Annotated in this window: 45 protein-coding genes and 2 pseudogenes (1 of these 47 cut by a window edge); 22 read left to right on the forward strand and 25 right to left on the reverse strand. The window is 71.0% G+C overall.

What is annotated here, in order from left to right:
* On the reverse strand, positions 1 to 746 hold the start of the coding sequence (locus ACZ4TV_RS26415; RefSeq protein WP_468137420.1) for a thioredoxin domain-containing protein. Its footprint begins 1309 nt before the window's first position; the window shows 746 of its 2055 coding nt (coding positions 1-746); it begins with the start codon at positions 744 to 746; its stop codon lies beyond the left edge, outside the window.
* Between the two features lie 418 nt (positions 747 to 1164).
* Here ACZ4TV_RS26415 and ACZ4TV_RS26420 point away from each other — a divergent pair, with 418 nt between their 5' ends.
* Complete coding sequence (locus ACZ4TV_RS26420) at positions 1165 to 1437, forward strand: hypothetical protein (protein ID WP_468137421.1); 273 nt, start codon at positions 1165 to 1167, stop codon at positions 1435 to 1437.
* Positions 1434 to 1841 carry a type II toxin-antitoxin system VapC family toxin gene (locus tag ACZ4TV_RS26425; protein ID WP_468137423.1) on the forward strand — a complete coding sequence of 136 codons (408 nt, stop codon included), beginning with the start codon at positions 1434 to 1436 and terminating at the stop codon, positions 1839 to 1841. The genes ACZ4TV_RS26420 and ACZ4TV_RS26425 overlap by 4 nt, the downstream gene beginning before the upstream one ends.
* Before the next feature lie 33 nt (positions 1842 to 1874).
* Here ACZ4TV_RS26425 and ACZ4TV_RS26430 read toward each other — a convergent pair.
* Positions 1875 to 2081: pseudogene (locus ACZ4TV_RS26430) on the reverse strand (DUF255 domain-containing protein); the annotation flags it as partial.
* Positions 2078 to 2842, reverse strand: a complete 765-nt coding sequence (locus ACZ4TV_RS26435; protein WP_468137424.1) for a DUF4344 domain-containing metallopeptidase — start codon at positions 2840 to 2842, stop codon at positions 2078 to 2080. The gene ACZ4TV_RS26435 and the pseudogene ACZ4TV_RS26430, both read right to left, overlap by 4 nt.
* Positions 2843 to 2994: 152 nt before the next feature.
* Between ACZ4TV_RS26435 and ACZ4TV_RS26440 the strand changes: the two genes are divergently transcribed.
* Complete coding sequence (locus ACZ4TV_RS26440; protein WP_468137425.1) at positions 2995 to 6357, forward strand: tetratricopeptide repeat protein; 3363 nt, start codon at positions 2995 to 2997, stop codon at positions 6355 to 6357.
* A gap of 111 nt (positions 6358 to 6468) precedes the next feature.
* On the opposite strand, the gene ACZ4TV_RS26445 is transcribed toward ACZ4TV_RS26440, so the two are convergent.
* From ACZ4TV_RS26445 to ACZ4TV_RS26455, 3 genes are all read right to left on the reverse strand, one after another.
* The gene (locus ACZ4TV_RS26445; protein ID WP_468137426.1) at positions 6469 to 6705 is read right to left on the reverse strand and encodes a hypothetical protein; all 237 of its coding nucleotides are present in this window, start codon (positions 6703 to 6705) and stop codon (positions 6469 to 6471) included.
* 2 nt (positions 6706 to 6707) lie between these two features.
* Positions 6708 to 7589 carry a mycothiol conjugate amidase Mca gene (mca, locus tag ACZ4TV_RS26450; RefSeq protein ID WP_468137427.1) on the reverse strand — a complete coding sequence of 294 codons (882 nt, stop codon included), beginning with the start codon at positions 7587 to 7589 and terminating at the stop codon, positions 6708 to 6710.
* Positions 7590 to 7686: 97 nt separating this feature from the next.
* Complete coding sequence (locus ACZ4TV_RS26455; RefSeq protein WP_468137428.1) at positions 7687 to 7938, reverse strand: zinc ribbon domain-containing protein; 252 nt, start codon at positions 7936 to 7938, stop codon at positions 7687 to 7689.
* Positions 7939 to 8146: 208 nt separating this feature from the next.
* On the opposite strand from ACZ4TV_RS26455, the gene ACZ4TV_RS26460 reads away from it, so the two are divergent.
* Positions 8147 to 8563 carry a DUF4307 domain-containing protein gene (locus ACZ4TV_RS26460; RefSeq protein ID WP_468137429.1) on the forward strand — a complete coding sequence of 139 codons (417 nt, stop codon included), beginning with the start codon at positions 8147 to 8149 and terminating at the stop codon, positions 8561 to 8563.
* Positions 8564 to 8691: 128 nt separating this feature from the next.
* On the forward strand, positions 8692 to 9189 hold the full coding sequence (gene greA / locus ACZ4TV_RS26465; RefSeq protein WP_468137430.1) for a transcription elongation factor GreA: 498 nt from the start codon (positions 8692 to 8694) through the stop codon (positions 9187 to 9189).
* A 164-nt stretch (positions 9190 to 9353) separates the two neighbouring features.
* Here the strand turns inward: greA and ACZ4TV_RS26470 are convergent, their stop codons facing one another.
* The 3 genes from ACZ4TV_RS26470 to ilvA form a co-directional block, all read right to left on the reverse strand.
* Positions 9354 to 10184: an ABC transporter permease gene (locus ACZ4TV_RS26470; RefSeq protein WP_468137468.1), complete on the reverse strand. Its 831-nt coding sequence runs from the start codon at positions 10182 to 10184 to the stop codon at positions 9354 to 9356.
* 62 nt (positions 10185 to 10246) lie between these two features.
* Positions 10247 to 11278, reverse strand: coding sequence for an ATP-binding cassette domain-containing protein (locus ACZ4TV_RS26475; protein WP_468137431.1), 1032 nt, complete (start codon positions 11276 to 11278; stop codon positions 10247 to 10249).
* 343 nt (positions 11279 to 11621) lie between these two features.
* The gene (gene ilvA, locus ACZ4TV_RS26480) at positions 11622 to 12854 is read right to left on the reverse strand and encodes a threonine ammonia-lyase (protein ID WP_468137432.1); all 1233 of its coding nucleotides are present in this window, start codon (positions 12852 to 12854) and stop codon (positions 11622 to 11624) included.
* A 788-nt stretch (positions 12855 to 13642) separates the two neighbouring features.
* Here ilvA and ACZ4TV_RS26485 point away from each other — a divergent pair.
* From ACZ4TV_RS26485 to ACZ4TV_RS26495, 3 genes are read left to right on the forward strand one after another with little or no spacing between them, the layout of a single operon-like run.
* Positions 13643 to 14164: a MarR family winged helix-turn-helix transcriptional regulator gene (locus ACZ4TV_RS26485; RefSeq protein WP_468137433.1), complete on the forward strand. Its 522-nt coding sequence runs from the start codon at positions 13643 to 13645 to the stop codon at positions 14162 to 14164.
* 57 nt (positions 14165 to 14221) lie between these two features.
* Positions 14222 to 14647 carry a sigma factor-like helix-turn-helix DNA-binding protein gene (locus ACZ4TV_RS26490; protein ID WP_468137435.1) on the forward strand — a complete coding sequence of 142 codons (426 nt, stop codon included), beginning with the start codon at positions 14222 to 14224 and terminating at the stop codon, positions 14645 to 14647.
* Positions 14644 to 14898 carry a hypothetical protein gene (locus tag ACZ4TV_RS26495; protein ID WP_468137436.1) on the forward strand — a complete coding sequence of 85 codons (255 nt, stop codon included), beginning with the start codon at positions 14644 to 14646 and terminating at the stop codon, positions 14896 to 14898. Before ACZ4TV_RS26490 ends, ACZ4TV_RS26495 begins: the two co-directional genes overlap by 4 nt.
* Positions 14899 to 14940: 42 nt before the next feature.
* Here ACZ4TV_RS26495 and ACZ4TV_RS26500 read toward each other — a convergent pair whose 3' ends face one another.
* The 4 genes from ACZ4TV_RS26500 to ACZ4TV_RS26515 form a co-directional block, all read right to left on the reverse strand.
* A complete protein-coding gene (locus ACZ4TV_RS26500; protein WP_468137437.1) occupies positions 14941 to 16590 on the reverse strand; it encodes a DUF262 domain-containing protein in 1650 nt (549 codons plus the stop codon).
* An 8-nt stretch (positions 16591 to 16598) separates the two neighbouring features.
* Positions 16599 to 17435: a hypothetical protein gene (locus ACZ4TV_RS26505; protein ID WP_468137438.1), complete on the reverse strand. Its 837-nt coding sequence runs from the start codon at positions 17433 to 17435 to the stop codon at positions 16599 to 16601.
* Between the two features lie 113 nt (positions 17436 to 17548).
* The gene (locus ACZ4TV_RS26510; protein ID WP_468137440.1) at positions 17549 to 18814 is read right to left on the reverse strand and encodes an AAA family ATPase; all 1266 of its coding nucleotides are present in this window, start codon (positions 18812 to 18814) and stop codon (positions 17549 to 17551) included.
* Between the two features lie 124 nt (positions 18815 to 18938).
* On the reverse strand, positions 18939 to 20096 hold the full coding sequence (locus ACZ4TV_RS26515; protein ID WP_468137442.1) for a cystathionine gamma-synthase: 1158 nt from the start codon (positions 20094 to 20096) through the stop codon (positions 18939 to 18941).
* Between the two features lie 99 nt (positions 20097 to 20195).
* On the opposite strand from ACZ4TV_RS26515, the gene ACZ4TV_RS26520 reads away from it, so the two are divergent.
* The 3 genes and pseudogenes from ACZ4TV_RS26520 to ACZ4TV_RS26530 all read left to right on the forward strand — a co-directional run bounded on the left by ACZ4TV_RS26520 (position 20196) and on the right by ACZ4TV_RS26530 (position 22504).
* Positions 20196 to 21302 carry a hypothetical protein gene (locus ACZ4TV_RS26520; RefSeq protein ID WP_468137444.1) on the forward strand — a complete coding sequence of 369 codons (1107 nt, stop codon included), beginning with the start codon at positions 20196 to 20198 and terminating at the stop codon, positions 21300 to 21302.
* 115 nt (positions 21303 to 21417) lie between these two features.
* Positions 21418 to 22080, forward strand: coding sequence for a peptide-methionine (S)-S-oxide reductase MsrA (gene msrA / locus ACZ4TV_RS26525; RefSeq protein ID WP_468137445.1), 663 nt, complete (start codon positions 21418 to 21420; stop codon positions 22078 to 22080).
* 116 nt (positions 22081 to 22196) lie between these two features.
* Positions 22197 to 22504 (forward strand): annotated as a pseudogene (locus ACZ4TV_RS26530) (DUF6247 family protein).
* Between the two features lie 150 nt (positions 22505 to 22654).
* On the opposite strand, the gene ACZ4TV_RS26535 reads toward ACZ4TV_RS26530, so the two are convergent.
* The gene (locus ACZ4TV_RS26535; RefSeq protein WP_468137470.1) at positions 22655 to 23695 is read right to left on the reverse strand and encodes an NAD(P)-dependent alcohol dehydrogenase; all 1041 of its coding nucleotides are present in this window, start codon (positions 23693 to 23695) and stop codon (positions 22655 to 22657) included.
* Between the two features lie 225 nt (positions 23696 to 23920).
* On the opposite strand from ACZ4TV_RS26535, the gene ACZ4TV_RS26540 reads away from it, so the two are divergent.
* Positions 23921 to 24883, forward strand: a complete 963-nt coding sequence (locus tag ACZ4TV_RS26540; protein WP_468137446.1) for a helix-turn-helix transcriptional regulator — start codon at positions 23921 to 23923, stop codon at positions 24881 to 24883.
* Here the strand turns inward: ACZ4TV_RS26540 and ACZ4TV_RS26545 are convergent.
* The 3 genes from ACZ4TV_RS26545 to ACZ4TV_RS26555 form a co-directional block, all read right to left on the reverse strand.
* On the reverse strand, positions 24873 to 25898 hold the full coding sequence (locus ACZ4TV_RS26545) for a GNAT family N-acetyltransferase (protein WP_468137448.1): 1026 nt from the start codon (positions 25896 to 25898) through the stop codon (positions 24873 to 24875). The two genes, ACZ4TV_RS26540 and ACZ4TV_RS26545, sit on opposite strands and share 11 nt — an antisense overlap.
* 117 nt (positions 25899 to 26015) lie before the next feature.
* Positions 26016 to 27287, reverse strand: coding sequence for a L,D-transpeptidase (locus tag ACZ4TV_RS26550; protein ID WP_468137449.1), 1272 nt, complete (start codon positions 27285 to 27287; stop codon positions 26016 to 26018).
* Between the two features lie 133 nt (positions 27288 to 27420).
* Positions 27421 to 27723: a hypothetical protein gene (locus ACZ4TV_RS26555; protein WP_327415975.1), complete on the reverse strand. Its 303-nt coding sequence runs from the start codon at positions 27721 to 27723 to the stop codon at positions 27421 to 27423.
* Positions 27724 to 27869: 146 nt separating this feature from the next.
* Here ACZ4TV_RS26555 and ACZ4TV_RS26560 point away from each other — a divergent pair, with 146 nt between their 5' ends.
* Entirely contained in the window at positions 27870 to 28235 is a 366-nt protein-coding gene (locus ACZ4TV_RS26560; protein WP_468137451.1) for a hypothetical protein, read from the forward strand.
* A 75-nt stretch (positions 28236 to 28310) separates the two neighbouring features.
* Here the strand turns inward: ACZ4TV_RS26560 and hutH are convergent, their stop codons facing one another.
* From hutH to ACZ4TV_RS26585, 5 genes are all read right to left on the reverse strand, one after another.
* Complete coding sequence (gene hutH / locus ACZ4TV_RS26565; RefSeq protein WP_468137471.1) at positions 28311 to 29852, reverse strand: histidine ammonia-lyase; 1542 nt, start codon at positions 29850 to 29852, stop codon at positions 28311 to 28313.
* A 402-nt stretch (positions 29853 to 30254) separates the two neighbouring features.
* A complete protein-coding gene (locus ACZ4TV_RS26570) occupies positions 30255 to 31370 on the reverse strand; it encodes a GGDEF domain-containing protein (protein WP_468137452.1) in 1116 nt (371 codons plus the stop codon).
* A 313-nt stretch (positions 31371 to 31683) separates the two neighbouring features.
* Positions 31684 to 32478, reverse strand: coding sequence for an enoyl-CoA hydratase/isomerase family protein (locus ACZ4TV_RS26575; RefSeq protein ID WP_468137453.1), 795 nt, complete (start codon positions 32476 to 32478; stop codon positions 31684 to 31686).
* A 333-nt stretch (positions 32479 to 32811) separates the two neighbouring features.
* The gene (locus tag ACZ4TV_RS26580; RefSeq protein ID WP_468137454.1) at positions 32812 to 33999 is read right to left on the reverse strand and encodes an adenylate/guanylate cyclase domain-containing protein; all 1188 of its coding nucleotides are present in this window, start codon (positions 33997 to 33999) and stop codon (positions 32812 to 32814) included.
* Between the two features lie 198 nt (positions 34000 to 34197).
* Positions 34198 to 35064: a biotin--[acetyl-CoA-carboxylase] ligase gene (locus ACZ4TV_RS26585; protein WP_468137455.1), complete on the reverse strand. Its 867-nt coding sequence runs from the start codon at positions 35062 to 35064 to the stop codon at positions 34198 to 34200.
* A 131-nt stretch (positions 35065 to 35195) separates the two neighbouring features.
* Between ACZ4TV_RS26585 and ACZ4TV_RS26590 the strand changes: the two genes are divergently transcribed.
* The 4 genes from ACZ4TV_RS26590 to ACZ4TV_RS26605 all read left to right on the forward strand — a co-directional run bounded on the left by ACZ4TV_RS26590 (position 35196) and on the right by ACZ4TV_RS26605 (position 37928).
* Positions 35196 to 36782 carry an acyl-CoA carboxylase subunit beta gene (locus ACZ4TV_RS26590; RefSeq protein WP_468137457.1) on the forward strand — a complete coding sequence of 529 codons (1587 nt, stop codon included), beginning with the start codon at positions 35196 to 35198 and terminating at the stop codon, positions 36780 to 36782.
* 21 nt (positions 36783 to 36803) lie between these two features.
* Positions 36804 to 37010, forward strand: coding sequence for an acyl-CoA carboxylase epsilon subunit (locus ACZ4TV_RS26595; RefSeq protein ID WP_468137472.1), 207 nt, complete (start codon positions 36804 to 36806; stop codon positions 37008 to 37010).
* An 80-nt stretch (positions 37011 to 37090) separates the two neighbouring features.
* Entirely contained in the window at positions 37091 to 37225 is a 135-nt protein-coding gene (gene mmpB / locus ACZ4TV_RS26600; protein ID WP_319725117.1) for a morphogenic membrane protein MmpB, read from the forward strand.
* 73 nt (positions 37226 to 37298) lie between these two features.
* Positions 37299 to 37928 carry a Maf family protein gene (locus ACZ4TV_RS26605; RefSeq protein WP_468137458.1) on the forward strand — a complete coding sequence of 210 codons (630 nt, stop codon included), beginning with the start codon at positions 37299 to 37301 and terminating at the stop codon, positions 37926 to 37928.
* On the opposite strand, the gene ACZ4TV_RS26610 is transcribed toward ACZ4TV_RS26605, so the two are convergent.
* Complete coding sequence (locus tag ACZ4TV_RS26610; RefSeq protein ID WP_468137459.1) at positions 37909 to 38403, reverse strand: hypothetical protein; 495 nt, start codon at positions 38401 to 38403, stop codon at positions 37909 to 37911. The two genes, ACZ4TV_RS26605 and ACZ4TV_RS26610, sit on opposite strands and share 20 nt — an antisense overlap.
* Before the next feature lie 358 nt (positions 38404 to 38761).
* Between ACZ4TV_RS26610 and ACZ4TV_RS26615 the strand changes: the two genes are divergently transcribed.
* The 4 genes from ACZ4TV_RS26615 (at position 38762) to ACZ4TV_RS26630 (ending at position 46012) form a co-directional block, all read left to right on the forward strand.
* Positions 38762 to 39295: a hypothetical protein gene (locus tag ACZ4TV_RS26615; protein WP_468137460.1), complete on the forward strand. Its 534-nt coding sequence runs from the start codon at positions 38762 to 38764 to the stop codon at positions 39293 to 39295.
* A 69-nt stretch (positions 39296 to 39364) separates the two neighbouring features.
* A complete protein-coding gene (locus ACZ4TV_RS26620) occupies positions 39365 to 43381 on the forward strand; it encodes a GDSL-type esterase/lipase family protein (protein WP_468137462.1) in 4017 nt (1338 codons plus the stop codon).
* 175 nt (positions 43382 to 43556) lie between these two features.
* Positions 43557 to 43970 (forward strand): hypothetical protein, encoded by a 414-nt coding sequence (locus tag ACZ4TV_RS26625; RefSeq protein WP_468137463.1) that lies wholly within the window; start codon positions 43557 to 43559, stop codon positions 43968 to 43970.
* Positions 43971 to 44251: 281 nt separating this feature from the next.
* On the forward strand, positions 44252 to 46012 hold the full coding sequence (locus ACZ4TV_RS26630; RefSeq protein WP_468137464.1) for an acetyl/propionyl/methylcrotonyl-CoA carboxylase subunit alpha: 1761 nt from the start codon (positions 44252 to 44254) through the stop codon (positions 46010 to 46012).
* Between the two features lie 159 nt (positions 46013 to 46171).
* Here the strand turns inward: ACZ4TV_RS26630 and ACZ4TV_RS26635 are convergent, their stop codons facing one another.
* Positions 46172 to 47125 carry a DeoR/GlpR family DNA-binding transcription regulator gene (locus tag ACZ4TV_RS26635; protein ID WP_468137465.1) on the reverse strand — a complete coding sequence of 318 codons (954 nt, stop codon included), beginning with the start codon at positions 47123 to 47125 and terminating at the stop codon, positions 46172 to 46174.
* Between the two features lie 175 nt (positions 47126 to 47300).
* Positions 47301 to 48740, reverse strand: coding sequence for an NAD(P)H-quinone dehydrogenase (locus ACZ4TV_RS26640; RefSeq protein WP_468137466.1), 1440 nt, complete (start codon positions 48738 to 48740; stop codon positions 47301 to 47303).
* Positions 48741 to 48913: 173 nt separating this feature from the next.
* Between ACZ4TV_RS26640 and ACZ4TV_RS26645 the strand changes: the two genes are divergently transcribed.
* On the forward strand, positions 48914 to 49351 hold the full coding sequence (locus ACZ4TV_RS26645) for a gamma-glutamylcyclotransferase family protein (RefSeq protein WP_030012228.1): 438 nt from the start codon (positions 48914 to 48916) through the stop codon (positions 49349 to 49351).
* Positions 49352 to 49614 lie beyond the last annotated feature (263 nt).

Genomic DNA, 49614 nt, shown 5'->3' on the forward strand with positions numbered 1-49614 from the left:
CCGCCCCCGAGCTGGTCGTAGATGCCGCCCCGGGCCATGGCCTCACACGTATCGGCGGCCATCTGGAGCGCGCCCTCGGACCCGGTGCGCGCGTGGTGGCGCAGCAGGAACTCCAGCACCATGGACGGCGGGAACTTCGGCGCCCCGCCGAATCCCCCGCGCGCGGCGTCGTAGTCCCGCGTCAGCCCGAGCAGGGCCTGCGCGAGCTCCTCCGGCCCCGGGCTCCCGGCCTTCCCGTAGTCCAGCTGCCGCCCGGCCAGGTCCCGTACGATCCGCTGCGCGACCTCGGCGACCTCCTCGTGCCGCCCCACCCAGGCGGTCCGCACGCCTTCGAGGACCTGCATGAAGGAGGGCATGCCGTGCCGGGGCTCGGGCGGGAAGTAGGTCCCGAAGTAGAAGGGCTCGGCGTCGGGCGTGAGGAAGACGGTCATGGGCCACCCGCCCTGCCCGGTGGCGGCCTGCACGGCCTCCATGTAGACGGCGTCGACGTCGGGGCGCTCCTCGCGGTCCACCTTGATGTTGACGAAGTGCTCGTTGAGGTAGGCGGCGGCCAGCTCGTCCTCGAAGGACTCGTGCGCCATGACATGGCACCAGTGGCAGCTGGAGTAGCCGACGCTGAGCATCACCGGCACCCCGCGCTCACGCGCCTCCTCGAAGGCCTCCGCAGACCAGGGCCACCAGTCGACGGGGTTGTCGGCGTGCTGGAGGAGGTAGGGGGAGGTCTCGTTCGCGAGGCGGTTCGACATGATCCCATCCTGCCCCACGGGGTCGGCTCACGGCCGCAGGAACGGGGTCAGGTCGCTGGTCCACGCGTCGCGGACGCGGGCCCAGGTGGCCGCGCAGTCGGCGCGGGCGGGGGTGGCTAGTGCTGTGGCCGAAAGGTTTGCCGGGTCGCGGCGTCCGGTGCATGGGGTCTCCCCAGGCCCGCAGGGCCTAGGGGAAGGATCGCAAGGCGGAGGACCGCGGCTCGTACTGGACGTACTTGCGCGGTCCGACAACGCCGCGAGGTGCCGTGCCGGGGGCCGTGACCCGGTGAACCTTTCCGGTCACAGCACTAAGGTCGGGGAAGCTCATCTGGGCTGAGTGCAGCTCCGGCCGTCGACCAGCTCACTGGGAAGCGACGAAGCCCTCTCCGTGTAATAGAGCTTGTCCTACACTCTGAGCATGAAGCCGACCCGAGCCGGGACCACCGAGAACATCTCCGTGTCCATGCCCGCCGAGCTGGTCAGTGAGCTCCGCTCTCGAACCGGTCGTCGCGGACTGTCCAGCTACATCACCGAAGCCGTCAGGCACCAGCTCGCCATGGACGGGCTCGCCGAGATCGTCGCGGCCCACGAGGAAGTGCACGGCGCGCTCACAGAGCAGGAGATCGAAACCGCTCGTCGCGAGCTGTTCGGAGACGAGAACGCCAGGGATGCCGAGCGGGGCGCTGCGTGAAGGAGCAGTCGGCTCGCTCGCTGGTGCTCGACTCCGAGGCGCTCTCCCTGCTCCTGCGCAACGACCGCAAGATGGCGGCTCGCGTCGAGGCATCCCGGCAGGTCGGAGTTCCCGTCCTCGTCTCTGCGCTGACCATCGTCGAAGCCGTGCATGGGAAGACCGATCTGGCGCGCTTGAAGTGGGTGCTCTCCCGGCTGCGGGTGGAACCGGTCAGCCAGGAGGACTCCCTGACCGCGGTGGGGCTACTTCAGGACGCAGGCGGGCTTCACGGGCACAAGTACGCTATCGACGCCCTCGTCGCCGCGCTCGCCCTCCGCGTCCCGGCCCCCGTGATCGTCCTGACTTCCGACCACGATGACTGGTCGAAGCTCTGCGGGAGCCGCGTGATCATCAGAGAGGTGTGAGCACCGCCGACCACTGGGCCTGTGAGGCCACTGGCACCAGTGGCAGCTGGAGTAGCCGACGCTGAGCATCACCGGCACCCCGCGCTCACGCGCCTCCTCGAAGGCCTCCGCAGACCAGGGCCACCAGTCGACGGGGTTGTCGGCGTGCTGGAGGAGGTAGGGGGAGGTCTCGTTCGCGAGGAGGTCTCGTTCGCGAGGCGGTTCGACATGATCCCATCCTGCCCCACGGGGTCGGCTCACGGCCGCAGGAAAGGGGTCAGGTCGCTGGTCCACGCGTCGCGGGCGCGGGCCCAGGTGGCCGCGCAGTCCGCGCGGGCGGGGGTGGCTAGGTCCGGGTGGCGGGCGGGGGCGTGGCCGTGGACGGCGCAGCGGTGGGATTCCGCGCGGGCGGCGTCCGGGGCGTGTTCGTCCGTGGGGTCGGGGGTGGGGTCGGCCGCGGCGGCGAGGTCGTAGGCCCGGGCGGCGGTCAGCAGGGCCTGCTCGCGGTGGCCGCGCAGCAGCATCAGCTGGGCGAAGCGGTCGGCGGCGTCCTCTTCGGCGCGCTCCCCTCGGTCGGGGAGGTCCAGGGCGTCGATGAGGGCGTGGCCCGCCTCGTGGTAGAGCGTCTCGCGGACGATGTCGGAGAGGGCTTCGTCCGCCGGGCGGTGGTCCGCCTCCTCGAAGAGCTTCCGGTCCTCGGCCAGGTCGTCGTAGCAGAGCTCGATCCGGCGGGTGCCGGGGTCGTAGCCGCTGCCCTCGCCCGCGCAGGAGCGGGCGAGGACCACGACCCGGTGGGGGACGTCGAGGTACGCGTTGAGGTCGGCGGTGACCGTCTCGGCGAGCTGCCGCTGCTTGAGGAAGGCGGCGCTGTCGCGGTCGGCGGCGGCCGGCTTCTCGTAGCGGGGTACGAATCCCCGTGCGGGCGGGGCGCCTTCGCATCCGGCCAGCGCGGGCAGCAGTGCCAGCGCGCACAGGATCACGGCGGCCGGCGTGCCGGCCGTGCGCGTCCCTCGGATGGCCATGAGGCCCTCTTTTCCTACCAGTTGGACGTTTCTGCCCCGACTATATGAAGGACTGACCGCTTCCCTCTGAACTAGCTCAGATTCCCTCGCGCTCCGAGGAGTCCCGCAGGACACTTGGGGCTCGTTGCCGGAGCTCTCTGAGGGGGATGCCGATGCGGGACAGCCATCGCGGTGAGGCCGAGCGGCTGTTGGTACGGGCCGTGGACGAGGCGGCCCGGCGCGGGGCGGGCGCAGCGGACTCGGCGGTCGACAGGGCGGCGCTGCTGGCGCGGGGCAAGGAGGCCCTGGACGCGCTCGCGGCGAGTGCGGCTCCCGAGTACGAGGCGTACGTACGGGCCCTGGACGAGGCGGCGGCCGGGGACGAGTCGCTCGGTGAGGCCTTGCGGCGGGGCAACACCTCCACCGCGCTGCTGGTGACGGCGGTCGCGGCGGCCGCGGCCGTCGGGGCGGACCTGTCGCTGGGCGTCGCGGCCGGCACGGCGCTGACCGCGGGGGCCGTCGTGGGCATCGCGGGAGCGGTGGCGACGGTGGCCAAGGTGACGGCGCTGCACCTGCCGGCCGCGAACCGGCGGGCCGGGGAGCTGGGCCGGCCGGGCGGTTCGGAGCAGCTGAAACTGCAGTGGCTGTCGGCGCTGGAGGTGCGCGGGATACGTCCGTTCCTGGAGCAGCAGCGCGCGGTGGCCTCGGCGGCGCGGGCACCTCGGCCCCCCGCCCGGGCCGCCGCCCGGACACCGGTCCAGCTGCGCGGCACGGACCGCAGCGCGGAGGCCCGGCGGCGCAGTGCGCTGGAGCAGTCCTTCGGGCAGCTCCCCGACCCTTCCGGTCAGTTCGCGGGACGGCGGGCGGAGCTGACGCGGATCGCGCAGTGGGTGCAGGCGGCCCGCGCCAGTACGGAGACCCGCCCCGTGGTGGTGGTACTGCACGGCGAGCCGGGCGTGGGTCGTACGGCGCTGGCGCTGCGGGCGGCGCACGCTCTGCGGGACCAGTTCCGGGGCGCGTGCGTGGTGGACCTGCGGGGCGGTTCTCCCGGCGCCGAGCCCGGTGAGGCGCCGCTGTCGACGCGGGAGGCGCTGCTGCACCTGATGAACCGGCTGGGCGCGCCGCGCGAGCAGCTGCTGTTCCGCGAGGGCGCCTCGGCGGAGCAGCAGGTGCGACGGCTCGGCGAGCTGTACCACCAGCACCTGCAGGGATTGCCGGTGACGGTGCTGCTCGACGACGCGGTGGACGCGGCGCAGGTACGGATGCTGGTCCCGGAGCGCTCGGAGAGTCTGGTGCTGGTGACGGCGCGGGAGCCGTTGGAGCTGCCCGCGGACCTGGGGGCGTGGGTGTACCAGCTGCCGGTGGAACGGCTGACGCCGGACGAGACGGCGGAGCTGGTCCGGGCGGCCGCGCCGGGGGCTGAGGCGGGGGCGGGCGCCAAGGCGGGGGCCCACGCGGGGGCCCAGGCGGGGGCCGAGACGGGCGCCGAGACGGGCGCCGAGGCGGGGGCCGAGGCGGCCGTGGCCGCCGTGGTGGAGCTGAGCGGCGGGCTCCCCCTCGCCCTGCGGATGCTGGCGCCGCTGGTGGGCGACGGCCGGGCCCTCGACGGCGGCGCCGGGCATCCGGTGGAGGCCGCGCTGCGCGCCGCCGACGCCCGCCTCGCCGAGCCCGCCCGGCAGCTGCTGCGGCGGCTGCCCCTGGCCGGGCGGGCCTCCCTCGGCGCCGCGGCCGCGGCCGCGCTGGCCGACGTACCGGAGCAGGCGGCGCTGCGCACGCTGGAGGAGCTGTGGGAGGCCGGGCTGATCGAGCGGGTGCGCGGCCAGCGGTTCCGGATGCACGACGCGGTGCGCGCGTACGCGGCGCGGCGGCCGGCGGCGGACGGGGACCGGGCGGAGGCGGCCGCGGCGCACGAGCGGCTGATCCGCACCTATGCGCAGCTCGCGGACTCGGTGATCCGGATGGTCGACGGGAAGATGTCGACGCGGGCGAACACGCTTTTCAAAGGACCCGTCGGCGGCCATGGCTTCCCCTCGCTGGACGCGGCGCTGCGCTGGCTGGACGACGAGTCGAGCTTCATCACGGCGGCGCTGCGGCATTCGGAGGGGGTGGACCAGCAGGCGGTGCTGGACCTGCTCGGCGCGCTGTGCGATTTCTGTCTGCTGCGCGGGGACCTGTACCGGCTCGGTGAGATCGACGAGCTCACGCAGGCCGTGGAGGCGGGCCGGAAGGGGCCGCAGTGGCCACAGGGGCAGCAGGGGCGGCTGGCGCGGTCGGTGCAGTGGCGTACGGGTATCGCGGCGCGCCAGCTGGGCGAGCTGGACAAGGCCCGCACCACGCTGACCTCGGTGGTGGACCAGTACATGGAGGCCCATCAGGAGGCGGGGGCGGCGATGGCCCTGATCTCGCTGGGCATCACGCTGCACCACCAGGGCAACCTCCCGGAGGCGGCGGTCCGTATCCGTGAGGCGCTGGTGCTCCAGGAGCCGCCGGAGCTGGCGGGCGACCGGGCGTGGGGGCTGCACGCGCTGGCAGCGGTGGAGCGGGACCTGGCGCACCTGGCGGAGGCGACGCGGCTGCTGGAGACCTCCCTGGCCCTGCACCGGCAGAGCGAGAGCGTGCACGGCGAGGCGTGGGCGCACTTCCAGCTGGGCCAGGTGCACCTGCGGTCCGGTGACGTGGAGCGGGCGGAGGCGGAGCTGCGGCTAGCCCTCGACCTGTACGGGCGTACCCGCGACGACCGCGGCGAGGCCTGGGCGCTGACGCAGCTGGGCCGGGCCCGGGTGGTGGACGGGGATCCGGGGGCGGCGGTGGAGCGGCTGCGGGAGGCGCTGGCCCGGCACCGGGAGGCGGAGGACGCGCGCGGCGAGGCGTGGACGCAGTACTACCTCGGACAGGCGCTGGAGGAGGGCGGTGAGCGCGACGAGGCGGTACGGGAGCTGGAGCGGGCCCGGACGATGTTCTCGCGGATGCGGGACGTGTACGGGCTGGCGCACGCCCGCCACCACTCGGGCCGGGTGACCCGGGACCAGCGGGCGGCGCAGACGGGGAACCTGAGGAACTCCGGCTTCGCCCGTCAGCTGCTGGTGGACGCGCGGGCGGACTTCCGGCGGATCGGGCTGGCGCACGGCGAGGCGTGGACCTGCCTGGAGCTGGCGGTGATCGACGCGGGCAACGGCCGTCTGGCGCAGGCGCTGGGCCTGTGCGAGGAGGCGGTGCGGCTGTTCATCTCGTACGGGGACCGGCGCGGGGAGGACTGGGCGCGCTTCCTGCGGTGCACGATGCTGCCGTACGCCGACGTGGCGGCGCTGACCGTGCCGGCCGCCCTGGAGGAGGCGCGGGCGGAGCTGGATCGGCTGACGCGGGCGCCGCATCCGGCGCGGGACGGCCGGCTGGAGGACTGCCTGGAGACCTACGGGGTGATCCTGGGCCGGGGCGTGGATCCGGCGGAGGGCTGGCAGGCGTGGCGGCTCGGCCTGGTCCCGAACCTGCACTCCCGGGAGGTCATGGGCGTCCCGTCGGCCCCTCCCTCCGCGTGACCCGCGACGCACGCACGGAAGCCGCCGCCCCCACCGGTTTCGCCGGTCCGGGGGCGGCGGTCGCGCACAAGGTCCTGCGGGGCCCGAAGACCTACGAAAACCTACGAAGACCTACGGGGCCCGGGTGCCGTCCGCGGCGGGGGCCGGGGCCGGGGCGGCCGGGTCCGGAGCCTCCTGGAAGTTCACCTTGCCCATGTGCCGGTTCATCGACTTCATCAGGGCCCACACCCCGAGGGCGAGGGCCGCGAACACGAGGAAGCCCAGGATGCCGGGCGTCACCTTGTTCTTGTCGAAGGTGTCACCCGCCAGCGGAAGGAGCTCGGTCAGTGCTGCCTGCGTAGCGCTCATAGCTACGCATTCTCCCGGATGCCCGCGAAGAGGTCGGACTCGGGGAGGGAAGTGTCGACGAGCGACTTCGCCAGCTCGTACTCCTCGGTGGGCCAGACCTCCTTCTGGACGTCCATCGGGACGCGGAACCAGCCGCCGTCCGGGTCGATCTGCGTGGCGTGCGCGATGAGCGCCTTGTCACGGATCTCGAAGAAGTCCGCGCAGGGCACGTGGGTGGTCAGGGTCCGCTCCTTGCGCTCGAACTCCTTCCACCGCTCCAGCCACTCCCCGTAGGGGGACTCCATGCCGCGCGCGAGCAGCGCCTCGTGCAGGGCGATGGTGCGCGGCTTGTTGAAGCCCTGGTTGTAGTAGAGCTTCTGCGGCTGGTACGCCGGGCCGTACTCGCTCTCCGGGTACTTCTCCGTGTCCGCCGCGCCGTCGAAGGCCACCATCGAGATCTTGTGGGTCATGATGTGGTCGGGGTGCGGGTAGCCGCCGTTCTCGTCGTACGTGGTGATGACCTGCGGCTTGAAGGCGCGGATCTTCTTCACCAGCTCACCGGCGGCCTCGTCGACGTCCGCGAGCGCGAAGCAGCCCTGGGGCAGCGGAGGCAGCGGATCGCCCTCGGGCAGGCCGGAGTCCACGTAGCCGAGCCATTCCTGCTCGATGCCGAGGATCTGGCGGGCCTCGTCCATCTCCTTGGCGCGCACCTCGTGGATGTTCTCCTCGATGTACTTGTCGCCCTGGAGCTTGGGGTTCAGCACGGAGCCGCGCTCGCCACCGGTGCAGGTGACGACCAGCACGGGAACCCCCTCGGACACGTACTTGGCCATGGTGGCCGCGCCCTTGCTCGACTCGTCGTCGGGGTGGGCGTGGACGGCCATCAGTCGAAGCTGCTCGGTCAAAACAGGATCCTCTGCGATTCGGCGCGACGGCGACGCGACGTCGGCTTCTATATTGACTCCTCCCCTCAGCAATCGACGACGAGGGGGGATTCCCGGCTCACGCGGCCTGGCGGACCGGCGGTCCGTCGGGTCTTACGCGATCAGCGCCGGCCGGGTCGAGACCTGCCCGGACGAGCATGACGCGGGCGGAGTTCTTGTCCCTGGGAGAGACGGTTCCGCACGCGGCGCACGTGTAGGTACGTTCAGACAGCGGCAATGCGTGCTTGGCTCTCGCGCCGCATCGTCCGCAGTCCTTGGTGGTATGCGCCGGATCCACAAGGTGGAGGACCCGACCGTGCTTGCGGGCCATGTTGATCAGCTCGCGCTCGGTGGCCGAGATGGCCGCGTCGGCCGCCTTGTGGTGGTCGCGGTCAGCATCCTTTCCAGAGTGGCCGGGGCGTACTCACGTACCCGACGCTGATCCGATTCCCCTCGGGCCCGAAGGCCATGGCATGCTCCAGTTACCAGGCGACCGGACCGGCGACGGACCGGTCTGCCCCCGCAGAGAGGAAACGATCATGAGCGCGGTGCGCGAGGGACTGCCCGAGGGCCGGTACGGCCGGTCGGCGGACGAGCGTGCGGACCGGAAGCTCAAGATCGTCGGGTCGGCGCTGGGTGTGGTGCTGCTGGGCGTGGTCGGCTGGATCGGCTGGGACTACGTCGCGGGGCAAAGCGTGAGCGCCGAGGTGATCAAGTTCCAGGTGATTTCGGACACCGAGGTGAAGGTGCACCTGGAGGTCCGCAAGGATGCCTCGGTCACCGGCGTCTGCACCCTGAGCTCCCAGGACGAGGGGCACGGCGAGGTGGGCCGCGCGGACTTCACCTTCGCCCAGCCCGAGGCACGGGTGGACGAGGTCGTCTCCCTGAAGACCACCGGCCGGGCCACGATGATCGAGCTGGTCGGCTGCCAGCCGGCAGCCGCCTCCGCTCACTGAGGCTTCGCGACGCGGCTCACGGGGCAAGAGCCCCTGGGGTCCTCCCCCTTTTCTTCCCGAATTGTTAGGCTCGTGGTTTCGTCCGCCGCTGGCGGCTTTGTAGTCCCCTGTACCGACGAGGAGCACCCGTGACCCAGACGAGCGAAAGCGTCACCTGGCTGACCCAGGCGGCGTACGACCAGCTGAAGGCGGAGCTGGACTACCTCTCTGGTCCTGCCCGCACGGAGATCGCCACGAAGATCGCAGCCGCCCGCGAGGAGGGCGACCTGCGGGAGAACGGCGGTTACCACGCCGCCAAGGAGGAGCAGGGCAAGCAGGAGCTCCGGGTCCGCCAGCTCACGCAGCTCCTGGAGAACGCCAAGGTCGGGACCGCGCCCGCGTCCGACGGCGTGGTGGCCCCGGGCACGCTCGTCAAGATCGCCTTCGACGGCGACGAGGACGACACCATGGAGTTCCTGCTGGCCTCGCGCGAGTACGCGTCCTCGGACTTCGAGACGTACTCCCCCCAGTCCCCGCTGGGCAGTGGCGTGCTGGGCAAGGCGATCGGCGAGGACGCCGAGTACGAGCTGCCGAACGGCAAGAAGGCCTCGGTCAAGGTCCTGGACGTCAAGCCCTTCACCGGCTGATCACCCTGGGTCACCCGCTGTTTCTGCTTTTTCTGCTTTTGCTGCTTTCCCGCTTGTGCAGCTTCACGCATGACGATGCCCGGCCGGGGTCTTCCCGGCCGGGCATCGTGCGTACGGGTCCCGCGTACGGGTCCTGCGTACGGGTCCCGCGCGGTCGGCGGGTCCTACGCGGTCGCCGAGCGGTACTTGCGGACCGCGAGGGTCCGGAAGACCACGATGATCAGCAGCGACCACAGGATGGACGCCATGACGGGGTGCTGCATCGGCCAGGCATCCGGTACCGGGTAACCCTCCGGGAGGTTGCCGAAGAGCTCGCGGGCGGCCTGGACGGTGGCGCTGAAGGGGTTCCACTCCGCGATGTGCCGCAGGAAGGCCGGCATGTTCTCGGAGGGGACGAAGGCGTTCGAGACGAACGTCAGCGGGAAGAGCCAGATCAGCCCGCCGGAGGTGGCCGCCTCGGGGGTGCGCACCGACAGGCCGATCAGGGCGCCGATCCAGGAGAAGGCGTAGCCGAGCAGGAGCAGCAGGCTGAAGCCGGCGAGGATCTCGCCGAAGCTCGTGTGGGTGCGCCAGCCGACGATCAGGGCCACGACCGCCAGGACGACGACGGTGAGCGCGGTCTGGACGAGGTCGGCCAGGGTGCGGCCGGTCAGGACCGCGCCGCGCGCCATGGGCAGGGAACGGAAGCGGTCGATCAGGCCCTTGTGCATGTCGTCCGCGATGCCGGCGCCCGCGCCGGCGGTGGCGAAGGTGACGGTCTGGGCGAAGATGCCGGCCATCAGGAACTCGCGGTAGGCGGCGGGCGAGGTGCTGCCGCCGACGCTGATGGAGCCGCCGAAGACGTAGCTGAAGAGCACGACGAACATGACGGGCTGGATCACGCCGAAGATGATCATCTCGGGGATCCTGGACATGCGGATCAGGTTCCGTTTGGCGATCACCAGCGAGTCGTTGACGCCCTGGACGAGGCCGCCGCGCGGGCGGGGTGCCGCGATGTCCCGGCCCGGAGCGGGGGTGCCGTGGCTGCCGGGGCTGCCCGGGTTCGGGGAGGTGAGGGTCACTTCGCCGTCTCCTTCCGGGCCGCCCTGCGGCCCTTGGCCTCGCTGACGGCCCCGTCGGCCGCGCCGTCGCCGTTCTCTTCCGCCGCCCGTTCGGCCGCGTGTCCGGTGAGGGAGATGAACACGTCGTCCAGGGTCGGGCGGCGCAGGGCTATGTCGTCGATCTCGATGCCCCGGCCGTCCAGCTCGCGGATGACCTCGGCGAGCAGCTTGGCGCCGCCCGACACCGGCACGGTCAGCTTGCGGGTGTGCTCCTCGACCGTGGCCTCGCCCTTGCCGAAGCCGGCGAGCACCTCGCGTGCGGTGGTGATGTGCTCGCGCTCGTGGACGACGACCTCCACGCGCTCGCCGCCGGTGCGGGCCTTGAGCTGGTCGGAGGTGCCGCGGGCGATGACCTTGCCGTGGTCGACCACGCAGATGTCGTGCGCGAGGTGGTCGGCCTCCTCCAGGTACTGGGTGGTGAGCAGCAGGGTGGTGCCGCCGGCGACCAGTTCCTGGATGATCCCCCACAACTGCTGGCGGTTGCGGGGGTCGAGTCCGGTGGTCGGCTCGTCCATGAACATCACGGGCGGGCTGACGACGAGGGCGGCCGCGAGGTCGAGGCGCCTGCGCATGCCGCCGGAGTACGTCTTGGCCGTGCGGTCGGCTGCGTCGCCGAGGTTGAAGCGTTCGAGGAGTTCGTCGGCCCGGACCTTCGCGGCCTTGGCCTTCATCTGGTAGAGCTGGCCGACCATCTGGAGGTTCTCGCGGCCGGTCAGGTACTCGTCGACGGCCGCGAACTGGCCGGACAGGCCGATGGCGCGCCGAACCTCGTTGGGGTGTTTGAGCACATCGACGCCGGCGACGACGGCCCTGCCGCTGTCGGGACGGAGGAGGGTGGTCAGGACGCGTACGGTCGTGGTCTTGCCCGCGCCGTTCGGGCCGAGCAGACCCAGGACGGTGCCTTCGGGGACATCGAGGTCCACGCCGTCCAGAGCCCGTACATCGCCGAAGGTCTTGACCAGACCTTCGGCGTAGATAGCGCCTGGCATAGGGATTCTCCCAGTGATCGTGATCGGGCCAGTAGAACCAGGGAATTCATGAGATTCAGGAGACTCAGGGCATTCAGTGCGTTTCTCTGCAGAACCCAGGAGCGCCGGTCGGGCCTGGCACGGCCGAACGGGGGATGCCGAGGCCGACGGCTAGTGCTGTGGCCGGAAAGGTTTGCCGGGTCGCGGCGTCCGGTGCATGGGGTCTCCCCAGGCCCGAAGGGCCGAGGGGAAGCATCGCAAGGCGGAGGACCGCGGCTCGTACTGGACGTACTTGCGCGGTCCGACAACGCCGCGAGGTGCCGTGCCGGGGGCCGTGACCCGGTGAACCTTTCCGGTCACAGCACTAGCTCATCACCTTGTACCCCGCGGCGTGCAGCGAACGCGCTACCTCGGCGCAGTGCTCCGGGCCCTTGGTCTCCAAGTGCAGCTCCACCTCCACCTCCGTGAGCCCCAGTCGCGGGTCGGTCCGTACGTGACTCACGTCCAACACGTTCGCATCCACCACTGACAACACCGCCAGGAGCCCGGCCAGGGCCCCGGGACGGTCGGCCACGCGCAGCCGCAGCGAGAGGTACCGGCCCGCCGCCGCCATGCCGTGGCGCAGGATCCGCTGGAGCAGCAGCGGGTCGACGTTCCCACCGGACAGGACGGCGACCACCGGGCCGCCGCCGTACAGTTCGGGCTCGCTCAGCAGGGCCGCGACCGTGCTGCACCCGGCCGGCTCGACCACCAGCTTCGCCCGCTCCAGACACAGCAGCAGAGCGCTGGAGAGGGCGTCCTCAGAGACCGTACGCACGTCGTCGAGGAGCTCGCCAATGATTTTGAACGGGATGTCGCCGGGGCGGCCGACCTTGATCCCGTCGGCCATCGTGTTCGGGGCGTCGATCGAGACCGGGTGCCCGACCTTGAGCGAGGGCGGGTACGCGGCCGCCCCCGCCGCCTGCACGCCGACGATCCGCACGTCCGGCCGCAGCGCCTTCACCGCGACCGCGATGCCGGCCGCGAGACCGCCGCCGCCGATCCCGACGAGGATGGTCCGCACCTCCGGGCACTGTTCCAGGATCTCCAGGCCCACCGTGCCCTGGCCCGCGATGATGTCGCGGTGGTCGAAGGGGTGGATGAACACCGCGCCGGTGCGGTCCGCGTAGTCCTGGGCGGCCGCGAGGGTCTCGTCGACGACCTGCCCGTGCATGCGCACCTCGGCGCCGTACTCCTGGGTCGCGGCCACCTTCGGCAGCGGGGCCCCGACCGGCATGAACACGGTCGAGCGGACACCGAGGAGGGAGGAGGCCAGCGCCACGCCCTGCGCGTGGTTGCCCGCGCTCGCCGCCACGACGCCGGCGGCGCGCTGCTCGGGGCGCAGGCCCGCGATGCGCACGTAGGCGCCGCGCAGCTTGAAGGAGCCGGTGCGCTGGAGGTTCTCGCACTTGAAGTGGACCGGGGAGCCGGTGAGCGAGGAGAGGTGCCGGCTGCCCTCCATCGCGGTGACCCTGGAGACGCCGGACAGCATCTTCTGAGCCCCCCGGATGTCGTCGAGGATGACCTGTGGGACGGGCTGGGGCACGCGGTAGTTCATGCCGCCAGTCTCGCAGCCGGCCCGCTGCGCGGCGCGTGCCAGCAGGCTGGGCCCCCATCCGACCCCGCGGGCACCCCCAGCCTTGCCGTCACCACCAGCCTTGCCTTGACCACCAGCCCCGTCGGCACCACCCAGCCCCGCCGGCACCACCAGCCTTGCCTTGACCACCAGCCCCACCGGCCCCACCCAGCCCCGTCCGGCACCACCAGCCTTGCCTTGACCACCAGCCCCACCGGCCCCACTCACCCCCGTCCGGCACCACCAGCCTTGCCTTGACCACCAGCCCCACCGGCCCCACCCAGCCCCGTCCGGCACCACCAGCCTTGCCTTGACCACCAGCCCCGCCGGCCCCGCCCAGCCCCGCCGGCACCACCAGCCTTGCCTTGACCACCAGCCCCGCCGGCCCCACCCAGCCCCGCCGGCGTTTGAGGCGCACCCACCCAGCCCCGCCGGCGTTTGAGGCGCACCCACCCAGCCCCGCCGGCGTTTGAGGCGCGGGGTCTGGGGCGGCGCCCCAGGAAACCCGGCTCCGCCGGGCACCGGGCTCCGCCCGGACCCTCCCCCAGCTACCGCTGGGAGGTGCCCCCTGCCTCAAACGCCGGCGAGGCTGAAGGGCAGAGCCCGGCGAGGCTAGATGGGGGCGGGGCGAAATCCGGCCATCCCGGGCGGCCCCAGGGACTCGCTCCTCACCCGCCGTATCAGTTGTCAAACGGGGCGTACGAGCCGCCGCACGGCCGCGTACTCTGTCCCCCATCCTTGTCGGACCCACGCGAAGAGAGCCCACGGCCATGCCTTCCACCCCGGCCAATTCCGACCTGCCCGCGGCGGCCGACGCGCCCGCCGGAGCCGGTCTCCTCGACGCGCTCCAGCACCAGGTGGCGGTCTTCGCCCGCCGCGCCGAGCAGACCCGCCTGGGCGGGGTGGGCCAGGCCCGCAACTCGATGGACCGCGCCGCCTACCTGCTGCTGAACCGGCTCGACCTGGAGGGCCCGATGGGCGTCAAGGCGCTCGCCGGCGGCATGGGAATCGACTCCTCCACGGTGACCCGGCAGGTCGCGCCGCTGGTCGACAGCGGTCTGGTCAAGCGGACCTCGCACCCCGAGGACGGGCGCGCCGTGGTGCTCGCGCTGTCCGCGCGCGGGCTGGCGCGGCTGGAGGAGGTGCGCTCCTCGCGGCGCGAGCTGATGGCCCGGGTGACGGAGGGCTGGAGCGAGGACGAGCGCGAATCCTTCACCGGGCTGCTGACGCGCTTCAACCTGTCGCTGTCGGAGCTGATGGCGTCCGTGGCCGAAGCCGGGCCCGCGTCCTGAGCGGAGTACGTCCGTCCTCTTGACCTGGGTGGTCCCGCTGCCCGCACTATGTGGACTATGCGGGTGGTTGATCAACAGGCGGGCTCCTACGCGGAGTTCGAGGCCTTCGTGGCGGGCGCGGCCGGGCGGCTCCTGCATGTCGCGGTGCTGCTCACCGGTGAACCGGAGCCGGCGCGCCGGCTGCTGGCGGGCGCACTGGCCCGTACGTACGCGAACTGGCGGCGCCTGCGCGGGGACGACCCGTACGACTTCACCCGCCAGGAGCTGTGCGCGGCCTTCGCGCGGACCGGGTCGCGCCACCAGGGGGGCAGCGGCCTGCTGGCACGGCTGAGCCCGCCGGAGCGGCTCGTCCTCGTCCTGCGGCTCTACGAAGGGGTCGCGGAGGAGGTCACGGCGGCGCAGCTGGGGCTGCCGGTCGAGCGGGTACGGGTGCTGTGCAACCGGGCCGTGGCCGCGCTGAGGTCCCGGGAGGCGGCGGCGTGAGCGGGATCCCGGACCGGAAGGAAGCCCAGGTCAGACAACTCCTGGAGGGCCCGTACCCAGTGGTCCCGGCGGGGCTCGCGGCGGGCGCGGCGGCCCGGGGGGACCGCCTGCTGCGCCGCCGCCGGGTGCTCCGCAGGTTCGGCTGGGCGGTGCTCTTCGCCGCAGCGGTGGCCTTCACGGTCTGGGCCTCCCTGACCCGCCCCTGGGCCGCGCCACCAAGCGGCATCTCCCCACCCCTGGAGGGCTGGTAGGAGTCCGACCGACTCCTGGCCCTGCCCGTCGATCGTGCGGGCTCACTCGGTGTCGATGTCCGCGTCACCCCCGTGCAAGAGGGAGGTCTCGATGTCCATGGCCTCCATGAATGCCCGCTCGCTCGCCTCCAAGAACTTCGCCCTCTCGGAGATGAACCCCTCGACGTTCTGGGAACGCAGGTGCCGCATCGCCTCGGCAGGGATTCCATGACTCTGGAGGAACGCATCCACGCCCTTTTCGTCCAGGGTGAACAGCGTGCTCCGGATCGATGCGCCTTCTCCTGTCGAGAGGATGAGGCGATTGGCCGGGTGCGAAACCATCGATGACTTGTGGGCGACATGCTGATAGGCCCCCGAATCGGCGACACGGAGCAGGTCGACCGGGTTCGCGTATTCGCCCGATGCCGTTCCTCTGCGGGGGAACGTTCTCAGCTCCCAGAGGATGAAGGCACGCACCCGCGCACTTCTCATGTCGAAACGGTTGGGGAACGGCCTGGCTACTTCCGCCACCCACGGCGCATCGCGGTCACCCTGGGCGAACAGCTTCATCTCCTGAAGCGCATTCTTCACCTGCGTACTGTTGGCTCCGGCGAAGAATCCCGACCACGACGTCCCCCAGAACCACCTCGTCAGTTCGCGGAGCTGTCCGGGAGAAGGGTCGCGGTTGTAGTGGAAGAAGGCAGTGAGCAGCACGATCTGCACCTGATAGGGCACGAGGCGAGCCAAGGGCACCGGAATCTCGTTCCTGAGGAAATGAACGGCGAGCCGAATGGCCCTGTCCGTATCTTCCACCGCGTCTGCCAGATGCCCCTGCACCCGACGTGCCAGGACGTCCCATCTGGCATCCAGGATGTCCTGTTCCCCGGAAACTGCCAGAATCGATCGGAAGACGGTGATGGACGTCACCTGGCCATATCCGAGGGGCGCTAGCCCCTCTCGGATGGAATCAATTCGCTCGGCCAGGCTCTCGCCGTCCGCCTGATATGCCAGAGCCGAGACCATCTGGTCCGGGGACATCGACTGACCACTGCTGTTCAGTCGCGAAAAAACCTCGACCGCATGCTGGAGATCTCCTCCCTTGAGCCTGATGACCGCCAACTGGAAGGATTTGATCCGGTGGGCAAGGGCTTCTGCCTCGTCAAGCAGCGGCTCCAGCTCATCCGGTTCCACGGCACCGGAGAGCTTCCGACCGTATGCCAGAAAATCCATCGTCCGAAGCACGGAACGCATGGGGAGATAATTCGGCGGCGGTTCGTCACCCTTCTTCCAATGCCTGAACTTATCAGCCCGGTCTTCCCGACCACTTAGCTCACGATAGATCTGCCACATCCACTCCCCCTGAGCCTCGGGATCATTACCAAGAGGACGCTTCGACAAGCTGCCGAAGAGCGTCGAGATCCGCTGATGGCCGTCGAGGAGATAGGCAACACCATCCTGGGGAGGGTCCGGAACAGCAATGTCCGCCAGCGCCTCCAGGCTCGGGATCGACGAGTTCGTCTCCCACACCAGCAGACTTCCGATGGGATATCCACGCTCAATACTGTCGAACAGTTTTAGCATTTGCTCGGGACGCCAAACAAATGGACGCTGAAACCTTGGAACGCGAAGCCGACCCGCCGCAATCTCGTTCAGAACTTGCTCCAGTAGCATGATCTGAGGATTTACGGTGATCGCTGCTTCAGATTCTGCCATCACTCCTCCTAAACTACACTCAGAATATTCTTTACGAGAATGCTCAACTCTTCGAGTACAGCAGCACCCAAAGTCTCGAAATCACGGGCAGTAAGCGCTCCCTTCTTCTCGCTCATGACCTTCAGGATGTTCCTCCCGAATCCCCCTTGAAGTCCGTCGATGGTCACGCGGTCGTGATCCTCGTACAGCTCCAACTGCTCCACGGGTACGACGGCAGGCTGGCCGGGGAGCTTCTTGAAGCCCGACTTCATGTCGTAGTGACCGCGCTGTTCCGGAGACAGCTTGCTCAGGTGAGTAAGCCTGCGCGAACTCTCCCGCCTCGGGCCGACCATCGACAGGATCCTGTTGGGCACGTAGTTCTCCGCCTCTCGCAGCTCCAGGACGTGGACCCTGACCCCCAGCTCAGAAATCCGGTCGGCCTTGACATGCGATCCGGTGCGCTGCCCGGGGATCATCCGGTCGCTGTCGAGGATGGCGCTCACACGCACAACGACCTTGTACTTGGAGGCAGCTTCAGCGGCTACCTTGGCCAGACTTCCGCCGCCGCCGTGCCTGATTTCGAGCCACCCTTCTTCGAGCGCCCTGCTCATGCGCCCCGCACCGAAGAACGCGGAAACCGTGCGGAGGAAATAGCCGTCCGATTCTTCGTCCTCGACGACAACGAGCGCAGGACGACAGAGATCGTGCGCGTACTCCTTGAGCTGCGCTGGCTCGATCTCGACCAGAGGCTCCTTCCCGGATGCCCCCAGCCACGAAGCCGCGACCATGCTCTTGGAAGCAAGTTCCAGGAAACTCTGCGCGAGTGTCGGCGCATGGTCCTGGAGGTACGCACCGACGGCGTCCACGGTCTCGGGTGTGACCTCCCACTCATGTCGCCCGTCCGAGACCGCACGTAAAATGTTCAAGATGTCCGTTAGGGACTCCGCGGAAACGAACACCTCTACCGGAAGACTTAGCCTCACCGAGTACCGCGCCTCTCCAACTGGGCCGAGGCCAATGCGCGAGTCTCTTCGTAGTCCTCGGAGAAAACACCCAGCGGCCAAAAGTCCAGACTTCCGTCCTGGGCGACGTTGATACGCCGGGCTCTGGAATGACCGCCGTCATGGTCAACGAAGTAAATCGCCACGCTCTCCGCAGGGGAGGCGCCTTCGGCGATCCGCCGCCGAAGCCTCAGAAGGAAGGTCTCGCTGTGCGTCTCGATGATGAAACGCACCCCGGAGCGCTGCGCTGCCGTCAGATACAGATCGGCCAGGGCCCCGTGTGCGGCCGGATGCAGATGTAGTTCAGGCTGCTCGACGATTTCCAGCACCGGCCGTTCCGGCAGGGTCAGGGCATCGATGGCGCGTTGGACGAAAATGGGGAGGACTTGGGCGACGCCCGTGCCGGCATCCGCAAGGTTGACTGCCAGCCCGTCATCCGCCTCCGATGTCAGGACGAGGGAATACATTCCGCCCTTCTCCACGACATCGAGCTTCCATCCGGGAAGGTTCCGCGCCAGGTCCTCATTTACCTGTCGCACCAGTTCGCCATGGTTGCGTGCGATATCGCTCGAAAGGATTCCAGCGGCGTTCTCCCCCGTGATACCCACATTTTCCGGCATCCTCGCCGGAAGGCGGTATCTGCGGTGCGGGCGTTCACGAAAAGGCCCGACATACCTGACGACGGGATAGCTCTCGCGCACTGCGTCGTACATCCGCGCCACGTGGGATTCCAGTGCAGCTGATTTTGCAGACGGTTCAGGAAAACCTCGTGGCAGGATCCCGTGAAAACTAACCTCAACCGATTCGAACCGCTCACCTTCATGAACGATGTCGTACCGTAGCGCACGGAGCGGCTCCTCGGGCACCCACGTCAGGTGCGTCCGGATGCCGTCCACTTCGATCTTCAGGTCGCTGACAACCTGCATCCGGAACTCATCGATGTTTTGAACGGTGGCTTCCAGTCCGATCACCGAACCCGAGACCGACTCGATCTCCAATTCGATGGAAATACTTCCATGCGGACGGTTCCCGTAGACGAGATCGGTGAACGATTCAAGGATGTCCTCACTCAGGACATCCAGGTCCAGCGGTGTCGGAGAGTCCGTGTGAACTCCCGTCCCGAGGACCAGGGGAGCCCGCGAAAGGGCACTCTTACCCGAGTTGTTCCGACCTAGGATGACGGTGAGCGGCCCCAGCTCGATATCCTCGCGATGAGCGAAGCACCGATAGTTAGTGAGAGCCATCCGCTTAAGTGACATACAGTCAGCCTAGCGGCGGATGCATGCACTTGGGCATGGGTCTCACATAGCGTGCGGACCGGGTGGGTGGGGCACCGAGCCGGCGCCTCACCCAGCCGGCCGCATGGCTTCAGCCCAGGGCCTGGGTCAGGTCGGCCAGGAGGTCGTCGGCGTTTTCGATGCCGACCGACAGGCGGACCAGGTCAGCCGGGACCTCAAGGGCCGAGCCGGCCACCGACGCGTGCGTCATCCGGCCCGGGTGCTCGATCAGGGACTCGACGCCGCCCAGCGACTCCCCGAGGGTGAACAGCTTCGCGCGGTTGCAGACCTCCACCGCCGCCTCCTCCCCACCGGCGACCTGGAAGGAGACCATGCCGCCGAAGTTCCGCATCTGCTTGGCGGCCACCTCGTGCCCCGGGTGCTCCGGCAGCCCCGGGTACAGGACGCGCGTCACCTTGGGGTGGCGGGTCAGCAGGTCGACGACCTTGCCCGCGTTCTCCGCGTGCCGGTCCATGCGTACGGCCAGGGTCTTGATGCCCCGCAGCACGATCCAGGAGTCGAAGGGCCCGGCCACCGCGCCCATCGCGTTCTGGTGGTAGGCCAGTTCTTCGCCCAGCGCCGCGTCCGCCGTCACCAGCGCGCCGCCGACCACGTCGGAGTGCCCGCCCATGTACTTGGTCAGCGAGTGCACGACCACGTCCGCGCCCAGCGCCAGGGGCTGCTGGAGGTACGGCGAGGCGAAGGTGTTGTCCACGACCAGCTTGGCGCCGGCCGTCCGCGCGATGTCGGCGACGACGGCGATGTCGGTGATGCCGAGCAGCGGGTTGGAGGGGGTCTCGACCCAGATGACCTTCGTCTTCGGGGTGAGGGCGGCCCGTACGGACTCCGCGTTCGAGGTGTCGGCCACCGACCACTCCACGCCCCAGCGGGAGACGACCTTCGCGAAGAGGCGGAAGGTGCCGCCGTACGCGTCGTTCGGGATGACCACGTGGTCGCCCGGAGAGAGCAGGGTGCGCAGCAGGCAGTCCTCGGCGGCGAGGCCGGACGCGAAGGCGAGCCCGCGTCGGCCGCCCTCCAGCGCCGCGAGGTTCTCCTCCAGCGCGGTACGGGTCGGGTTGGCGCTGCGGCTGTACTCGTAACCGCCGCGGAGTCCTCCGACCCCGTCCTGCTTGTACGTGGAAACCTGGTAGATCGGCGGTACGACCGCGCCGGTCAGCGGGTCCGCCGTGTTGCCCGCGTGGATCGCGCGGGTCTCGAAGCTCTGGTGCTCGTGGCTGTCGTCGCTCATGGGCAGATGCTATGCCCAGCCCCGGGTCCGCTCCCCTATCCGCTCCCCTATCCGCTCCCCTATTGGCCTGCTGCCCCCTCGGTCTGGTTCGCTGGAGGCATGGAGATTCTGTGGTTCGTGTTCGCGATGCTCATGATCGTGTTCATCGTCGGTCCGTACATCCGGCGCAGGCGCGGCGGCATCCGCCTGGTCGCGCCGGGCAGCCCTGACGCCGCCGACCCGGCGACCTACGGATTCGACCGGCAGGAGGATCTCGACATCCGGATCCCCGGGCCCGACCCGGACCTGATGGACGCCCTCGACAACGTGCAGCGCACCGGCCAGTGGCAGGCGGCCTCGCAGCTGCTCGCCGGAACCCCGCGGGAGGGCGAGCGGCGCTGGCAGCGGGTACAGGCCTTCGGCGGGGCGGCGGCGCTGGAGCTCGTGGCGCAGCCGGGAGTGGGCGCGCAGTGGCTGAAGGCGTGGCGGCTGGAGGCGGAGAAGGACGCCGGCGGCGCGCAGGTGCACGCGGAGCTGCTGGTGCAGCAGGCGTGGCGGCACTCGGGCGGGGTCGGGTCCACCGATCACCGGATCATCCTGGAGGAGGCCCGGGAGGCGTGCCGCAAGGCCGCGCTGCTGGCGCCGGGGGATCCGGTCCCGTACATCACGGAACTGGCGGTCGCCCGCGGTCTGGCCTACTCGGAGGCGGAGTTCGACGAGCTGTGGGCGAAGGTCATCGACCGGGCGCCCGAGCACATGGGCGCGCACATCGCGGCGCTGCACTACTGGTGCGCGAAGTGGCACGGCTCGCGGGAGAAGGCCGACGCCTTCTCGCACGCGGCGGCGGCCCGCGCCCCGCAGGGCTCGCTGCTGGCGGCGCTGCCGTTGTTCGCCCTGTACGAGAACCTGCCGGACGTCATCCTGAGCGGCGGCTTCTACCAGAGCGCGGCGGTGACGCGGGCGGTGGAGGGCGCGCTCTACGCGGTGCACACGGCGCGGCAGGACGACCCGATGCTGGCGCACGTACGGCACCTGCTGCTGCTGTTCCTGGTCAACATGGAGCGCTGGGCGGAGGCTATGGAGCAGGTGCGGCACGTGGACGGGTACGTGGGCGCGCTGCCGTGGTCGGCCTCGGCGGACCCGGCGGAGCAGTACGCGGTGTACCGGGCCCTGGCGGTGGCGGGCTACGAGGCGAACGGCGGCTCTCCGGCGACACTGCCGCGGTAGCCCTCTGGGCGGGTCGGCTGGTGCGGTTCGGCGGCCCGGCCCGGGCTTCGGACGGGCCCGGCCGGGAATCCCGGCCCGGCTCCGGCCGTTGAGGGGGTACCGAAGGAGGCGAACCATGTTCTCGTACCGCCGTACGCCCGAGCTGCCGACCCGCGAGGAGGCCCTGACGGGCCGCGCGGAGGCGCTCTTCACCCTTCCCGAGAAGCACACCGTGCTGGGCAACCCGCTGTCCGGCCCGTATCCCGCGTACCTCGAAGTGGCCGACTTCGGGCTGGGCTGTTTCTGGGGCGCGGAGCGGAAGTTCTGGCAGACCCCCGGGGTGTGGACCACGCTGGCCGGGTACCAGGGCGGCTTCACCGAGAATCCGACCTACGAGGAGGTCTGCTCGGGTCTGACCGGCCACACCGAGGTCGTCCGTGTGGTCTTCGATCCGTCGCAGGTCTCCTACGCGACCCTGCTCAAGCTGTTCTGGGAGTCCCACGACCCCACCCAGGGCTTCCGCCAGGGCAATGACGTCGGCACCCAGTACCGCTCGGCGCTCTACACCCACTCCCCCGCCCAGCAGGCGACGGCGGAGGCCTCCCGCACGGCCTACCAGCAGGTCCTGACCTCCTCGGGCTACGGCGAGATCACCACGGCCGTCCTCCCGGCGGCGGACCGCCCCTTCTGGCCCGCGGAAGCCCACCACCAGCAGTACCTGGACAAGAACCCGGGCGGCTACTGCGGCATCGGCGGCACGGGCGTCTCCTGCCCGATCGGCGTGGCCGCGGCGGAGTGAGCGCACCAGCGGCGGAGCCCGGCGGCGCGGCGCGGACCACCCTTTCGGATGGGGGCTCGGCCGTTCCGCTGGGTACGCTGGCGCCGGTGCCCAGCATCTCGCCCATGGGAGCAACCGTGACCACGTCCGCAGCGGGGCAGCCGCTCATCCCGCAGCCGCCCGCCACCGTGACCGCGCTGCGGCAGGCCGTCGCGCAGATCTCCCCGGCGGCCCTGCCCGCTTTCACCCGCGAGCTGGACCAGGCTGCGGACCAGTCCCGACAGGGCTCCGACCTGGCTCCCTTGCGCCGGTTCATCGCGCAATGGGCGGCGTACGTGCACATCCAGCGCCAGCCGCATCTCGCATCGGAGCTGCGGCGGCTGCTTCCGAGATCGGCCGACTCCTCGACGCCGCCCACGCGGCCCTCGCAAAGCCCCAGCAGTGAGCACCGGCTGGCACTGGGAGTACGACCTGGCCGGCATGGAGATTGACCTCGGCGATCGTTCCGCCGTTCGACGCGCTGTAGCGGAAGGGCCGCGGCGGCGGGTCAGGCGACCGACGCGTGGCCGCGACCCAGGAGGTGTGCGGCGCTGGGTCAGATCGTCGAGGTGTCGATCACGAAGCGGTAGCGGACGTCGCTCGTCAGGACCCGCTCGTACGCCTCGTTGATCTGGTCGGCGCTGATCAGCTCGATCTCCGAGCCGAGGCCGCGCTCGGCGCAGAAGTCCAGCATCTCCTGGGTTTCGGCGATCCCGCCGATCATCGAGCCGGCGAGGGTCTTGCGGCCGTCGATGACGGAGAAGAGGTTGAGGGAGACCGGTTCCTCCGGGGCGCCGACGTTCACCAGTGCGCCGTCGACCTTCAGCAGGCCCAGGTACGCGTCCAGGCCGAGCGGCGCGGAGACGGTGGACAGGATCAGGTCGAAGCTGCCGGCCAGCTCCTCGAAGGTGGCCTCGTCGCTGGTGGCGTGGAAGTGGGAGGCGCCCAGCTTCAGGCCGTGCTCCTTCTTGCGCAGGGACTGGGACAGGACGGTGACCTCCGCGCCCAGGGCCGCCGCGATCTTCACGCCCATGTGGCCGAGGCCGCCGAGGCCGACGACGGCGACCTTCTTGCCGGGGCCCGCCTGCCAGTGCTTCAGCGGGGAGTAGAGGGTGATGCCCGCGCACAGCAGCGGGGCGGCGACGTCCAGGGCGAGGCCGTCGGGGATGCGGACGGTGTAGTTCTCGTCGACGACGAGGTGGGTGGAGTAACCCCCGTACGTGGGATCGCCGTTCCTGTCGAGGGCGTTGTAGGTGCCGGTCGCGCCCTTGACGCAGAACTGCTCCTGTCCGCGCAGGCAGTACTCGCACGCGCGGCAGGAGTCGACGAAGCAGCCGACGCCCACCCGGTCCCCCACGGCGAACTTGGTGACGCCCGGCCCCACTTCGGTGACCACACCGGCGATCTCGTGGCCGGGGACCATGGGGTAGATGCCCTCGCGCCAGCCGTCGCGCACCTGGTGGATGTCGGAGTGGCAGATGCCCGCGTACTTGATGTCGATGAGGACGTCGTGCTCGCCGACCGGGCGCCGCGGGACGGTGGTGCGCTCCAGCGGGGCCCTGGGGGCGGGGGCGGCGTAGGCGGCGACCTGGGTCACGGAGGTGAGGGAGGTCAGGGAGGTGCCGGGGGTGGCGGAGGTGGCGGAGGTGGCGGACATGGGGGGGGCTCCTCAAGCGGTGACATCGGTCTGCGGTGGGAACCACGGTGCCCGTCCGTCGGGCGTCCACCCAGCCACCTGTCCTGCCTAGGACTGGCCAACCTACCCCTGGCGGGGTCAGGCTTCCGCCCGCGTCGCGGCGGGCCGCCGAGGAATACTGACGCCATGGACCAGCTTGATCAGCGTGCCGAGCTCGGCGAGTTCCTCCGCTCCCGCCGCGCACGCCTGCGCCCCGAGGACGTGGGCCTGCGCGACTACGGGCGCCGTCGGCGCGTGCCCGGGCTGCGCCGCGAGGAACTGGCGCAGCTGGCCGGGGTGTCGGCCGCGTACTACACCCGGCTGGAGCAGGGCGGCGGGCACAACGTGTCCGTGGAGGTGCTGGACGCGATCGCCCGGGCGCTGCGGCTGGACGGGACGGAGCAGGCGCACCTGATGCACCTGGCGCGGCCGACTCCGCGCAGGCGCCGCCAGAGCCACCGCCCCCAGCAGGTCCGGCCGGAGCTGCGGACGCTGCTGGACGCGATGGACGGCGTACCGGCGTACCTGGTGGGGCGTCGGCTGGACATCATCGGCTGGAACCGGCTGGCGGCCGCCGTGTTCGGGGACTTCGGGGCGCTGCCGGCGCAGGAGCGGAACCTGGCGCGACTGGTGTTCCTCGAACCGGCGACGGCGGAGCTCTACGCCGACTGGGAGTGCCGGGGCTGCGAGGTGGTGAGCAACCTTCGGCTGTACGCGGGGCGCCACCCGGACGACGAGCAGCTGGTGGCGCTGGTCGGGGAGCTGTCGGTGAAGAACGAGGAGTTCCGGCGGCTGTGGGCGGCGCACACGGTGGCGGACAAGGCGCACGGGGTGAAGCTGCTGCACCATCCGCTGGTGGGCGACCTGACGCTCTCGTTCGAGACGCTGACCCTGCCGGACGACCCGGAGCAGTCGCTGGTCACCTTCCACGCGGCGCCGGGGTCCCCGTCCGCGGACGCCCTGCGCCTGCTGGCCTCCTGGGACGCGCAGCCGCCGGCGCAGCCGACCGCGCAGCCGACCGCGCAGCAGCGAGTGCAGCAGCGAGTGCAGCCGCAAGCGCAGCCAACCGCGCGGTCGGCGGCCGACGTCCCGGACCCCGCTACAGCTTGAGCTGGAAGTACGCCGCGTCGCGCGCGCGGCGGTAACCCAGGGACTCGTTCACCGCGCGCATCGGGATGTTCCCGTCCGCCACCGTCGTGGCGATGTGCCGCAGCGCCGGATACCGCTCGGCGGCCTCCGCCGCCATGCGCAGTTTCACGGCGCGGCCCAGGCCCCGGCCGCGGTGGGCGGGGACGACCGCCGTGTCGTACTGGAGGGCCCGCGGACCGGTGGGGTCCGGGAGGACGAGCTCGGTGTACGCCGCCACCTCGCCCGTCGCGGTCACCGCCGCGACCGTGGTCAGCTCCCCGCCCCGGTCGAGGATCAGCTGCTCCACGGCGTGCAGCCGCTGCGCCGTCCAGGCCGGGAGCTGCGCCTCCATGTCCCCGCTCGGCGCGTCCTCCATCGCCCCGTGCGCCACGGCGGCGGCCGGCGCCCAGGCGTCGGGTACCAGGCCGTGCCAGGTCACGAGCTCGTACCCGGGGGTGGCCGGGACCGGCGCGGGCCCGTCGGCGGGGAGTTCCTGTTCGTACCAGGCCATCGGCAGGACGTTCTCGAAGCCGAGGGACTCCGCGAACGCCTGGCCCGGACCGCCCAGGTCCACCAGGGTCTCGACCGAGGTCCGGCCCTGCGCGAGCAGTTCCTCGCGGACCCGCTCCCACAGGGCGGTGCCTACGCCCCGCCGCCGCGCCCGCGGACGTACGGTCAGCACGTCCAGGAACGCGGTGTGCGTGTTGCCCTCCTCCGTGAAGAGGATCAGACCCGCTACGCCCGCGCATTCGCCGGCGCCCGTGCCCGCGTCCGCGCCCTCACCCATGCCCTCGTCCGTGCCCTCGTCCGTGCCCTCGTCCGCCGTCCAGAGCACGGCCCGGCCGCGCGCGGACGGTACGCGCAGCCGTCCGGCGACCTCCACCCGGGCGGGCGCGGGCAGCCGCGGCAGATCGGTGGCCCCGGCGGCGGTCAGGACGGCCAGCCAGGCGTCCACCTCGGTGTCGGACGGGGGCGGAGTGAGGGTGTTGATCTTCATGCTCTCGACCCTAGACGGGCCCCCGGCCGCCGTTGAGCGGTTTTCGGTCACCGTCGGCCGGCAGACGAACGGCGGGGAGCCCGTAAGGGTTCCCCGCCGTTCGGTTCACGCGTCGTGTCAGGCGGCCGCGCCGGCCTTCCACTCGGCCCAGCTCATGTTCCAGCCGTTGAGGCCGTTGTCCGGCTTGATGGTCTTGTCCGGGGAGTTGACCACGGTGACCACGTCGCCGATGAGCGAGTTGTCGAAGAACCACGCGCCGGGCTGGCTCGGGTCGTTCGCGCCCTTGGCGTCGTTCAGGCCGACACAGCCGTGGCTGGTGTTCACACTGCCGAAGATCGAGTCCGCTCCCCAGTAGTTGCCGTGGATGAAGGTGCCGGAGGTGGACAGCCGCATGGCGTGCGGGACGTCCTTGATGTCGTACTCGCCCTTGCCCTCTTCGTTCTTGAAGCCGACGGTGGAGCCGTCCATCCGCGTCTCCTTGAACTTCTCGGAGATCACCATCTGGCCGTTGTACGTCGGGGTCGCCGGGGAGCCCGCCGAGATCGGGATGGTCTTGATGACCGCGCCGTCCCGGGTGACCGTCATCTTCTTCGACTTCGCGTCGACCGTGGAGACCTGGCTGCGGCCGACCTTGAAGGTGACCGTCTTGCTCTGGACGCCCTGGACGCCGGGAGCGCCCTGGACGCCCTCCAGCGCCAGCTTCAGCGTGACGGTGGAGTTCGCCTGCCAGTACTGCTCCGGGCGGAAGTCCAGCCGCTGGGCGCTGAACCAGTGGCCGACGACTTCCTGGCCACTGCTGGAGGAGACCGAGATGGCCGCCTGGACGGCCTTCTTGTCCTTGATCGGCTTGTTGAAGGTGATCGAGACGGGCATGCCCACGCCGACCGTCTGGCCCTCGTCCGGGATGAACGAGCCGACGAAGCTGTTCTCCGGGGAGACGGTGGTGAAGGAGACGTTCTCGTGCGCCTCGCGGCCGTCGGCGTCCTTCGCCGTCGCCGACAGGGCGTACTTCGTGGAGCGCTTCAGCGCGGCGTCGGGCTTCCAGCTCTTGCCGTCGGCGGCGATCTTGCCGGCCACGGCCGTGCCCTCGCTGGTCTTCAGCTCGACCTGCGTGAGCGTGCCGTCGCTGACGGCGACGTTGGCCGCGTCGTTGAGGCCGACGTTGGTGGCGCCGTCCTTGGGTGTGATGGTTATTCGGGCCTTCGAGGTGTCCTTGGCCGCCGCCGCGTCGACCTCCGCCTGGGACTTGCTGGCCTCGCCGTTGCCCTTCGGCTTGCCGCCGCCCCCGTCGTTGCACGCCGAGAGCATCAGTACACCGCCGAGCACGGCGGATATGGCCACCATGGACCTTCTCCGCCGCTTGCTGTCCGTCCTCACACGCCACTCCATCGTTGCCGGAAACCCCGGGGCTGCCGTCCCGGGGTCGGGCCGGGCAGGGGGACGCGCCCCCTGCCTCGCCTTGACAACGCGTTAACGTCGCTGGCCGGTTCCACATTCCGTTCGGATGTGGGCCACCACACGGTCAGGCGTTGTCGGGTTCTTCGTCGAAGTCCCCATCTTCCTCGTCGAGGTCCCACTCCATCGACTCGGGGTCGTATTCGACCGGCTCGCTGCTCCAGGAGGCCTGGGCCAGCTCCACGCCGGGGATCTCCGCGACCAGGTCAGTGGGGTCGACGAGGTAGGCGAGGGCCTCCGACTCGTCCTCCCGGACGGCGGACTCGGCGTGGCCGCGTTCCTCGTCCGGCATGAACTCGTCGGCCTTGATGTGCGCGAGTGCGGCTCCGGTGAGTGCCTGGGCGTCCGGCACCTCCAGCACCAAATCCACCCGAAGTCGTACGTATCGTGATGTCTCAGAAGGGTTCATACGACGGAGCGTAAGCCCGCAGAACCCCTGACTTTCCCACGACCCGCCCCTTTCCGTAGCATCACCGCACACGGCCAATTCACTGCTGCCACAAGGGGGATCGCACCGTGTCCGCACGCCGACCGCTGCTCACCGCTCTCGGAGCGACCACCCTCCTCGCCGCCCTGTGGTTCGTGCCCTCGGCGGGCGCCACCTCACCAGGGGCCGCGGAGAGCCGTTCCGGTGTGCCCGCGGGCGCGAACACCGCGGAGACGGCCACCGGTGCCACCGCTACCGACGGCGCCACCGATACCGACGGCGCCGCCGGGACGGTCACGGGGACGGCCTCCGCCAAGGCCGGGCAGGGGCAGCCCCTCGCGCTCGCCGACACCGGCTCCGTCGACACCACCCCCTACCTCCTGGGCGGCACGCTCTGCCTCGGCCTCGGGGCCGGTTTCGTGGCCTTCTCGGTCCGCCGCTCGCACTCCCTGTGAAGCGGGAAGGGCCGCCCCGGGGAGAGATCCCGGGGCGGCCCTTCGCCGCGACACCACCGCCTGACGCGCCTGCCGTCAGGCCAGCGGGCCCGTCACCGGCTCCACCGCGGCGAGCAGGGCACCCGTACGGATGAACTCCTCGGCGGCGGCCAGGTCGGGGGCGAGGAAACGATCCGGCCCGGGCCCCTGCACGCCCGCCGCGCGGGCGGCCGCGATCGCGGCCCGGCTGGCCGGGGCCGGGGTGAGCCCGTGGCGCAGCTCTATGGCCCGGGTGGCCGCGTACAGCTCGATCGCGATGATCTTGGTCAGGTTGTCCACGGCGGTACGCAGCTTGCGCGCGGCCGACCAGCCCATCGAGACGTGGTCCTCCTGCATGGCGGAGGAGGGGATCGAGTCGGCCGAGGCCGGCACCGCGAGCCGCTTCATCTCACTGACCAGGGCGGCCTGCGTGTACTGGGCGATCATCAGCCCGGAGTCCACGCCGGCGTCCTCCGCGAGGAACGGGGGCAGGCCGTGCGAGCGGTTCTTGTCGAGCAGCCGGTCGGTGCGCCGCTCGGTGATGGAACCGAGGTCGGCGGCGGCGATGGCGAGGAAGTCCAGCACGTAGGCGACCGGGGCCCCGTGGAAGTTGCCGTTGGACTCCACGCGCCCGTCCGGAAGCACCACCGGGTTGTCGACGGCGGCGGCCAGCTCGCGGGAGGCCACGAGGGCGGCGTGCGCCATGGTGTCGCGGCCCGCGCCGGCGACCTGGGGGGCGCAGCGCACGGAGTAGGCGTCCTGCACGCGCGGGGCGGACTCCTCCTGGAAGTGCCCGGTCAGCCCGGAGCCCTTCAGCACGGCGGCCATGTTGGCGGCGGAGGCACCCTGTCCGGGGTGTGGGCGGATGGCGTGCAGCTCGGGCTGGAGGACCTTCTCCGTGCCGAGCAGCGCCTCCAGGGTGAGCGCGGCGGTGATGTCGGCGCAGGTGTAGAGCCTGCCGAGGTCGGCGAGGGCCATGACCAGCATGCCGAGCATGCCGTCGGTGCCGTTGAGGAGGGCGAGGCCCTCCTTCTCGCGGAGCTCGACCGGGGTGATCCCGGCTTCGGCGAGCAGTTCACCGGCGGGGCGGACGGTCCCGTCCGGGCCCTCGGCGTCGCCCTCGCCCATGAGCGCGAGCGCGCAGTGGGACAGCGGCGCGAGGTCGCCGGAGCAGCCGAGGGAGCCGTACTCGTGGACCACGGGGGTGATTCCGGCGTTGAGCACGTCGGCCATGGTCTGGGCGACGGAGGGCCGTACGCCGGTGTGCCCGGAGGCGACGGTCTTGAGCCGGAGGAACATCAGCGCGCGGACCACCTCCCGCTCGACGCGCGGGCCCATGCCGGCGGCGTGCGAGCGGACGATGTTGCGCTGGAGCTGGGCGCGCAGCTCGGGACTGATGTGCCGGGAGGCGAGGGCGCCGAACCCGGTGGACACCCCGTAGACGGGCTCGGGCTTGGCGGCGAGGGCGTCGACGATCTCGCGGGCGCGGGCGAGCGCGTCGAGCGCCTCGCCGGACAGCTCGACCCGCGCGTTGCCGCGGGCGACGGCGATGACGTCCTCGGCAGTGGTCCCGGACGTCCCCACCACGACAGTGTGCATATCCATATTCAGCACCCTACGGATTGAATCGCGTTATGTCACTAGGTGAACCTGTCACGATCACGCGGCACGAGGACCCCTTACGGCGGCAGCCGCCCCGGCCAGGGGGGCGGGGCGCCCGACCGACCCCGGCTGCGCGGGGCTGCGCGGGCGCTGCCCACACCCGCGCCTCAAACTCCCCCGTCCGGGGGAACCCCTGGCGGGGCTGGAATTCCCCCTGCGGGCAATCCAGCCGCACCTGGCGGCTGACGGCAGCCAATGCCAGCCCGCCGGCGATTGAGGCGCGGGGTGCGGGGCGGAGCCCCGGGATCTGACGGGCGGGCGTACGGCCCAACGAGCCCCCAGCCCGTCGGCGTGTGAGGCGCGGGGCCCGGGGCGGAGCCCCGGGAGGCCGCGGCGGGGTCACGGCCGCCCCCGGAAGCGGCGGCGTTCGCCGGAGGCGGCTTCGGCGGCGGCGTCCGCGAGCCGGACCACCGCGGTGTCCCGCCCGGCCACCACCGGCCCGGCCGAGCGCGCGGCCTTCGCCTTGTACTGGGCGGCGTCCGCCAGCCGGAACAGCCGCCGGGAGGACTTCACCGGCCCGATCGGGTCGCCGGTGGAGGCCACCCCGCAGGCCACGCCCTCACCGAGGTCCAGCCCGGCGGCCCGGACGCACAGCTCCTCGGTGACCCGTACCACCTCGTCCGCCGTCGGGCCGACCCCGACCAGGCAGAACTCGTCGCCGCCCAGGCGCGCCACCAGCGCGCCGGGCAGCATGGCCCCGCACAGGCTCAGCACCGACCCGAACCGCTCCAGCAGCCGGTCGCCCATGGCGTGGCCGAGGGTGTCGTTGACCTTCTTCAACCCGTTCAGGTCGCAGACGACGAGGCTGACCACCGCCCCGGTCCGCCGGTGCTCCTCCAGCGCCTCGTCGAGCCGCATGTCGACCGCCCGCCGGTTCGCGAGCCCGGTCAGCGGATCCGTGAAGGCCAGCCGCCGGGCCTCCTCCAGCCGCTCGTTCTGGGCGAGACCGGCCGCGACCACGGCGGCGAGCACGGTGGCGAACTCGGCGTCCTCCTCGTCGAAGTCGGGCAGCCCCTCGTCCCGGGCGACGTACAGCTCGCCCCAGGCCCGCCCGCTGAGCACGATGGGCGCGACCACGCAGGTCCCGCGGCCGCGGCGGCGCAGGGCCGCTCCGCGCCGCCCCGGCCGGTCGCCGACGGCGCTCTCGACCCAGGCGTGCGGGCCGCCGCCGCCCACCCAGCGCTCGTGCAGGAACTCGGTGATCTCGGGGAAGTCGTGTACGGGGTAGGACTCGTCCTCGGGGAACTCCTCCTCCCCCGCCCGCAGCTCGCCCTCGTTCACGAGCACCCGCAGGCACCCCCGCTCGCGCTCCCACGCGGAGATCGCGGCGAACGAGCCGTCCATCGCCACGCGCGCCCCCCGCGCGGCCGCCCGCACACTGTCCCGCGGCGCGCACGCCGCGGCCATCGCCTGCGCGAGGCCCACCACGGCTCGTAGCCGCCCGTCAACTCCCATCACCCCAGGTTAGGGAGTTTCGTCCGATTTAGTACTACTTGACGCGGCAGCGCTCGGCCTCGCCGGCGAGGGAGGCGGGGCTAGGGGGTGTCCGGCGGATCAGGGTCGGATAGCCCGGGTCGTCTGGCGCCGTGCATTGCAAGGCGGAGGAGGGAGTCCATACGGAGCATCGACGACCGACGACAACGCGGCAAGGCGCGGTGCCAGGCGGCCCGGGCCCGGCCATGATCCGCCGGACACCCTCTAGTAGGGCCGTCGGGCGGCGGGGCGGGGGCGGCGGGGCAGCGGCGGGAGCGGCGAGGCCGGAGCGGGACTACTCCCCCGGCCAGTTCGGCTTGCGCTTCTCGTTGAAGGCCGCCACGCCCTCGGCCCGGTCCCCGGAGAAAGCCACCGTCCGCCAGGCCGCGTCCTCGATCTCCAGCCCGGCCGCCAGGTCCATCCCGTGACCCAGCCGCAGCGCGCGCTTGGCCGCCCGCAGCCCCACGGGCGAGTTCGCCGCCATCCGCCCGGCCAGGGCCAGGGCCTCGGCCGTGTCCTGCCCCGCCGGGACCACCGAGTCCACCAGGCCCAGGGACAGCGCCTCGGCCGCCTCCACCCGGCGCGCCGTGAAGATCAGCTCGGCCGCCCGCGCCGCACCCACCCGGCGCGGCAGCAGCTGCGTACCCCCGCCGCCCGGGATGACGCCCACCGAGACCTCGGGCAGGCCGACCACCGCGGTCTCGTCGGCGACGATCACATCGCAGGCCAGGGCCAGCTCGAAACCGCCGCCCAGCGCGAAACCATGCACGGCCGCGACCGTCGGCATCGGCAGCTCCAGCACGCCCCCGTACGCCCCGCGCGTGGTCGGCCGCTGCCGCACCAGCTCGGCGTCCGACAGTGAGTTCCGCTCCTTGAGGTCGGCCCCGACGCAGAAGGCCCGCTCGGCGGCGGAGGAGAGCACGACGACCCGTACCGACGGGTCCGCGGCCAGCTCGGCACAGGCCGCCCCGATGGCCCGGGCCATGTCCGTCGACACCGCGTTCATCGCCTTCGGGCGGTCCAGCACCAGCTCGACGACCCCGTCGTCACCATGCCGACGTACCGAAACGAACTCCGACTCCACAGACACAGGACCCTCCCGGTTAACGAGCGTTACCCCGGGATCCTAGGGGGTGGCGAGCAGACCGGGCCAGAGCTCACGGCCCCTGGCCGCAGCGCCCGGCCAACCGCCCGACATCCGGAGCCCGGCCCGCCGCCCGCCGCCCGCGGCGTCCCGAGCCGGCCCGCCCTAGGTCGTGTCGTCAAAGTCCCGTCTGGCTGGCGGGGCCTGGCACGCACGCTCGCCGCGTTGTCGTCGGTCGCCGACGCTCCGCGTCGACTCCCTCCTCCGCCTTGCGATCGCACGCACCAGGCCCCGCCAGCCCCGCCCTCCGGGCGGCCGACGCTACTTTGACGACACTCCCTAGCCGGCGCCCGCTGCTCGCTTGCGCCGGGTCAGTGACCAGGGCTCCACGACACCCAGCCCGCGCACCGGCCGCTGCCACATCGGCTGAAGGGCGAACCGGTAGGCCGCACCTTCGTCGGGCGCCGCCTCCGCCTCCTTCTCCGACACCGGCGCCGCCCCGGTCCGGGCGAGCTCCTCGGCCATCGCCCCGTCCACCAGCACCGCGTCCTTCGGCGCTATCGACGTCAGCCGGCTCGCCAGGTTCACCGTGGTCCCGAAGACGTCGCCCATCCGGGTCGTCACCGTGCCGAAGGCGATCCCGACCCGCAGCTCGGGCATCTGCGCGTCGAGCTCCATCGTCTCGATCAGCCGCAGCGCGATCTCCGCCGCCGTCGCCGCGTCGTCGGCGGCGTACAGCACCTCATCGCCCAGCGTCTTGATCAGCCGGCCGCCGTGCGCGGCCACCAGGTCCGCCGCGGTCGTCTCGAAGGACTCGACCAGCTCTCCGAGCTCCTCCTCCTCCAGCCGCCGCGTGAGGCGGGTGAAGCCCACCAGGTCGGCGAAGCCCACCGCGAGCCGCCGGTCGACCATCTCGTCGTCGTCCGCGACCTGCACCACCCGCCCGGTGGCGGCCGCCAGCTGGCGCCGCCACACGTAGACGAGGAACTCCTCCAGTTCGGGCAGCAGCAGCTCCACCAGGGGGTACGTGACCTCCGTACGGGTCATCCCCGGCTCCGGCGGCTCCGTCAGCCCCTCCAGGAACGAGTCGATCTGCCACTCCGCCAGCCGCGCCGTGGTCTGCCCGGTGGACCGCGCCACCTGCACCGCCATCGGCTCGGACAGCAGCCCGGCCTCCACCAGACCGGCGAGCCGGCGCAGCGCCAGTACGTCGGCCTCCGTCAGCGCCTTGGCCTGCCCGATGTCGGCGAAGCCCATGGCCCGCCAGAACCGGGAGGCGAGCTCCATCGACACGCCGGCGCTCCGGGCGGCCTGGAAGGGCGTGTACCGGCGCTCGGCACCGAGGATCAGCTGCTCCAGCCGGATGGCGAGAGGATCCGCCGTCGGCTGGACCGTGTGATCGACCTCGTGGTGCGGGGTGTGCTGGTCGCGGCCGATCGGAGTGACCGGACCGGACCCGGAGCCTCCGGAACCGCCCGGGCCGCCGGAGCCGGCGGACGCGCTGGACGTAGAGTCGTCGACGGTCAAGGGCCGCCTCCTGTCCATTCCGTGCGCACTGCCCTGCCGAACCGGTTGATCACGACGAGCACCGGGATCGCCTAAACCATACGGCAGGTGTGCCGTAGCTCACTCCCCCTGGCCCACTTCCGGCCCCCGCCCGGTGCGGGGCGCGGGTCCGGGGCCGGGACCCGGACCCGCCGGACCCGGAACCGGACCCGTGCCGCGTCAGTGCACGGACCGCAGGTGGACGACGTCGCCCGCCCCCACCGCCTCGTGCTGCCCTTCGGCCGTACGGATCACCAGGCGGCCATCGGTGTCCACCGCTTCGGCCGTTCCGGTGAGGGTGCGGCCGCCCGGGAGCTCCGCGCGGACGTGGCGGCCGAGGGTCGCGCAGCCCGCCGCGTAGGTCTCCTGGAGGCCGCTGGCCGCGGGGTCGCCGCCCGAGGCGCGCCAGTTCCCGTACCACTCCTCCAGGGACCGCAGTACGGCCCTCAGCAGCGGGTCCCGGTCGGTCACGGCGGCCTTGGCCAGCGCCAGCGATCCGGCGCCCGGTACCGGCAGCTCGTCCTCGGTGAGGGAGACGTTGAGCCCGATCCCGATGACCACGCCGTCTTCGACCCGCTCGGAGAGGATCCCGCCGGTCTTGCGCTCCTCCCCCTCCACGCTGACCAGCAGGTCGTTGGGCCACTTGAGGGCGGTGTCCACGCCCGCCGCCCGGGACAGCCCGGTCGCGGTGGCCACGCCGGCCAGCAGGGTCAGCCAGCCCCACCGCTCCTGCGGCACGGCGTCGCCCGGCTTGAGCAGGACGGAGAAGAACAGCCCGGACCGGGCCGGCGCGACCCAGCTCCGGTCCAGCCGGCCGCGTCCGGCGCTCTGCTCCTCGGCGACGAGCACGGCTCCCTCGGGCAGCTGCGCCGCCCGGGCGGCGAGATCGGTGTTGGTGGACCCGGTGGTCGCGACCACCTCCAGGGAGGTCCACAGCCCGTCCCCGGTGACGAGGGCCCGCTGAAGCGCGGCGGCATTGAGGGGCGGCCGGTCCAGGTTCGACCAGCGACCCGCGGAAGCACCTGCTGAGGCATCTGATGGCGTCATGCAACCCACAGTAGGTGTGTCAAACGCCGCACTGCCGAGCGCCATGCCCGCCGATACGCTACGCACGAGTAGCCAGCAGTAGTCAATCAATTGACCAGGCAGTTGACACCACGCAGGGAGCCGCGACCCCGATGTCACATCCGTCAGAGCCGATCGACATGCACACCACCGCGGGCAAGATCGCGGATCTGCAGCGCCGCATCGACGAAGCCACCCACGCCGGATCCGCGCGTGCCGTGGAGAAGCAGCACGCCAAGGGCAAGCTGACGGCGCGTGAGCGGGTGGCCCTGCTGCTGGACGAGGGTTCCTTCGTCGAGCTGGACGAGTTCGCCCGGCACCGCTCCACCAGCTTCGGGCTGGAGAAGACCCGGCCCTACGGCGACGGCGTCGTCACCGGCTACGGCACGGTGGACGGCCGTCCGGTGGCCGTGTTCTCGCAGGACTTCACCGTCTTCGGCGGCGCCCTCGGCGAGGTCTACGGCCAGAAGATCATCAAGGTGATGGACTTCGCGCTGAAGACCGGCTGCCCGGTCGTCGGCATCAACGACTCCGGTGGCGCCCGTATCCAGGAGGGCGTCAGCGCGCTGGGCATGTACGGGGAGATCTTCCGCCGCAACGTCCACGCGTCGGGCGTGATCCCGCAGATCAGCCTGGTCGTCGGGCCCTGTGCGGGAGGCGCCGTCTACTCCCCCGCCATCACCGACTTCACGGTCATGGTCGACCAGACCTCGCACATGTTCATCACCGGCCCGGACGTCATCAAGACGGTCACCGGCGAGGACGTCGGCTTCGAGGAGCTGGGCGGGGCGCGCACGCACAACAGCACGTCCGGCGTCGCGCACCACATGGCGGGCGACGAGAAGGACGCCATCGAGTACGTGAAGTCGCTCCTCGCGTACCTGCCGTCGAACAACCTCTCCGAGCCGCCCGCCTTCCCGGAGGACGCGGACACCGAGGTCTCCGACATCGACCGCGAGCTCGACGTGCTGATCCCGGACAGCGCGAACCAGCCGTACGACATGCACACCGTGATCGAGCACGTACTGGACGACGCGGAGTTCCTGGAGACGCAGTCGCTCTTCGCGCCGAACATCCTGACCGGATTCGGCCGGGTCGAGGGCCACCCGGTGGGCGTCGTCGCCAACCAGCCGATGCAGTTCGCCGGCTGCCTGGACATCAACGCCTCCGAGAAGGCGGCGCGCTTCGTCCGGACCTGCGACGCCTTCAACATCCCGGTGCTGACCTTCGTGGACGTGCCGGGCTTCCTGCCGGGCACGGACCAGGAGTACAACGGAATCATCCGGCGCGGCGCGAAGCTGATCTACGCGTACGCCGAGGCCACCGTCCCCCTGATCACGGTCATCACCCGCAAGGCCTTCGGCGGCGCGTACGACGTCATGGGCTCCAAGCACCTCGGCGCGGACCTGAACCTGGCCTGGCCGACCGCGCAGATCGCCGTCATGGGCGCGCAGGGCGCGGTGAACATCCTGCACCGCAGGACCATCGCGGAGGCGGATGATGTGGAGGAGACCCGGGCCCGGCTCATCACCGAGTACGAGGACGCGCTGCTGAACCCGTACACGGCCGCCGAGCGGGGTTACATCGACGCGGTGACCATGCCGTCCGAGACCCGGGCGCACGTGGTGAAGGGGCTGCGGCAGCTGCGCACCAAGCGGGAGTCCCTGCCGCCGAAGAAGCACGGCAACATCCCCCTCTAGCCCCTCCAGGAGGTCTCTGTGGTGATCAAGGTCGTCAGGGGCAACCCGACCCCGGAGGAGCTGGCCGCCGCACTGGCGGTGGTCCAAGCGCGCGCGGCGGTGCTGGCTTCGGCACCGTCGGGCGCCCCGCCGGTCGCGGACGAGTGGTCGACGCCGGCCCGGGTGGCACGGCGGCGCCGGCTGCAGCCGGGGCCGCGGGCCTGGGGCCGTACGTACTGGCCCGGGTAGCCAAGATGGTGTGAACGGAGGGTGGCGCCTGAGTACGGGTACTCAGGCGCCACACCCGTCTCCGGGGACAGGATCGGAGCATGCTCTGGTCCGATCCGAAGAACGAGCCGCCCAAGGACATGCGCGACGCGCAGGCGATGATCCGGCGGCTGAGCGTGGTGCTCGCCCTCGCCATGCTCGTGGTGGTGTACGTCCTGGGCGTGGGCCACTTCTAGGCTGTTTCTAGGCTGTCCGGGCGGTGTCAGGGCTTTCAGGCCATTTCCCGAGGGGTCCGGCGCCGCGCCTACGATGGCCACCATGACTGCCACACCTCAGCCCCCGAACGCGCGCAAGCTCGTCCTCGCGTCCGCCTCCCCCGCCCGGCTGAACCTGCTGCGGCAGGCCGGGCTCGCCCCGCACGTGATCGTCAGCGGTTTCGACGAGGACACCCTGGACCACGACGAGCCGGCCGCTCTGGCCCTGGCGCTGGCCGAGGCGAAGGCTGCCGTCGTGGCGGCCCTGGACGAGGCCGCGGGCGCCCTGGTGATCGGCTGCGACTCGGTGCTGGAGCTGGACGGTGAGGCGCTGGGCAAGCCCGCGGACGCCGAGGAGGCCACCGCGCGCTGGAAGGCGATGCGCGGACGGGCGGGCGTACTGCGCACCGGGCACTGCGTGATCGACACGGTGGACGGCCGTCAGGTCTCGGCCACGGCGTCCACGACGGTCCGCTTCGGTGAGCCGACGGACGCGGAGATCGCGGCGTACGTGGCGAGCGGCGAGCCGCTGCACGTGGCGGGGGCGTTCACCCTGGACGGGCTGTCGGCGCCGTTCATCGACGGCATCGACGGGGATCACGGCAACGTGATCGGCCTGTCGATGCCGCTGCTGCGCTCCCTGCTGGGCGAACTGGGCGTGTCCATCACGGACCTGTGGGCTTGAGCTCCCCGAACGGCGGCGGCGGTGGAGGCGCCGGCGCGTCTCCGTCCCCGTCGCTGCCGCTGCCGCCGGCACCGTCGCCGTCCTGCCGGGCGGCGTAGAGCGTCAGGGTCAGCACGAGCAGGCACAGGATCAGCGTCGTCGCGGCGAAGGCGGCCCAGCCGACCAGGCCGACGGCGAGGGTGCCGAGCACGCCGTGGACGACGGCGGCGGTGACGAGCACGACGCGGGCGAAGCGGCCCGGGGGCCGGTCGCCGAGCGCGGCGACGGCGGCGAGCACGGCGCACAGCAGGAGGAAGGCGCCCATGCCCGCCCCCATGGCGTAGGTCGCCTTGGACATGACGTCCGGATCGCTGCCCGCGATGGACATCGACTGGTTCGCCGTGGTCTTGCCCAGCACGATGTGGACGAGCACGAGTACGGCCGCTTCCACGACAAGTACGATCGCGGCCAGTCCGGCCACGAGTCTTCGCAGCACGACGTCCCCACCCCCCACGCGTCACAAGCCTGTTCGACGCCTGGAGGCTACTAACGGGTAGAGCAGCGGGCAAGACGTCCGTCCACCCCGGTTCGGCGGAACGTCGACACTCCGTCAACTCACCTTTGCAGGACAGCCGATGGCTCACGGACGGCTCAACTCCCCGAGTTCCGGCACGAAATGTGATCCATCTCCCAACCCCGTCCCCTATGGGACGACTTGGTACTTATGCACCGGATACCGGTTGGTAGGTTCTTCTTGATCGACCGGGGGGCGATCTTGCAAATGGGGAAATTTGCACAGCTCCTCGGCGACCTCTTTTGTCTGACCAACAGAAGTCTTCGGGGAGTTCGACCACATGAACATGAAGACCGCCCTGCGCGGCGCTCTGGCCACCGCCACCTTCGCGGCGCTCGGCTTCGCCGCGCCGCAGGCCGCCGTCGCCGCCACGCCCGGCCCTGACGTCAGCGTGTCGGCCAGGGCCTCGGCGTCCACCAAGGCCCTCGTCGCCGCTCAGCCGGCCGTGGCCCGCGCGGCCGGGAACATCTGCGGCGCCGGCTACACCAAGATCCTGCTCGCCGAGCGGCTGCCCGACGCCCGCCGCTACGCGACCGTCTACGTCTACACCAACGGCAAGGAGACCGGCCCGCTGATCTACGACCAGCCGACCTGCGCCGTGCTCCACAACGAGACCGGCTCGGCCCAGTCCATGGGCGTCCGCCTGAAGGACAACTACACCTCCACCCCGGACACCCAGGACTTCGGTACGTACACCACCTACGCGGGTCCCGTGTACCAGAACAAGGGCTATTGCGGCCACGTGTACTCGTACATGAAGAAGGCGGGCAAGGTCGTCGTCGACCACACCCGCGTCGTCGGTTCCTGCAACTAGCAGCCGCCGTACGGGATGACGCGCGCATCCACCCCTCCCTCTTCCCTCTTCACCGCGAGAGAGCGACGTGTGAACCGCAACGAACTGAGGCGTGCACGGATACCCGTGACCGCCGTCCTCGCCATGGCCTTGGCCGCCGGGGTGTCCACCCAGGCGTACTCGGCCCCCGCCCCCGTGCCGGACAACGCGGCCGAGGGCTGGAGCAGCCCCGCCGGCGATCCCGGCACACCTCCCGGAGGCAAGCCCACGTCCGTCCCCGAGAAGGACCGGACCGCGACCCTCGGCAAGGACTACAAGCAGTCCAAGGACACCGCGTGGACCACGTCCGGTGACGGCACCGGATTCCACCTGCTGACCGCCGGCGAGAAGGACGGCTACCAGTGGCGCACCGCCGCGACCCTGGCCGAGGTCGGCTTCGACACCGACACGTGGATCGGTAACGCCTGCCTGACCGAATCGGGCAAGTACGCCGCCGTGGCCTACGCGCCGCGCACCTTCACCAACAAGCCCGACCTGATGACGCACGGCGCGTTCACCGCCGTGGTCGACATCGCCTCCGGCGCCGTGACCAAGCTCCCGTTCCAGGCGACGCTCGGCTACTTCTCGCCCGGCTGCGGCCAGGGCGACGACGTGGTCTTCACCGCGCTGACCGACGACACGGCCAAGGAACAGCAGACGCGCCTGGTCACGGTCGACGCGGCCGGCGGCAAGGTCCGCGAGAACCACACGCTGCCCGGCCAGATCACCTCCGCGATCCCCGTGGACGACGGCATCGCCGCGGCCCGCGGGAACCGGATCGTGAAGATCAAGGGCGACCGGGTCAGCGAGGTGGCGACCACCACGTCCACCCCGTTCCAGCTGATGGCCGACGCGGCCGGCGGTGTCACGTACATCGACCGCACCGCGCCCGGCGGCAAGAAGGACACCGCCGCCGTGAACCGGCTGGACGCCAAGGCGCTCACCGGCGAGAGGGCCAAGCCCGACGCCGAGCCGCAGACCGTCGCGACCGGTGGTCTCACCAAGTTCGACCTGGCGCGCACCCCCGGCGGATCCGTCTACATCACCGGGAAGGCGGACAGCGCCAAGAAGCTGCCGCCGGTGGTGAAGAACCCCGGCGGCATCAGCAAGGGCGCCCGCGTCTCCTCCGACGGCGGCGCCGTGGTCACGAGCACCTGGGCGGACGGCAAGGACTCCCGGATCCGTCCCGAGGAAGCGCTGACCGAGCGGACCGTACGCACCAGCCTGCGGGCCCTCGACACCGGCAAGAGCGTCACCCTCGACGCCCCGCCGGCGGCCGAGCGGATCGGCGGCGAGGCCTCCGCGCGCGCCGGCCTGGAGCCCAGCCCCGTCCTGAAGGCCGCCGCCGCGGCGCCGCAGAACGACACGGTCGACGCCGACCGGTACTGCTCGGTGCCCCGCAACGACCCGAAGAAGCAGGCCTTCCAGCCCACGCCCCGGCAGATCGAATGGGCGGTCAACCAGGCCGTCATCGGCAAGCTGAACAAGGGCGCCACCCGCTCGGCGAACTGGAAGAACACCGGCATGTCGGGGTACGCCCCGCAGACCCTGTTCCCGCTCCAGACCCTCGCCGGCGACCCCAACGGCGCCACTGACCGCGAGGACGAGTGGCACGTTCCCTCCTCGGTGATGCTCGGCATCACCGCGCAGGAGTCGAACATGTGGCAGGCCACCCGCTACGCCGTCCCGGGCGTGACGGCGAACTCGCTGGTCGGCAGTTTCTACGGCGTCAAGTACGCCTCGAACGGCAGCCAGCAGGACCCGTGGGCCATCGACTGGGAGGAGGCCGACTGCGGTTACGGCGTCGCCCAGGTGACCGACGGCATGCGCAAGCACGGCCACGAGAAGAAGGGCGAGGTGCCCAAGACCGTCGTCCAGCAGGAGGCCATCGCCCTCGACTACGCGGCCAACATCGCGGCCGGCGTGAACATCCTCATCGAGAAGTGGAACTCCACCCGCAAGGACGGGATGATCATCAATGATGGTCATCCCCGGTACATCGAGAACTGGACGTACGCCCTGTGGACGTACAACACCGGGTACCACCCGAAGTCGACCGCGGGTAGCAACAGCGGCAAGTGGGGCGTCGGCTGGACGAACAACCCGGCCAACCCCCTCTGGAAGGAGAACCGCACCCCCTTCCTGGAGAACGGCGCGGGCGGCGACGACTACCAGCACGCCTCGCACCCGCAGGACTGGCCGTACCAGGAGAAGGTGATCGGCTGGGCCGCCCGCCCGATCGCGGCCCTGTTCAAGCCGGGTGACATCCAGGCCGGCTTCAAGGGCGCGTGGTGGACCAAGCCCGCCTACCGCACCCAGGCCAAGCCGCCGATCAACCTGTTCTGCGAAGCGTCCAACAACTGCGACCCGTCGAAGATCGGCACGGGCGCGTCCAACCAGACCGGCAAGGGCCCCTGCCTGCTGCCGGGCGACCCGGACGACAAGAACCCGCTCTACCTGAAGTGCTGGTACAACAAGCCGGCCAAGTGGAAGGACTGCAAGAACGGGGAGTGCGGGGTCGCGATCCACCGGTTCAACGACACCTACCCCGAGCAGCCCGACGAGAACTCCTACGCGCCGCGGTGCACCACCGGTCTGCCGTCCGGCACGTACATCGTCGACGACCTGCCCAGCGGCACCGTCCCGGCGGGATCGGCCACGAGGTCGTGCGGAAGCGTCTCCTCGGCCGGCACGTTCAAGTTCGACTTCAAGGAGTCCGGCGGCAAGTACCCCGGCAAGATCGACCTGCACCAGATCGGCGGCGCCTACGGGAACCACTTCTGGTTCTCCCACACCCGCACCACGATCGGGAACCCCGACGGCGAGCGCATGCGCACCACGGGTACGTGGACGCTGAACAAGCCCGACCGCGGCTGGATGCGCGTCTACGTGCACATCCCCGACCACGGCGCCCACACCCGCCAGGCCACCTACTACATCGGCGGCACGGACTCCAAGAGCCCGGTCCGCGTGCAGGGCCAGCGGCTGCTGGAGAACAAGTGGGTCGACCTCGGCGTCTTCAACTTCACCGGAACGCCGACGGTGAGGCTCGACACCCACACGCAGGACGGCGACGGCAGCGAGGACATCGCGTGGGACTCGGTCGGTTTCCAGCCGCTCGGGGCCAAGCCGAAGAACATGATCGTCGCGATGGGCGACTCGTACTCCTCCGGTGAGGGTGCCTCCGCCTCCGGCGGTGGCGACTACTACCGCGACACCAACTTCTACGACAAGACGCAGAAGTACTCCAAGAACGCCTGCCACCGCTCCAAGCACGCCTGGTCCCGCCAGGCCACCCTGCCCGGCTACACGAAGTCCATCGGCGCCATGGCCGACAGCCTCGACCCGAACATGGACTACCACCTGATCGCCTGCTCGGGCGCCCGCTCGTACAACGTGATCAGCAAGGCGCAGAACGGCGAGGTGGCCCAGCTGCAGAAGGGTTACCTGGACCAGCACACCACCCTCGTCACCCTCTCCATCGGCGGCAACGACGCCCGCTTCACCGACATCATCAAGAAGTGCGTGCTGCCGGCGCTGCTGAACTGCAACGCCAACTCGATCGGGAACATCAACCCCAGCAACGGGGACGACGAGCCCGGCGAGACCGGCAGGCTGGAGGACTGGGCGCCGAAGTGGCTCAAGGAATCCGTCCGGCCGAACATCGTCGCGACCCTGAAGATGATCCACGACAGGGCCCCGAACGCGAAGGTCGTCCTGATGGGCTACCCGCCGCTGCTGGAGAAGGACGGCTCCTGCGTCGTCAACATGGAGAAGACCGAGGGGCAGTGGCTCAACAAGGTCGCCGACAACCTCACCGCCGAGATGGCGGGGGCGGCGGCGGACGCGAAGAGCCAGTACGGCGTCGACGCCTACTTCTCCGACCCGACGAACGATTTCAAGGGCAAGGCCATCTGCGGCGACCCCGAGCAGATCCACAACATCGTCATGGACAAGGTGGAGTCCGACGAGGGTCAGCCCACGTCGGCGCAGTCCTTCCACCCGAAGGTGGGCGGCGCCCGCCTGTACGCCAACTCGCTCGAGGACACCCTCAAGCAGATGAAGTGACCGACGGCGGCTGACGGCCCTGGGGGGGGGGGGGGGGGGGGGAGGGGGGGGGGGGGGGGGGTGGGGGGGGGGGGCCCCCCCCCCCCCCCCCCCAGGGCCCCGTGCCCCGTGCCGCGGGGGGCCCGAGTATCCGTACTCGTGCCCCCCGCGGCCGTTTCCCGAAAGGCTGCGATCCATGAAAGACCCCCGCACGGGGCGCACCGTCAAGGGGGCCTGCGTCACGGCGGCGGCCCTCGCGGTCTGCCACCTGCTGCTCAGCGCCGGCCTCGCGGCCACCCGCGACGCGGAGCGCGCGAACCCCGACGTGATGTTCGCCGGGACGGTCGAGTACCTCGGCACGCTCGTGGTGTGCGTCGTGGGCATGCCGCTGCTGCTGTGGGCGGGCATGCGGCTCCTGGGCGAGACGGGCAACCATCCGCTGGTGATCTTCGGCGGTATCGTGTGGTTCTTCGTCGTGGGCCTCAATGTCGACCATCTGCATTACACGCCCGGCGCGCTGCTGCCCGTCTGGGCCGTGGTGGGCCACGTCGCCGCGGGTACGGTGTTGTCCCGGTTCGCCCTGCGGGACGCCGGGGCTACCAATCAGTAAACAAGGGGACAACTCCTCTCACGCCAGCAAAGAAAATATGGGCCGTTCGTAGGGACTCGACAAAGAATCACCCGGGGCCGCTGACCGGGGGGACAGAGACCTTGGATACATGACGGGGTTACTGTGCAGTCGGGGATCCCCCTGACCTGGGGCGCCACAAGGGTTCTCCGGCGGATCGGGCCTCGCATCACACTCTGTGTGGGCAAGCTCACCACCGGGGAAGGGTCGTAAGGCCGTGTGGGCTGTCCCTAAACTCAGCTTGTTTCAAGGAGGGAGCCATCGTGCGCAAGGTGCTCATCGCCAACCGTGGCGAAATCGCTGTCCGCGTTGCTCGGGCCTGCCGGGACGCCGGGATCGCGAGCGTAGCCGTCTACGCCGATCCGGACCGGGACGCTCTGCACGTCCGCGCGGCCGACGAAGCTTTCGCGTTGGGCGGTGACACCCCGGCCGCCAGCTACCTGGACATCTCCAAGGTCCTCCAGGCCGCAGCCGACTCCGGTGCGGACGCCATCCATCCCGGATACGGCTTCCTCTCCGAGAACGCCGACTTCGCCCAGGCCGTGATCGACGCGGGCCTGACCTGGATCGGTCCGCCGCCGCAGGCCATCCGTGACCTCGGCGACAAGGTGGCCGCCCGTCACATCGCCCAGCGCGCCGGTGCGCCGCTCGTCGCCGGTACGCCGGACCCGGTCTCCGGGGCCGACGAGGTCGTCGCCTTCGCCAAGGAGCACGGCCTGCCGATCGCGATCAAGGCCGCCTTCGGCGGTGGCGGTCGCGGCCTGAAGGTCGCCCGCACCCTCGAAGAGGTGCCGGAGCTGTACGACTCCGCCGTCCGCGAGGCCGTCGCCGCCTTCGGGCGCGGCGAGTGCTTCGTCGAGCGCTACCTCGACAAGCCGCGCCACGTCGAGACCCAGTGCCTGGCCGACTCGCACGGCAACGTCGTCGTCGTGTCGACCCGTGACTGCTCCCTCCAGCGCCGCCACCAGAAGCTGGTCGAGGAGGCTCCCGCGCCGTTCCTGACGGACGCCCAGAACGCCGAGCTGTACGCGGCGTCCAAGGCGATCCTCAAGGAGGCCGGCTACGTCGGCGCCGGAACCGTCGAGTTCCTCGTCGCCGCCGACGGCCTCATCTCCTTCCTGGAGGTCAACACCCGCCTCCAGGTCGAGCACCCGGTCACCGAGGAGGTCTCCGGCATCGACCTGGTGCGCGAGATGTTCCGCATCGCCGACGGCGAGGAACTGGGCTACGGCGACCCGGTCCTGCGCGGTCACTCCATCGAGTTCCGCATCAACGGCGAGGACCCCGGCCGCGGCTTCCTCCCGGCCCCCGGCACGGTGACGAAGTTCGCCCCGCCGACCGGCCCGGGCGTCCGCCTCGACGCGGGCGTCGAGTCCGGCTCCGTGATCGGCCCGGCCTGGGACTCCCTGCTGGCCAAGCTCATCGTCACCGGCGCCACCCGCGAACAGGCCCTCCAGCGCGCCGCCCGCGCCCTCGCCGAGTTCGAGGTCGAGGGCATGGCCACCGCCATTCCCTTCCACCGCGCCGTCGTCGCCGACCCCGCCTTCGCCCCCGCGGAGGGACCCTTCACGGTCCACACCCGCTGGATCGAGACCGAGTTCGTGAACGAGATCCCGGCGTTCGTGGCCCCGGCCGCGGAGGACACCGAGGAGGAGCCGGGCCGCGAGACGGTGGTCGTCGAGGTCGGCGGCAAGCGCCTCGAGGTCTCGCTGCCGTCGTCCCTGGGCATGACCCTGGCCCGCACGGCCGCCGCGGGTGGCGCGAAGCCGAAGCGCCGCGCGGCCAAGAAGTCCGGCCCGGCCGCCTCCGGTGACACGCTCGCTTCCCCGATGCAGGGCACGATCGTCAAGGTCGCGGTCGAGGAGGGCCAGCAGGTCACCGAGGGCGAACTGGTCGTCGTACTCGAGGCCATGAAGATGGAGCAGCCGCTGAACGCGCACCGCTCCGGCACGATCGTCGGCCTCACGGCCGAGGTCGGCGCCTCCGTCACCTCGGGCGCCACCATCTGCGAGATCAAGGACTGACGTCCGAGAACGCCAAGGCCCCGCCCGGTTCACCACCGGGCGGGGCCTCGCCCTTTCACGATTCAGCCCCGCCGGCGCTTGAGGCGCGCTCTCCAGCCTCGCCGGCGTTTGAGGCGCGGGGGTCTGGGGGCAGCGCCCCCAGCAGCCGGCCCGCAGGGGCTATCGGCGCCGCATGTCCGCGACCCGCGCCCGCTCGGCCTGCTGCTCCAGCATCCCGCCGGGGGCGCTCCGCAACTGGGCGGTGGGCCCCCCACGCCTCTGCACGGGCACCGGAGACTCCCGCCGCGGCCGCCGCGCCACCATGCCGTCACCGCCACCACCGCCGGAGGCCACCGCGCCGGCCACGGTGATCTGCACGCCCTGATCCGCCAGCGCCTGCAACTCCGTACCCGCCCGGTCGTCGTGCGGCGGCGGCTCGTCCGTCACCAGCCGCGTCATCACGTCGGTCGGCACGGTCTGGAACATCGTGTCGGTGCCGAGCTTCGTGTGGTCGGCCAGCACCACCACCTCCGCCGCCGCCTGCACCAGCGCCCGGTCCACGCTCGCGGAGAGCATGTTGGACGTGGACAGCCCGCGCTCGGCGGTCAGACCGCTCCCCGACAGGAAGGCCCGGGACACCCGCAGTCCCTGGAGGGACTGTTCGGCTCCGCTTCCCACGAGGGCGTAGTTCGACCCGCGCAGGGTGCCGCCGGTCATCACCACCTCCACCCGGTTCGCATGGGCCAGGGCCTGCGCGACGAGCAGCGAGTTGGTGACGACGGTCAGTCCGGGCACGCGGGCGAGCCGGCGGGCCAGCTCCTGCGTCGTGGTGCCCGCGCCGACGACGACGGCCTCGCCCTCTTCCACGAGGCCGGCCGCGACATCGGCAATGGCGGTCTTCTCCGCCGTCGCGAGATGGGACTTTTGCGGAAAGCCGGACTCCCGCGTGAAACCGCCCGGCAAGACCGCACCGCCGTGCCGGCGGTCGAGGAGTCCTTCTGCCTCCAGTGCCCGCACGTCCCGCCGTACGGTCACTTCGGAGGTCTGGACGACGCGGGCGAGCTCCCGGAGCGATACCGCTCCGTTGGCCCGCACCATTTCGAGGATCAATTGGCGACGTTCTGCAGCGAACACGAAACTGACAGTAACCCCAACGACCGTCTGCTTTCAGCTCTTTGCGCCGGAATACCGAAGTTGTCCATAAGGCGGGGCGACTAGTGGTATACGCGACCCGAGACTTGGGTGAACGTCTCGCCACGAACCGGTGCCCCGCCCCAAACCCCTTACGGCATGCGGCGGTTAGCGGGGCTCAGGCCTCGGCGCCGGCCTTCCGCGTGTGCAGCTGGCGTGCCACCTCGGCGATCGAACCCGACAGCGAGGGGTACACCGTGAACGCGTTTGCGATCTGCTCGACCGTCAGGTTGTTGTCGACCGCGATCGAGATGGGGTGGATCAGCTCGCTCGCGCGCGGGGAGACGACCACACCGCCGACGACGATGCCGGTGCCCGGGCGGCAGAACAGCTTCACGAAGCCGTCCCGGATGCCCTGCATCTTGGCGCGCGGGTTGCGCAGCAGCGGGAGCTTCACCACGCGGGCGTCGATCTTGCCGGCGTCCACGTCCGCCTGGGTGTAACCGACGGTGGCGATCTCGGGGTCGGTGAAGACGTTCGAGGACACCGTCTTCAGGTTCAGCGGAGCCACCGCGTCACCCAGGAAGTGGTACATCGCGATGCGTCCCTGCATCGCCGCGACCGACGCGAGCGCGAAGACGCCCGTGACGTCACCGGCGGCGTACACGCCGGGCGCGGAGGTCCTGGACACCTTGTCGGTCCAGATGTGCCCGGACTCCTTGAGCCGGACCCCGGACTCCTCCAGGTTCATGTCCTTGGTGTTCGGGATCGCGCCGACCGCCATCAGGCAGTGCGTACCGGTCAGGACGCGGCCGTCGGAGAGGGTGACCTCGACCCGGTCGCCCACCCGTTTGGCCGACTCGGCGCGGGAGCGGCCGACGACGTTCATGCCGCGGCGCCGGAAGACGTCCTCCAGGACGGCGGCGGCGTCGGGGTCCTCGCCGGGCAGCACGCGGTCGCGGGAGGACACGAGGGTCACCCGGGACCCGAGGGCCTGGTACGCGCCGGCGAACTCGGCGCCGGTCACACCGGAGCCGACCACGATGAGCTCCTCGGGGAGCTCGTCCAGGTCGTAGACCTGGGTCCAGTTCAGGATCCGCTCGCCGTCGGGCATCGCGTCCGGGATCTCGCGGGGGTGCCCGCCGGTCGCGATCAGTACGGCGTCCGCGGTCAGGATCGTCTCGGATCCGTCGGCGGCGGTGACGATGACGTCCCGGGTGCCGTCGATGCCCTGCGGCCCGCCGAGCTTGCCGCGGCCGCGCACCACGCGGGCGCCGGCCCGGGTGACGGAGGCGGTGATGTCATGCGACTGGGCGAGCGCGAGGCGCTTGACGCGCCGGTTCACCTTGCCGAGGTCCACGCCGACGACGCGCGCGGCCTGCTCGATGTGCGGGGTGTCGTCCGCGACGACGATGCCGAGCTCCTCGTACGAGGAGTCGAAGGTCGTCATCACCTCGGCGGTCGCGATCAGAGTCTTGGAGGGTACGCAGTCGGTCAGGACCGAGGCCCCGCCCAGACCGTCGCAGTCCACGACGGTCACCTCCGCGCCGAGCTGGGCCCCTACCAGCGCAGCCTCATACCCGCCGGGTCCGCCGCCGATGATCACGATCCGGGTCACGAAAAGTCCGCCTCACGTCTACCCGGCCGGCTGCCGCCCCGGCCGGTGTTCCGGGGGGTCTCCCCGGGGGATGCATTCCGTGCCCCATTGTCCCGCACGCTTCAAGGTGCTTCGCGCCCGGTCCCGCCATCCGGGCACGCGGCCACGGCCACCCCTCCCGTACCCTCGACCTCATGTCGCTCTACGCCGCGTACGCCGGCAACCTCGACCCGCGGCTGATGACGCGCCGCGCTCCCCATTCGCCGCTGCGCGGCACGGGCTGGATCAACGACTGGCGGCTGACCTTCGGCGGCGAGCAGATGGGCTGGGAAGGCGCCCTCGCCACGATCGTCGAAGCCCCCCGCCACCAGGTCTTCGTCGCCCTGTACGACATCGCGCCGCTGGACGAGGACTCGATGGACCGCTGGGAGGGCGTCGGGCTCGACATCTACCGCCGCATGCGGGTGCGCGTGCACACGCTGGACGGCGAGGAGGCGGCCTGGGTGTACGTCCTGAACGGCTACGAGGGCGGCCTGCCCTCGGCGCGCTACCTGGGCGAGATCGCCGACGCCGCCGAATCCGCCGGCGCCCCCCACGACTACGTGATGGAAATCCGCAAACGCCCTTGCTGACCCGTTCAGCCCCGCCGGCCACATCCAGCCCCGCCGGCCACATCCAGCCCCGCCGGGCACATCCAGCCCCGCCGGCGTTTGAGGCGCGGGGGTCTGGGGGCAGCGCCCCCAGCAACGGCGCCGGGGGGGGGGGGGGGGGGGAGAGGGAGAGGGGGGGGGGGGGGGGGGGGGGGGGGGGGAGGGGAGAGGGGGGGGGGGGGGGGGAGAGGGGGGGAGAAGAGGAGGGGGGAGGGAGGCATCAAAAACAAAGAAAGGGCCAGGAG

It is taken from the genome of Streptomyces sp. NPDC028910, from assembly GCF_055564955.1.

Bases quoted from the DNA above. Each gene is read 5' to 3' on its own strand.
- ACZ4TV_RS26420 (WP_468137421.1), top strand. From the start codon at position 1,165: ATGAAGCCGACCCGAGCCGGGACCACCGAGAACATCTCCGTGTCCATG.
- ACZ4TV_RS26435 (WP_468137424.1), bottom strand. From the start codon at position 2,842: ATGGCCATCCGAGGGACGCGCACGGCCGGCACGCCGGCCGCCGTGATC.
- ACZ4TV_RS26440 (WP_468137425.1), top strand. From the start codon at position 2,995: ATGCGGGACAGCCATCGCGGTGAGGCCGAGCGGCTGTTGGTACGGGCC.
- ACZ4TV_RS26445 (WP_468137426.1), bottom strand. From the start codon at position 6,705: ATGAGCGCTACGCAGGCAGCACTGACCGAGCTCCTTCCGCTGGCGGGT.
- ACZ4TV_RS26455 (WP_468137428.1), bottom strand. From the start codon at position 7,938: ATGGCCCGCAAGCACGGTCGGGTCCTCCACCTTGTGGATCCGGCGCAT.
- ACZ4TV_RS26460 (WP_468137429.1), top strand. From the start codon at position 8,147: ATGAGCGCGGTGCGCGAGGGACTGCCCGAGGGCCGGTACGGCCGGTCG.
- ACZ4TV_RS26475 (WP_468137431.1), bottom strand. From the start codon at position 11,278: ATGCCAGGCGCTATCTACGCCGAAGGTCTGGTCAAGACCTTCGGCGAT.
- ilvA (WP_468137432.1), bottom strand. From the start codon at position 12,854: ATGAACTACCGCGTGCCCCAGCCCGTCCCACAGGTCATCCTCGACGAC.
- ACZ4TV_RS26485 (WP_468137433.1), top strand. From the start codon at position 13,643: ATGCCTTCCACCCCGGCCAATTCCGACCTGCCCGCGGCGGCCGACGCG.
- ACZ4TV_RS26490 (WP_468137435.1), top strand. From the start codon at position 14,222: ATGCGGGTGGTTGATCAACAGGCGGGCTCCTACGCGGAGTTCGAGGCC.
- ACZ4TV_RS26500 (WP_468137437.1), bottom strand. From the start codon at position 16,590: ATGGCAGAATCTGAAGCAGCGATCACCGTAAATCCTCAGATCATGCTA.
- ACZ4TV_RS26510 (WP_468137440.1), bottom strand. From the start codon at position 18,814: ATGGCTCTCACTAACTATCGGTGCTTCGCTCATCGCGAGGATATCGAG.
- ACZ4TV_RS26515 (WP_468137442.1), bottom strand. From the start codon at position 20,096: ATGAGCGACGACAGCCACGAGCACCAGAGCTTCGAGACCCGCGCGATC.
- ACZ4TV_RS26520 (WP_468137444.1), top strand. From the start codon at position 20,196: ATGGAGATTCTGTGGTTCGTGTTCGCGATGCTCATGATCGTGTTCATC.
- msrA (WP_468137445.1), top strand. From the start codon at position 21,418: ATGTTCTCGTACCGCCGTACGCCCGAGCTGCCGACCCGCGAGGAGGCC.
- ACZ4TV_RS26540 (WP_468137446.1), top strand. From the start codon at position 23,921: ATGGACCAGCTTGATCAGCGTGCCGAGCTCGGCGAGTTCCTCCGCTCC.
- ACZ4TV_RS26545 (WP_468137448.1), bottom strand. From the start codon at position 25,898: ATGAAGATCAACACCCTCACTCCGCCCCCGTCCGACACCGAGGTGGAC.
- ACZ4TV_RS26550 (WP_468137449.1), bottom strand. From the start codon at position 27,287: ATGGAGTGGCGTGTGAGGACGGACAGCAAGCGGCGGAGAAGGTCCATG.
- hutH (WP_468137471.1), bottom strand. From the start codon at position 29,852: ATGCACACTGTCGTGGTGGGGACGTCCGGGACCACTGCCGAGGACGTC.
- ACZ4TV_RS26570 (WP_468137452.1), bottom strand. From the start codon at position 31,370: ATGGGAGTTGACGGGCGGCTACGAGCCGTGGTGGGCCTCGCGCAGGCG.
- ACZ4TV_RS26585 (WP_468137455.1), bottom strand. From the start codon at position 35,064: ATGACGCCATCAGATGCCTCAGCAGGTGCTTCCGCGGGTCGCTGGTCG.
- ACZ4TV_RS26590 (WP_468137457.1), top strand. From the start codon at position 35,196: ATGTCACATCCGTCAGAGCCGATCGACATGCACACCACCGCGGGCAAG.
- mmpB (WP_319725117.1), top strand. From the start codon at position 37,091: ATGCTCTGGTCCGATCCGAAGAACGAGCCGCCCAAGGACATGCGCGAC.
- ACZ4TV_RS26605 (WP_468137458.1), top strand. From the start codon at position 37,299: ATGGCCACCATGACTGCCACACCTCAGCCCCCGAACGCGCGCAAGCTC.
- ACZ4TV_RS26615 (WP_468137460.1), top strand. From the start codon at position 38,762: ATGAACATGAAGACCGCCCTGCGCGGCGCTCTGGCCACCGCCACCTTC.
- ACZ4TV_RS26625 (WP_468137463.1), top strand. From the start codon at position 43,557: ATGAAAGACCCCCGCACGGGGCGCACCGTCAAGGGGGCCTGCGTCACG.
- ACZ4TV_RS26645 (WP_030012228.1), top strand. From the start codon at position 48,914: ATGTCGCTCTACGCCGCGTACGCCGGCAACCTCGACCCGCGGCTGATG.